General features: G+C 70.0%; 38 protein-coding genes and 2 pseudogenes (1 of these 40 only partly in view). 22 read left to right on the forward strand and 18 right to left on the reverse strand.

Going from position 1 to position 57,671, the window contains the following annotated elements; translation table 11 throughout:
• The first annotated feature begins 22 nt into the window (after positions 1-22).
• The 3 genes and pseudogenes from AC07F3_RS01820 (at position 23) to AC07F3_RS01830 (ending at position 3,611) form a co-directional block, all read left to right on the forward strand.
• Positions 23-796: an Lsr2 family DNA-binding protein gene (locus tag AC07F3_RS01820; protein ID WP_479109440.1), complete on the forward strand. Its 774-nt coding sequence runs from the start codon at positions 23-25 to the stop codon at positions 794-796.
• Between the two features lie 394 nt (positions 797-1,190).
• Positions 1,191-2,408 (forward strand): DUF3987 domain-containing protein, encoded by a 1,218-nt coding sequence (locus AC07F3_RS01825; RefSeq protein ID WP_479109442.1) that lies wholly within the window; start codon positions 1,191-1,193, stop codon positions 2,406-2,408.
• A gap of 39 nt (positions 2,409-2,447) precedes the next feature.
• A pseudogene (locus tag AC07F3_RS01830) lies at positions 2,448-3,611 on the forward strand (IS3 family transposase).
• An 81-nt stretch (positions 3,612-3,692) separates the two neighbouring features.
• Here AC07F3_RS01830 and AC07F3_RS01835 read toward each other — a convergent pair.
• Together AC07F3_RS01835 and AC07F3_RS01840 are read right to left on the reverse strand one after the other, a co-directional pair.
• Positions 3,693-5,573 (reverse strand): DNA/RNA helicase domain-containing protein, encoded by a 1,881-nt coding sequence (locus AC07F3_RS01835; protein WP_479109444.1) that lies wholly within the window; start codon positions 5,571-5,573, stop codon positions 3,693-3,695.
• 210 nt (positions 5,574-5,783) lie between these two features.
• Entirely contained in the window at positions 5,784-5,984 is a 201-nt protein-coding gene (locus AC07F3_RS01840; protein WP_479109446.1) for a hypothetical protein, read from the reverse strand.
• 567 nt (positions 5,985-6,551) lie between these two features.
• On the opposite strand from AC07F3_RS01840, the gene AC07F3_RS01845 reads away from it, so the two are divergent.
• The 7 genes from AC07F3_RS01845 (at position 6,552) to AC07F3_RS01875 (ending at position 14,373) form a co-directional block, all read left to right on the forward strand.
• Positions 6,552-6,794: a hypothetical protein gene (locus tag AC07F3_RS01845; RefSeq protein ID WP_479109448.1), complete on the forward strand. Its 243-nt coding sequence runs from the start codon at positions 6,552-6,554 to the stop codon at positions 6,792-6,794.
• A 665-nt stretch (positions 6,795-7,459) separates the two neighbouring features.
• A complete protein-coding gene (gene haaT / locus AC07F3_RS01850; protein ID WP_479109450.1) occupies positions 7,460-10,246 on the forward strand; it encodes a cyclophane-containing RiPP biosynthesis TPR protein HaaT in 2,787 nt (928 codons plus the stop codon).
• A 193-nt stretch (positions 10,247-10,439) separates the two neighbouring features.
• Positions 10,440-10,625, forward strand: coding sequence for a HaaA family cyclophane-containing RiPP peptide (gene haaA, locus AC07F3_RS01855; protein ID WP_479109452.1), 186 nt, complete (start codon positions 10,440-10,442; stop codon positions 10,623-10,625).
• 13 nt (positions 10,626-10,638) lie between these two features.
• On the forward strand, positions 10,639-11,784 hold the full coding sequence (locus AC07F3_RS01860; RefSeq protein ID WP_479109454.1) for an FxsB family cyclophane-forming radical SAM/SPASM peptide maturase: 1,146 nt from the start codon (positions 10,639-10,641) through the stop codon (positions 11,782-11,784).
• A gap of 5 nt (positions 11,785-11,789) precedes the next feature.
• Positions 11,790-12,347 carry a cyclophane-containing RiPP N-acetyltransferase HaaN gene (gene haaN, locus AC07F3_RS01865; protein ID WP_479109456.1) on the forward strand — a complete coding sequence of 186 codons (558 nt, stop codon included), beginning with the start codon at positions 11,790-11,792 and terminating at the stop codon, positions 12,345-12,347.
• Between the two features lie 257 nt (positions 12,348-12,604).
• The gene (locus AC07F3_RS01870; RefSeq protein ID WP_479109458.1) at positions 12,605-13,531 is read left to right on the forward strand and encodes a phosphorothioated DNA-binding restriction endonuclease; all 927 of its coding nucleotides are present in this window, start codon (positions 12,605-12,607) and stop codon (positions 13,529-13,531) included.
• Between the two features lie 323 nt (positions 13,532-13,854).
• Positions 13,855-14,373, forward strand: a complete 519-nt coding sequence (locus tag AC07F3_RS01875; protein ID WP_479109460.1) for a hypothetical protein — start codon at positions 13,855-13,857, stop codon at positions 14,371-14,373.
• A 46-nt stretch (positions 14,374-14,419) separates the two neighbouring features.
• On the opposite strand, the gene AC07F3_RS01880 is transcribed toward AC07F3_RS01875, so the two are convergent.
• Positions 14,420-14,890: a hypothetical protein gene (locus AC07F3_RS01880; protein WP_479109462.1), complete on the reverse strand. Its 471-nt coding sequence runs from the start codon at positions 14,888-14,890 to the stop codon at positions 14,420-14,422.
• Positions 14,891-16,021: 1,131 nt separating this feature from the next.
• On the opposite strand from AC07F3_RS01880, the gene mycP reads away from it, so the two are divergent.
• Positions 16,022-17,182 carry a type VII secretion-associated serine protease mycosin gene (mycP, locus tag AC07F3_RS01885; protein WP_479109464.1) on the forward strand — a complete coding sequence of 387 codons (1,161 nt, stop codon included), beginning with the start codon at positions 16,022-16,024 and terminating at the stop codon, positions 17,180-17,182.
• A 594-nt stretch (positions 17,183-17,776) separates the two neighbouring features.
• Here the strand turns inward: mycP and AC07F3_RS01890 are convergent.
• From AC07F3_RS01890 to AC07F3_RS01900, 3 genes are all read right to left on the reverse strand, one after another.
• Positions 17,777-18,979 carry an NAD(P)/FAD-dependent oxidoreductase gene (locus AC07F3_RS01890; RefSeq protein ID WP_479109466.1) on the reverse strand — a complete coding sequence of 401 codons (1,203 nt, stop codon included), beginning with the start codon at positions 18,977-18,979 and terminating at the stop codon, positions 17,777-17,779.
• 113 nt (positions 18,980-19,092) lie between these two features.
• Positions 19,093-20,040, reverse strand: coding sequence for an RNA polymerase sigma factor SigJ (gene sigJ / locus AC07F3_RS01895; RefSeq protein WP_479109468.1), 948 nt, complete (start codon positions 20,038-20,040; stop codon positions 19,093-19,095).
• A 159-nt stretch (positions 20,041-20,199) separates the two neighbouring features.
• Positions 20,200-20,574, reverse strand: a complete 375-nt coding sequence (locus AC07F3_RS01900) for a VOC family protein (RefSeq protein WP_479109470.1) — start codon at positions 20,572-20,574, stop codon at positions 20,200-20,202.
• 513 nt (positions 20,575-21,087) lie between these two features.
• On the opposite strand from AC07F3_RS01900, the gene AC07F3_RS01905 reads away from it, so the two are divergent.
• The 4 genes from AC07F3_RS01905 to AC07F3_RS01920 all read left to right on the forward strand — a co-directional run bounded on the left by AC07F3_RS01905 (position 21,088) and on the right by AC07F3_RS01920 (position 27,890).
• Positions 21,088-21,468, forward strand: a complete 381-nt coding sequence (locus tag AC07F3_RS01905) for a hypothetical protein (RefSeq protein ID WP_479109472.1) — start codon at positions 21,088-21,090, stop codon at positions 21,466-21,468.
• Positions 21,469-21,660: 192 nt separating this feature from the next.
• Complete coding sequence (locus tag AC07F3_RS01910; protein WP_479109474.1) at positions 21,661-22,638, forward strand: hypothetical protein; 978 nt, start codon at positions 21,661-21,663, stop codon at positions 22,636-22,638.
• A gap of 371 nt (positions 22,639-23,009) precedes the next feature.
• The gene (locus AC07F3_RS01915) at positions 23,010-24,872 is read left to right on the forward strand and encodes an HSP90 family protein (protein WP_479109476.1); all 1,863 of its coding nucleotides are present in this window, start codon (positions 23,010-23,012) and stop codon (positions 24,870-24,872) included.
• A complete protein-coding gene (locus AC07F3_RS01920; RefSeq protein ID WP_479109478.1) occupies positions 24,873-27,890 on the forward strand; it encodes a hypothetical protein in 3,018 nt (1,005 codons plus the stop codon). It begins immediately after the preceding gene.
• Between the two features lie 132 nt (positions 27,891-28,022).
• Here the strand turns inward: AC07F3_RS01920 and AC07F3_RS01925 are convergent, their stop codons facing one another.
• Together AC07F3_RS01925 and AC07F3_RS01930 are read right to left on the reverse strand one after the other, a co-directional pair.
• Complete coding sequence (locus tag AC07F3_RS01925; RefSeq protein ID WP_479109480.1) at positions 28,023-28,694, reverse strand: DUF6585 family protein; 672 nt, start codon at positions 28,692-28,694, stop codon at positions 28,023-28,025.
• Positions 28,695-28,995: 301 nt separating this feature from the next.
• On the reverse strand, positions 28,996-29,484 hold the full coding sequence (locus AC07F3_RS01930; protein ID WP_479109481.1) for a hypothetical protein: 489 nt from the start codon (positions 29,482-29,484) through the stop codon (positions 28,996-28,998).
• A 425-nt stretch (positions 29,485-29,909) separates the two neighbouring features.
• On the opposite strand from AC07F3_RS01930, the gene AC07F3_RS01935 reads away from it, so the two are divergent.
• Entirely contained in the window at positions 29,910-31,583 is a 1,674-nt protein-coding gene (locus AC07F3_RS01935) for an SWIM zinc finger family protein (RefSeq protein ID WP_479109483.1), read from the forward strand.
• Positions 31,584-31,601: 18 nt separating this feature from the next.
• On the opposite strand, the gene AC07F3_RS01940 is transcribed toward AC07F3_RS01935, so the two are convergent.
• The 5 genes from AC07F3_RS01940 to AC07F3_RS01960 form a co-directional block, all read right to left on the reverse strand.
• Positions 31,602-33,029, reverse strand: a complete 1,428-nt coding sequence (locus AC07F3_RS01940; RefSeq protein WP_479109484.1) for a TIGR02679 family protein — start codon at positions 33,027-33,029, stop codon at positions 31,602-31,604.
• A complete protein-coding gene (locus AC07F3_RS01945) occupies positions 33,026-37,129 on the reverse strand; it encodes a TIGR02680 family protein (protein ID WP_479109486.1) in 4,104 nt (1,367 codons plus the stop codon). Before AC07F3_RS01945 ends, AC07F3_RS01940 begins: the two co-directional genes overlap by 4 nt.
• Entirely contained in the window at positions 37,126-38,427 is a 1,302-nt protein-coding gene (locus tag AC07F3_RS01950; RefSeq protein WP_479109488.1) for a TIGR02678 family protein, read from the reverse strand. The genes AC07F3_RS01945 and AC07F3_RS01950 overlap by 4 nt, the downstream gene beginning before the upstream one ends.
• 94 nt (positions 38,428-38,521) lie before the next feature.
• Entirely contained in the window at positions 38,522-40,069 is a 1,548-nt protein-coding gene (locus AC07F3_RS01955) for a TIGR02677 family protein (protein ID WP_479109490.1), read from the reverse strand.
• A gap of 145 nt (positions 40,070-40,214) precedes the next feature.
• Positions 40,215-40,697 (reverse strand): flavodoxin family protein, encoded by a 483-nt coding sequence (locus AC07F3_RS01960; RefSeq protein WP_479109492.1) that lies wholly within the window; start codon positions 40,695-40,697, stop codon positions 40,215-40,217.
• A gap of 329 nt (positions 40,698-41,026) precedes the next feature.
• On the opposite strand from AC07F3_RS01960, the gene phsA reads away from it, so the two are divergent.
• Positions 41,027-42,916: an O-aminophenol oxidase PhsA gene (phsA, locus tag AC07F3_RS01965; protein ID WP_479109493.1), complete on the forward strand. Its 1,890-nt coding sequence runs from the start codon at positions 41,027-41,029 to the stop codon at positions 42,914-42,916.
• 286 nt (positions 42,917-43,202) lie between these two features.
• Positions 43,203-45,776, forward strand: a complete 2,574-nt coding sequence (locus AC07F3_RS01970) for a GmrSD restriction endonuclease domain-containing protein (RefSeq protein ID WP_479109495.1) — start codon at positions 43,203-43,205, stop codon at positions 45,774-45,776.
• Positions 45,777-45,972: 196 nt separating this feature from the next.
• On the opposite strand, the gene AC07F3_RS01975 is transcribed toward AC07F3_RS01970, so the two are convergent.
• The 3 genes and pseudogenes from AC07F3_RS01975 to AC07F3_RS01985 form a co-directional block, all read right to left on the reverse strand.
• Positions 45,973-48,528, reverse strand: a complete 2,556-nt coding sequence (locus tag AC07F3_RS01975) for a collagenase (RefSeq protein ID WP_479109497.1) — start codon at positions 48,526-48,528, stop codon at positions 45,973-45,975.
• A gap of 662 nt (positions 48,529-49,190) precedes the next feature.
• Complete coding sequence (locus tag AC07F3_RS01980; protein ID WP_479109499.1) at positions 49,191-49,718, reverse strand: GNAT family N-acetyltransferase; 528 nt, start codon at positions 49,716-49,718, stop codon at positions 49,191-49,193.
• A 70-nt stretch (positions 49,719-49,788) separates the two neighbouring features.
• Positions 49,789-50,304 (reverse strand): annotated as a pseudogene (locus AC07F3_RS01985) (CmcI family methyltransferase); the annotation flags it as partial.
• A 470-nt stretch (positions 50,305-50,774) separates the two neighbouring features.
• On the opposite strand from AC07F3_RS01985, the gene AC07F3_RS01990 reads away from it, so the two are divergent.
• Positions 50,775-51,605 carry a TIGR03621 family F420-dependent LLM class oxidoreductase gene (locus tag AC07F3_RS01990; protein WP_479109501.1) on the forward strand — a complete coding sequence of 277 codons (831 nt, stop codon included), beginning with the start codon at positions 50,775-50,777 and terminating at the stop codon, positions 51,603-51,605.
• A gap of 79 nt (positions 51,606-51,684) precedes the next feature.
• On the opposite strand, the gene AC07F3_RS01995 is transcribed toward AC07F3_RS01990, so the two are convergent.
• Positions 51,685-52,572 (reverse strand): JmjC domain-containing protein, encoded by an 888-nt coding sequence (locus AC07F3_RS01995; protein WP_479109503.1) that lies wholly within the window; start codon positions 52,570-52,572, stop codon positions 51,685-51,687.
• 202 nt (positions 52,573-52,774) lie between these two features.
• Here AC07F3_RS01995 and AC07F3_RS02000 point away from each other — a divergent pair, with 202 nt between their 5' ends.
• The 3 genes from AC07F3_RS02000 (at position 52,775) to AC07F3_RS02010 (ending at position 56,574) form a co-directional block, all read left to right on the forward strand.
• The gene (locus AC07F3_RS02000; protein WP_479109505.1) at positions 52,775-54,742 is read left to right on the forward strand and encodes a M13 family metallopeptidase; all 1,968 of its coding nucleotides are present in this window, start codon (positions 52,775-52,777) and stop codon (positions 54,740-54,742) included.
• Positions 54,743-54,894: 152 nt separating this feature from the next.
• Positions 54,895-55,566: a thiamine pyrophosphate-dependent enzyme gene (locus AC07F3_RS02005; protein ID WP_479109507.1), complete on the forward strand. Its 672-nt coding sequence runs from the start codon at positions 54,895-54,897 to the stop codon at positions 55,564-55,566.
• 90 nt (positions 55,567-55,656) lie between these two features.
• Positions 55,657-56,574: a transketolase family protein gene (locus AC07F3_RS02010; protein WP_479109509.1), complete on the forward strand. Its 918-nt coding sequence runs from the start codon at positions 55,657-55,659 to the stop codon at positions 56,572-56,574.
• Positions 56,575-56,592: 18 nt separating this feature from the next.
• Here the strand turns inward: AC07F3_RS02010 and AC07F3_RS02015 are convergent, their stop codons facing one another.
• Positions 56,593-57,671: the 3' portion of an MFS transporter gene (locus tag AC07F3_RS02015; protein ID WP_479109511.1), read on the reverse strand. Its footprint extends 178 nt past the window's final position; 1,079 of the gene's 1,257 nt are visible here — the last part of the coding sequence; the start codon falls outside the window, past its right edge; the stop codon is at positions 56,593-56,595.

The raw sequence follows: 57,671 nt of genomic DNA on the forward strand, positions 1-57,671 counted from the left end.
CGAATCAAAGGATTGCCGCGCTATGCGTAAGACAGTGCTCATGCCCGTGGAAAAGGTTCTTTGTGATGCCCACATAGCGCGTGAGGGTTCCGAGGAAGACCCGACGGACACACTGACGCTGGGGCGCCATTCGTGGGACCTGTGCCTGGAACACAACGTCGTCTTTGGCCGCTATCTCGTGGATGCGTTGGGGGTGCCATCGGAGGGAGTGGTGGCGGAACCCGATCCTGCACCGGCTGATGAGCCTGCCCCTGTCGTGGTTGAGCCTGAGCCTGTGGCCGTCGTGGCGACGGATGCCGAGGCAGAGCACGATGAGGACGACGCGAGCGACGAAGCGAACGAGTCTGAGCCTGTGCGGTCCGTGATGCTGGCCGCTGAAGTGCCGGGCTATGACTGGGAGTCGGCCCGTGCGGCGTTGCGCAACATGGGCTACGAGGTGGTGGGCCGCGCTGATGAGTCCACACTGCTACTGGTCTTGGGTGAGGGTGGCGAGCGCAACGGTACGAAGCTGAGGGACGCCGCCGAGCGTGGCATTCCGTGCATGGACGTACGGGAGCGTGGCCGTTTCAAGTCGGCTGTACTAGCTGGTGAGTTGATCGGTGGTGACCCGCTTCCGGAGCCTGCCAAGGTTGGTCCCAGGATCATGTCCGAGCGTGAGCGCAACAAGGGTGTACGCCAGTGGGCCATAGCTCAGGGCTACACCGTGCCCGCGCGTGGGCGGCTCCCGATGCATGTGAAGCACGCATACGACCTGGCGCACAGGGATGTGTCGGAGGGAAAAGCGGTAGCGGCCTGAACGCCGCGCCCCTGGTGGCGGCTGCCGTGTGCGGCCGCCACCCCGGGCCCCGTGACCTCGGCGTGTGGAAGAACGCGAAGGGATACGGGGCCGAGTCGAAGCCGTCCAAGGGGGACTGCACCCCCGGTTCGTGGGTCACCTGGACCACGCCCCGTGGTGTGGACAGGTCGGGGGTCGTCAGTAGTGATCCATTGTCCGTGGCCGCCGCAAGGCGCCACGTGCCCATGGGCAAGGGGACCCGATGCACCGCCGTGATCATCCCGGCGGACGGGGGCGGCGTGCTGCCCCTGTTGCGGAAGACAGCCAAGGAACCCAACTTCCGGACAAAGGACGGTGGCCGTTGGCGGTCCGTCGTCGCCCGTCATCGAAGCAACTCCCAGGAAGCGAAAGCAGCATGAGCACCCCCGATTTCCGCACCATGACCACGGGCCGACTCCGGTCGGTCGTGGCTTCGCTGGCTCCCCATGTGGAGTGGTCCCCGGTCGGGTTGCTCGGTGGTCTTTTGTGCGTGTTCTCCGCGATGCTGCCGCAGACCCGCGTCCAGCGCGGTTCCGGCTCGATGCCGCTCATGCTTCACGTGCTGCTGTGCGGCGGCACCGGTGAGGGCAAAGGCCAGTCCTGGGGCGTCGCTTCGGCAGTGGCCAGGGACGCGAACAGCACGTTCATGGCCGGGCGCGTCATCAACGGCGTGGTCTGCGGAGCAGGGCTCATCCAGGCTGTGGCCGCCCGCGACGGACAAGCGCTCATCGTCGATACCGAGTACGCCCGTGTGCTGCGGGCGGGGCGTCGCCAAGCGAACCTGTCTCAGGTGCTGCGTTATCTGTGGGACGGGGCCACGGTCGCCACGTCCAGGGCTAAGGAACCGGTACAGGTCGATGACCCCCGTGTGTCGATCATGGGTCACATCACTCCCGAAGAGTTCCGGGCCACCATGAGCGCCACCGAATGCGACGGCGGAAGCTACAACCGTCTGCTGTTCCTGCCTGTAACGCAGGTCCGTTGGCTGAGCGAGCGTGACCAGATGCGCGCTCACCTGATCCCGGAGGCTGGGGAGGCTATGGCCCGCGCCGTCCGCCACGGCCAGCGCGCCGAACTGGTCACCCTCGCCGAGGATGCTTACGACACCGCCGACATCATCCGGCGTGACCTGCTGAACAAGGCCCGGGAGTCCGAGGGACTGGAGGCGTTTGCCGCACGCTGCAACGAACAGGTACGCCGCCTCGCGGCCCTGTACGCCCTGTTCGACCTACGCTCCCAGGTCACCCCGGAGGATCTGGAAGCCGCTGCAGCGCTGGTCACCTACGCCATGGAATCGGTCGAAGAGATCACCGGCGGCACGGACACCGGCAAGGGGAACCGCCAACCACGCTGCCTCACGGAGAAAGTGCGGGCCCGAATCGAACTGCACGGGGGTGCGGCCACCTCCTCGCAGATCCTCCCCTACGTGGGAGCGACCGCCGAAGAGGTCAAGGCACTGCCCGATGTGGTGGTGACCGTGGAACGGTCGGGGAAGACGGGCCGAGCGGCGACCGTTTTCACACTGCGCGGTGACAGCCCCCTTCAGCCCCAGGAACCGTCATCCGGGTCTGCCGCGCGATCGGGTGTCATCTGAACTGGCTTGCCCTGTGGGGCGGGTGGGAAGGATGTCGCTGTGCCCAGGCCTTATCCGGAAGAGTTCCGCCAGGACGTCGTGCGGGTCGCGAGGAACCGCGGCCCGGGCGTGACGGTGGAACAGGTGGCCACCGACTTCGGGGTCCACGCGATGACACTGTGGAAGTGGATGCGCCGGGCGGACACCGACGATGGGACCAGGCCCGGAACAAGTAGCCAGGAGAGCGCGGAACTGCGGGAAGCACGTCGGCGGATCAAGCTGCTGGAGCAGGAGAACGAAGTCCTGCGGCGGGCCGCGGCCTACCTGTCGCAGGCACCCCGGCCGGGAAAAGGATCTACCCGCTCTTGAAAGAGCTGGTCGGCGACGGGGTGCCCGTCACGGTGACGTGCCGCGTGCTGAAGCTCGCCCGCCAGCCCTACTACCGCTGGCTGGAACGACCGGTGACCGAGGCCGAGCTCGAGCGGGCCGGCCGGCCGCGCGAACGCACTGTTCGACGCACACCGCGACGATCCGGAGTTCGGCTACCGCTTCCTGGCCGACGGGGCCCGCAGCGCGGGATCGCGCATGGCGGACCGGACCGCGTGGCGGATCTGCCGCGACAACAACTGGTGGAGCGTCTTCGGCAAGAAGCGCAGCCGAAAAGAAGGCCGGCCCGCGGGTGCACGACGACCTCGTCCGCCGCGACTTCAGCGCGACCGGACCGAACCAGCTGTGGCTCACCGATATCACCGAACACGCCGCGACTGAGGGCAAGTTGTATCTCTGCGCGATCAAGGACGTCTTCAGCAAGAGGATCGTCGGCTACCCGATCGACACGCGGATGAAGTCCCACCTGGCCGTCACAGCCCTGCACAATGCGGTTGCCCGGCGTGGAGCGTCGCCGGGTGCATCCTGCACTGCGATCGCGGATCGCAGTTCCGGTCACGGAAATTCGTCCGGGTGCTCGGCCATCACCAAATGGTCGGCTCGATAGGGCGGGTCGGTGCGGCGAGCGACAACGCGGCCATGGAGTCCTTCTTCAGCCTCCTGCAAAAGAACGTCCTCGACCGCCGGACATGGGCCACCTGCCAGGAAATACGGATCGCGATCGTGACCTGGATCGAGCGGACCTACCAACGACGCCGCAGACAAGCCTCGCTTGGCCGGCTGACCCCCGTCGAATACGAAACCGTCATGACCGCACCGGCCGCCCAAGCCGCGTGACCACACCTGTCACCCAAAGCTGCAAGAGACCCATCCCTTCCGCTACCGTCACGGCGATATCGGGGACAGGAGACCGACCAGTTACACGGTTTCAATGGCTGACGTCCGTGACCCGATGAGCTCATGCAGCTTTACGCGGGTCTCGGCGTCGGTGGAATAGATCACCGTGCCGACCATGCCGCGAGTCAGGAGCACCTTGTACGTGTTGAGGATCAGCCGCCGTACGTCCTCGTCCGAGTTGATCCTCCTGAAGACAGGGTCCTTGGATGCCGCACGGTCGACGATCCATCTCTCATCCCGCCACAGCAGATCCGGCCCGACGATCACGCCGCTCCAGTCGTACTCGAAGCCCTGCGCCGTGTAGATGCCTCCGATCTGGTCGAAGCCAGCCGGGTCGGTGGCCCACAGGGCGGAAGGTGGGGCTCCCATCACGGACCGATCACCCTTGAGGTTCCAGGGGCGTGCCCAGTCACCGATCACTACATCCTTTGGCAGTGGCTCCCCGGGCTTGGCGTACGACCAGGGCCAGCAGAAGCCAGCTGTCATGCGCGCGCTGTAGCCGTCGGATCGCTGCTGGTCGAGAAACGCTTCCAACTCCTGGGGAGAGTCGGCGGTTCGGAGTTCCATCAGTCCGTCAGGCTCCCAGCCTGTTGGTCCGCATTCCGGCGGGTCGAGCAGTTGCGTCACCCAACGCAGATATGCATCACTTCCGCTGCTCCGGAAGTTGCCGTCCAAGGACACGATCCGACAACCGAGCCCCTTGGCCTCGGCAGCTGTCCGGATCATGTCGACCGTTCCCAGCTCACCAGGACGTACGATCTGGTACTCGTCGAGTAGGAAGACGGGAACCCGTGCCGCATCGATCAGCTCCTCCACTTGCCGCCTTCCGGTGCGATGAGAAGCCGGGGTGTAGCGGGTGGCGGAGGTCTCGCGGATGCGGTGCGCTTCGTCGCAGATCAGAACGTCGACACTGTTTCGCTCGGCGGAGATGAAGCTGTTGAAGTATGTGAAGAGCCTCTGCACTTCGCGGCTACGTGCGCCAGCGAGCTTACGCATAGTTGTTGTGAACGAAGCCGAGCCTGTGGCATGCAGCGCTGTGAAGCCACGCCGATGGAACTCGCCGAGGAGAGCCAGCCCGATCGCGCTCTTGCCGGACCCGGGCCCGCCAGTGACAATCACTACCTCTTTGTCTTCCGAACCCTGTGCCCTGCGGACCGCGCGAAGTACCTGTTCGTATGCGACGCGCTGCTCATCGAGGAGCACAAACTGCTGTCGCTCGCGGACCTCATCAGCGGCCACTGCCATGAGCAGCTTCGACGGGCCGATCTTCCCAGTGAGTAGTTCGGCGGCGGCAGCGGCCCCGGACTTGGGTGCCAGTCGCTCCTTCAGGTACTCAACGAACTCGCCACGACGCTCTCCGCTGAACAGCCGCCCGTGTGCACTCTGTCCCTCCTCGTGAAGCCCGGAAATGCCGAACTCAGTCGCGTTGAACAGGTAGGCGACACCAGTGATCCGCTCCGGGTGTTCGGCGAGCGCTCCGTTGAAGGAAACCAGGTAATCGCTGTATTGGCGGACCTGCTCGATCGGATTGAGCACAGGCCGTGGACGCGCATCGACCCGGCACAGCAGCGGGTCCCCGGGCTCCGGCTCCGCGCTGCTCCACTGCTTCAGTTCGATGACGACGTACGAGGGCTGTCCGGTGTCTGGGTGCACGCCGGCGAGTACCACGTCCGCGCGCTTAGATGTGAGCGGGAGCCCGTACTCGATCATCATGTCGATCTCAACGAGCCCGGCTTCCAAAAGCACACTGATCAGCACCGGGATGCTCCGCTCCCAGAAGCGCACAAGGGATACGGCGGGCGGGTGGCCGTGCAGCTGGACGTGCTGCTCGCGTAGATGAAGGTACAGCGAACCGTCGCGGGCTTGCGCGGCGACTTCGCGTGCCGGTGCATGGAACAGCAAGGAATGCCCCCAGGCGGCGTTCAATGGCTTGGGTAAGTTCGGAAGACCTTCTGATCTTCCATCCTGGCAGAGCGTGAGCCCGGACGAGACTTTCGGCAATGCTGCTCAACTTTATCTCCCCTGGTACTTCGTGCTGAAAGCGCCTGTCGGAGTACGCGTCGGTAGAGCGCACTCCGGCAGGCGACAGGGGGGAGAGGCTGTGAAGGGCCACTACTTCCGCTGCCACCACGATGCCAGGAGGTGTCGGAATACCTTGGCGAGTTCGCGGATGATTTGGGGACGGTCGGCGGAGCGGCTGTCGCGCAGCGCCGCATTGACGATCCGGCATGCGGTGACACAGATTGCCACGCAGCAAGTAATCAGCGTGAAGGCGGAGACGGCAGCTGCGATGAAGACGGGGTCGGAGAACAAGGCAGTCCTTTCGGCGCTGCGCCGAACCGTGGTGGGCTACATGGCCCAGGCTCGTCACAGCCCGTCGGTGGGCGGTCTGAGCGTTAGACCGTGTGGTCGGAACTGGCCGACGACGCCGTGGAGACTGCCGCGTCCCAGCGTGCTGTGTGGTGCGGCACGGGGAAATCCATCGCTACTGAACGACAGTTGAACGCATGGAAAGGCATGGAGAAGCTCCGGTGGCTGTTGAGGACGTGTCTGCAGGAGCAGAAGTCCGGTGTTTGCCAGATGAGGCTGGATCATACAGCACAACAGCCCCTAAGCGACGGCAAGTTGGGCTAGGCAGGGCTGGCTGGCCCGTGCCAGGGTCGTCTGTAACAGCCTCGCTGTGCGTCACGAGGGTGCCCGCGATCCGCCCAGCGTGACGCTGTCCGGATCGGCGCGGCTACAGCCCGGCCCACCCTGCCCTCGATAGATCACCCCGCAACCGCTTTCGCGTGAATCGATCCGCCAACGTCGTCGCTTGCTCCACGGGCAGCCCCCTAACTTGATCTTTAAGCGACGCGTATTCCAGTTTGGAGAGCCTTCGTGGTCACTTTCGGGTGGCGAGGCCAGTGTTCGTGGTCCGTCCTCGGGCGGATAGGTTCATCGTGGGAGTTCCTGCCCGAGCTCAAGGCTCAGCACAAGCGCACGCTGACGCTCATCGACAACGCCACAGGCTGTGGCCATCAACGGGTGGCCGAGATGAACGAGCAGGTCGCGGCCAACCTCGACCGGGTGATCACTGAACTCGAAGCCGACGGCACGCAGGGGGCCGCCGATGCGGGCTGACAACTCCCCGCACAGCGTGGTTGCGGCCTGCCGCCGAGCTGCGGCGACCAGGGAACGAGCCATCGCTGCCCTGGACACATGGATGCCGCCGGGCTACCAGTCTCCTTCGACGTCGCCCGCGAGGTAGGCGTTTCGCGGTCCTGGCTCTACATCCAGTCTGGCCTTCGCACCGGGATCCAATGCCTGCGCGAGAGGCATGGATCATTAACCACCTCCGTAGCCCTCACCCGCGCCGTCGAACGTAAGGCTTTGATCGCCGTCGCCGCGGAGTCGTCCAAGTGTCATGGGTGCGCGATGCCTGCCGGGATCGATCACCCATGACCGCCGGACTCTGCAGAGGTTTGGCCCGTGCAGCCCTTGACCCATCATCAGCGCACCTGATGCGCTATGACGATTGGGCAGTCGATCTCGGGGGCTTTCTACGTGTCCAAACTAGGTGGGTGCGCACCGTTCCGGTTCGACGACGGGGGAGGGAGGGCGGTGCATGGCCCCGCCGGCCTGACGTTCGACCTGAAGGGCAAAACGCCAGCGGGAATTTCGGGGTTCAGCGTCAGGGTCGGGTACCCAAAGCGCCTGCCACATCCACCCCGTGCCACTTGTGACTATCTGAACACTGATCCGGGAGCGGTCGCGGAGCGGTTCACGCGCCTTGGGGTGGTGAGCTCATGAGACCACGACGGGCAATCCTGGTCGTCGCCCTCGCAAGTGGTGGGGCTCTGGTGACCATGTTGGTTGGGCTGGTCACGAACGCGGTGTCGGCGCAGGCGCATTGGCCTGGCGTGCTCGGCGTGGTGCAGCAGCATGGATGGCTGTCACTGGGAGTGCTGGGGGCGGTGCTGATTGGGCTGACGGCACTGCTCGCGGTCCTTTCTGACGGCGGTGCGCCTGACGGTGCGCCGAACCCGCTCGTCCGCCCGGATGACGGGGTGGAGCCGCCGGGGGCCGCTTTGGTACTGCGGGCTCTGCCGAGAGACACGGCCGCGTTCACTGACCGGTCTGCGGAGCTTGAGCGGTTGACTGACCTGGTAGAGACTTCTCAGCGCAGCGGGGAGTCGCTGCCGGTTCACGTGGTCGACGGCATGCCGGGCGTTGGGAAGACTGCCTTCGTTGTGCACGCCGGGCACGCGTTGGCGGAGCGGTTTCCGGACGGCCAGCTCTTCGTGAACCTGAACGGGCACACTCCGGGCCGAACTCCGGTGCAGGCCACCGAGGCGCTGGCCTCCCTGCTGACGGCTACCGGGGTGCCCACGCAGCGGATACCCGTCGGCGACGACGTGGGCGCGGTCATCGAGGCGCGTGCCGGGATGTGGCGCAGTCGCCTTGTCGGCAAGAAGGCATTGCTCATCCTCGACAACGCAGCCAGTTATGGACAGTTGGAACCGCTCCTCCCCGCCGGTGGCGGCTGCCTCGTACTCGTGACCAGTCGCAAGCGGCTGGCCGTGCACGACGAGGTGGTGTTGGCGGTCGAGGCTCTGCCGTCTGACCATGCCATGGCCCTGTTCACACAGCTCAGCGGGCGGCCCCCGGAGAGCCTTGACCGGGCCGTACTGGAAGACCTGGTCCGGTTGTGCGGCTCGTTGCCGCTGGGCGTTTCTCTGCTGGCGGCCCGGCTGCGGCACCACCCGGCCTGGAGCGCCGAAGACCTGCGTGACCGGTTGTCGGCCGCACAGGGGCGACTGGGAGAGATGCGTGCCGGTGAGCGTGCAGTGGCGGCGGCGTTCGATCTCTCCTACGCGGACCTTCCAGCGGAGCGACAGCGGTTCTTCCGCCGGCTGGGCTTCTATCCGGGCACGGATATCGACGCCTACGTCGGCGCTGCGCTTGACTCGATATCAGTGGCGGAGGCGCGCCGGCACTTCGACGCGCTCTACGAGGATCATCTGATCGACGAGAACCCGGGGAGCCGGTACCGCCTCCATGACCTGCTCCGTGACTATGCCCGCAGCCTCGCTGACGAGGGGGACAGTATGGACCGAGTTCAGGCAGTTCAGCGGGTGTGCACGTACTACCTGGCCGCTCTGGGCAGCGCGAACCGGCATCTCGTTCGGGCCGGAGTCGTTCCCCGGTCTGGGTCTGACCCTGAGGTGCCACCGAGTGTGCAGGTCCCGGACGTGGGAACGCGGGAGGCTGCTCTGGGCTGGTTGGAGAACGAGCGCCCGAATGTATTGGCTTGTATCGAGCAGGCGAGCAGTTTGGCGCTGCATGGTGTGGTCGTCCGGCTGGCCGGGGCCATGGCCCCCTTCTTGCGGCAGGCGGGACCGTGGGATCAAGCCGTCAGCCTCCACCGCGCTGCTGCCGACGCGGCCCAACGCACTGGGGACGAGCGGGCCTTGGCTGATGCGTTGGCTGAACTCGGTGTCATCCGAAGGTTCATGGCGGACTATGCAAAGGCGGCTGAGGCGCTGAACGAGGCAGTGTCGCACTACAACGCAGTCGGCGATCTACGCGGGAAGGCCAACGCGCTCAACCAGGTGGGGATCGTCTGCTACCTGACAGCAGACAACGAAGCATCCGCCCAAGCGCAGACAGAAGCCCTGGCGATCTATCGAGACCTGGGAGACCGGCTCGGGCAGGCCAACGCTCTGGCGGATCTCGGCATGGTGCGCCGCCAGACCAGCAAGTTCGACGAGGCCGTCGCGACACAGTCGGAGGCATTGTCCATCTACCGAGAGCTGACTGATCGGTATGGGGAGGCGAACTCGCTGCGTGACCTTGGTGTTGTCCACTGCTTGATGGGCGAGTACGACCTGGCTGCTCAGCGGCATAGCGAGGCGTACGAAATCTATCGGGAGCTCAACGACCGGGTCCACCAGGCCTATGCACTCAATGAGCTCGGTGTGGTGCGTCGGCTGACTGGCGATCTGGCCGGTTCGCGGGAAGCGCACACGCATGCGCTCGAGAACTTCACGGACCTCGGCGACCAGTTCGGCCGGGCGAACAGCATCCGGCACCTGGGAGTCCTGGAGCGGCTGGCCGGGCAGCCGGCGGAGGCGATGCGCGCGCAGGAAGAAGCGCTTGGCCTCTATCGCAGCCTGGGAGGCCGGGGCGGCGAGGCCGCCGCATTGAGCGAACTGGGCGCGGCTCGAGGAGCCGCAGGAGACAGGGTGGGTGCCATGGACGCGTTCGGACAGTGCCTGGCGATTCTGCGTGAACTGGGTGATCGGTGCGGGGAAGCAGAGGTGCTGAACCATCAGGCACTGTTGCTGTGCACCTCCGGCGAAACGGCTGAAGCCCACGAGCGCTTCAGTCGAGCACTGGGCCTAGCTCGGGACATCAAGTGCCCGCTTGAGGAAGCTCGGGCACTGGAGGGAATCGGCCGCTGTGAGCTGGCGGCAGGCGCAGACGGCCTCGCGGGGGAATCGCTGCGCGAAGCACTGGGCATATATGGACGCTTGGGCTCAACCGGGGCAGTTGATGAGGTCGAGCGTCTGCTGGCCACACAGGCGCGGTAGTCAGCCCCTCTCGTGAGCGCTCGGAGGTCTTGGCCGCGGCCATGCCAACAGCAAGGTCGCGTGGCTGAATTTGGTATGCCGGTGTGCTCTGCCCACTGCTACGTTGCCAGCTGATCAGTCAGCCCCAACTGCCTTTGTACCGCGCTGTTTTATGATCCTTCCCGTCGCTGGCGCACACCACGAGGAGCGTTGCATGCCGTCACCCACGACTGTTCCCACGCTGTCCACCGCCGAGGCCATGGAAGTGCCGTCCGGCAACGTGGTCCTGGACCGGGTCGCCGCCCGAGTCCACCAGCGCCTGGCGGCTGAACAGGCCGCCTCGAACAAGGTCGGCGAAGGCGCACACATGGCCTCGATCATCTGGCCCTTTCCTGTCTGACTGTTCTCGCTAAATGACGCCGCCCCATACGCCCTTCCGGTCATTCATCCTCAAGGTCGCGAACCGCTGCAACATCAACTGCGACTACTGCTACGTCTTCAACTCGCAAGATCAGGCGTGGCGAACGCTCCCGGCGCGTATGAGCGTGGACGTGGCCCGCGCGGCGGCCCGTAGAATCGCCGAGCACACAACCAAGTACGGCCTGCGGACCGTGCATGTGGTGCTCCACGGCGGCGAGCCGCTGCTCGCTGGCCCTCGGCACCTGGAACACCTCCTCCGCGCGCTCCGAGAGGGAATTCCACCGGATATCGAGGTCCGCTTCGAGCTGCAGACCAACGGCACGCTCCTATCGGTAGCCTGGCTCGATCTCTTTGAGCGGTACGAAGTCTCCGTCGGTGTCAGCCTCGATGGACCGCCCGCCGCGAACGACCGCCACCGCCTGACACATGTCTCCCGCTCCAGCGCGGCTTCGGCTGTCCGAGGCATCGAGCTGCTGCGCAGCCGGCCACATCTGTTCGCCGGGTTGCTCGCCGTCGTGGACCTGGCCAACGACCCGGTAGAGGTCCACGACTACCTGGCATCCTTCGAGCCTCCGACCATCGACTTCGGCCTGCCGCATGGGACACACGACGAACCACCCCATCGCAACGATCCCGCACTCCCCGAATACGGACTCTGGATGAGCCGCGTCTATGACGCCTGGCTCGCTCGCCCCCACTACCGGCACAGCGTCCGGATGCTGGAAGACATCGTGGCCCTCAGCTCCGGCGTGCACAGCGCGGTGGAATCCCTCGGCCTAGCACCGCCGACCAGCGTCGTGATCGAGTCCGACGGCTCGATCGAGGGCGTGGACACCCTGCGCTCCGTGGAGGAGGGCGCCTCCTGGCTCGGACTCGATGTCTACAACGAGTCCCTTGACGAAGCCATTCACCACCCCAAACTCCTGCACCGGCAGCATGGCAAGAGCGCACTGGCCGAACAGTGCCAGAGCTGTCCGCTGGTGGAAGTGTGCGGAGGCGGCTACCTCCCGCACCGCTTCAGCGCGGCTCGTGGATACCGCAACCCTTCCGTCTACTGCGCAGACCTGGAGTACCTCATACAGCACATTCAGGACTCGCTCCGGCACCACGATTGGAAGCTGGGCGCACCGACCCCCTGATTCCCTTGGCCGACAGCGAGTCCCTCGGCGCTGCGAGGATGGGGGAGACCTCAGTGGTGCGTGCGAACGACGAACAACAGGAGACGCCGATGAGCGTGACGATCCGACCCGCCGAGAAAAGCGATGTCCGGGCCGTGGCCCAACTGATCGAAGAGATCGAGCGATTCTACGGTTCGACGGAGATCCAGCCCTTCGACGAGCGACAGGCGCAGGTGGAGGAGGCCCTGTTCGGGGCTCCGCCGCTGGCCTCCGCACTACTGGTAGAGGACGAGGCGGGCGACATCGTCGGGATTGCGGCCTATTCCTACCTCTGGCCGTCGGCAGGGTCGACCCACTCGCTCTACCTCAAAGAGCTCTACGTCCGCGACACCCTCCGTCGGCAGGGCATCGGCGCCCGCCTCATGAACGAGATCCGCTCCATCGCGGACGCCCGCCCGGGATGCAGCCGCGTCGAGTGGACCACAGACCGCGACAACCCCGCCGCTCGCTCCTTCTACCAAGACCTTGGGTTCGCAGAGTTCGACGGCAAGATCGTCTACCGAGTCAACAGCAGTACCGCCTAAAGCCCTGCGCCCGCCAGAAGGTCTCCCGGGGTGTGCCATTGATGCTGGGTGGCGGGGTACCAGACAGCTGGGAACGGCGGTGGGTTGCGGTTCTCCGGCACGCAGGTGCTGATTGAGGCAGTGCTTTCCCGCTGAGGCTCTTCCTGGGACGGCATTGGTGCGAAGCGGGATCCGTCTGATGCCGTGCCGTTGCAGACGCTGAGCGTGCCGGATGCCCGGGGGATCTGAGGTGTGGCGTTCATGCCAGAGTTGGCGGCATGACGGTTGAGGAGCTGATGGGCCTGCTGGCTTCGGTGCGCCGAGCGCAGATCGGCAGTCGCCGTGCGCCACACAAGCCGCTGCTTCTGCTGTGGCTGCTCGGCCGGTTCTCGGCGACGGGCAGCTCCGTGGTCTCGTACGAGGAAACCGAGGCCCCAGTCAGCCGTCTGATCAACGACTTCGGGCCGACGATGATCGACCCCAGGCGGGCGCGGGAGCGGGCCGCCATGCCGTTCGTCCATCTTGAGCGGGACCTCTGGGACGTGCGGGACGGGGACGGCGAGCCCCTTGCCCCCGACACCCAGGAGCGCGGCAGTCTGCTGCGCAGACTCGGTGCTCACGGCCGCCTGCATCCCCGTATTGAGCAGCTCTTGACCGACCCGGCGACGCTGGCGGCCGCGGCCCGGCTCCTTCTGGACCAGCACTTCACCCCTGCGCTGGAAGGCCCCATTTGCGCGGAGGTCGGCCTCGACCTGATCGCGACCGAAGAAGCCGCCCACGCACCGACGGCCCAGAAGAAGCGAGCAGCGCGTCGCGCGGGGTTCGCCGAGGAGGTGCTGCACGCGTACGCCTTCGCGTGTGCGATGTGCGGCTTCGACGGCGCGCTCGGACGTAACCCCGTCGGAATCGAAGCGGCCCACGTCCGCTGGCACAGTCAGGACGGCCCGGACGAGGTGCACAACGGGCTGGCCCTGTGCGCCCTGCACCACACCCTCTTCGACCTTGGCGTGCTCGGCCTCACCACCAGCCTGAGTATCCAGGTGTCGCAGCAGTACGTAGCCCGCAGCCCCGCCGGGCAAGCCATAGACGCCCTCCACAACCGTCCCCTGGCCTCCCCGCGCCCCGGACGCCCGTCCCTGGACCCGGACTTCGTCATCTGGCACGGCCGACAGGTCTTCAAGCGGCCCGCCCAGCTGACCTCGTAACCCCGAGGGGCAGCGGGGTGCCCACGGTCGTATGCGCCTTCACCTACAGGGTCCGGATCAGGGGCGGCTGGGGGAGAGAGCAGCCTGATGGGCGAGTGGTGAATTGAAATATTGATCGAAGCCAGCTGCTCGCGGACGGTTACGCGGGCGGGCGAAGGCATGCCGCGCGCCGAGGTCCGGCTGGTGGTCCCGGTCAAGGCTGGCCCGTTCTGATCGCTCATTGCGATGACGCGACTGCGAACTGTCACTACCGATGGCTAGAGTTGCAGGTGAGGCTTTGGCTGTACGGGGAGGGTGATTTGCCACCAGACGGGGGTGGGGCGGTGTCGGAGGCGCCGTCTTGGCCGTTCAGCGCGCTCGCTGCGGCGCAGGCGGCCGCGGGTGACGTGGTCACCGAGCTGACGTCGTTCACCAAGTTCCAGCAGCGTGTCGATGAGCTGATCCGGAACCTCAAGGGTTCTCCGGCCGGCCCGGGTGAGGTCGGCCAAGAGCGGCTTGCGCGGGACCAGTTCGGGGGTGGAGGAGGCGCGTTCGCCGAGGCATCGGGCCTGTTCACCTCGTACGAGACGGTGATCGCCGAGTTGGAGAGCCTGTCCTCGCTGCTGTCGGATTCCATCGAGGGCATGGGCATCGCTGTCCTGGCTTCCCACAAGGGTTACCAGAACATCGACGCCGAGGTCCGCGCGCGGATGGCGGCGATCAGTGTGGAGACCAAGAAGCATTACGGGGGCGAGTACGAGCCGGGGCGGGCCGAGCCGGAGACCGGTCCGGGCAGCGGTACGAGCCGGCAGGCCGAGCCGGGCCGGTCCTCGTCGGGCGGCGATGCCGGAGGGACGATCTGATGGGGGGCAGGGGGAACGGCGGCGGCACGCCGTTCGAGGGCATGAGTCACGAGGCCATGCTCGCCTGGCTGGACCACGCGAACAGCGGCACCGTGCAGGGAGCCGCCGACCGGCTCGCGGAAGCGGCCAAGGAGATCCGGAAGATCGCGGACGAGCTGAAGGTCCGTCCCCAGTGGGTGGAGTGGAAGGGCGCGGGCGCGGACGCCTTCCGTACCTGGAGCGCGGACCTGGCCAACGCCACGCTGCGGCTCGGTGACTTCAGCGAGGGGTCGGCCACGTGGCTGGGCCACGCCTCCGACGCGATCGCCTCGGCGCAGGCCGCCATCCCACGCGACAAGGCGGGTGCACAGGCGAACCTGGACGCGGCGCGGGCGGCCCGCAACGACCCGGACGCGGCGGGGGTGAGCCGTAAGTCCGCCGGTGAGCTGGCCGCGTTGGCGGCGGACAGGGAGAAGGTGCGGCAGGAGGCCGTCGCGCAGATGCGGAAGCTGGGGCAGGCGTACGAGCAGTCGGCCACGCAGATGAATGGCTTGGAGCGGCCTCGGTTTCCGCCGCCGCCGGCGGCGATGGCTCCAGGGGCAGGTGATTGGTCCGGCAGTGGCACAACCGAGCCGTCCGGCGGCGGTATGGCTGGGGGTATCTCCTCGCCTGGCCAAACTGCCCCGGGGCGCCCGGCGCAACAAGCTCAGGCCTTCGCTTCCGATGGCCGCGGCACGATGCCGCATTCGGATCTTGCCTCACCTCTGCACCCTGCGTCGGGGGACACTCAACCGCCCGTGAAGTTGGATGTCGCCTCGGTGTCCTCTTTGCCACAGGCGGCACCGTCACCGAGCTCTGTCGGGAATGTGCCGAGCCAGGACGCCTCCAGGGGAGGCGAGTTGTCGACAGTACGGATGCCGCCGCCGGTTTTCGGTGGAGGACTGAGTGTGCCTTCTGGCCCAGCGTCCCCGGGGCGGCCTGCGGCCGGAGAGACTGCTCTGGTGCGGTCTGGACAGCCTGCGTCTGGGCGCGGTCCCGTTCGCATGCCGGACAGCGGCCCCGGTATCACCGGCGGCCGCCCCGTGTCGGGACCCCTTGGACGGCCGAGTGGCAGCATCGCCCGGGGAACCGTCGTGGGTGCAGGGGATGCAGGAGGACACGGAGCCGCAGCGCCTGACACGGCAGCAAGTCCCACCGGGCAGATGGCGGGCCGTCCGCCAGCGGGTTCGGGCCCGATGGGAGCGACGTCGGGCAAGCCAGGTGCAGTTTCCGGCCGCCGTTTGCCGTCCGCGAGCAACGGGGTGAGCGGTGGGAGGGCGCAGCAGGCGGGGCGTGCGGGCGCACCCTCTTCCTCGTCCGCAGGTGCCGGTGCCGGTGCCGAGCGAGGAGGCGTCGTGGGTGGGAAGCCGGTTGGTGCGGCTCCGAGAGGTGCCCGTGGCGGCAGGGCGCCCCGGGACTCACAAAAGCCACGCTCAGAGCAGGGGCTGAATGGAAGACCCGGCTACCTCACTGAGGACGAGGAGATGTGGCGACAGGGCACCCGGCGCGCTGTGCCGCCGGTCATCGACTGATGCGTTCAGGAAAGGCGCGAGGGAGTCCCATGCCAAGGAGCACTGTTCGATGCAGGCGCGGGCCCGCTGCGGTGTCGGCGTTGTGCAGCCTGTTGCTGGTGGGTGCCGTGGCCGTACCGGCCCGAGCGGAGTCAACCCGTGAGAAGCAGTGGTTTCTCGATGCAATGAAGGCCGACGAGATGTGGCGGACCAGCACAGGCAAAGGCATCACCGTCGCCGTGATCGACACAGGCGTCGACTCGCACCATCCTGATCTCTCAGGAAAGGTCCTACCGGGCAAGGACTTCGCAGAGATGCAGCCGGGCGGCGCACACGACGACTACGAGGGGCACGGCACCGGCATGGCCGGGCTCATCGTTGGAGCGGGTGATGCCGGTGGAAGCGGCGCTTTCGGCCTTGCCCCAGGAGCAAGGATTCTCCCGGTCCGCATGCCCAACGCGACTGCAGCCGCCAACCAGGCTGAAGGGGATAAGAAGTTCAACACAATTGCTCCCCAGGCGATTCGCTACGCAGCCGACCAGAACGCGAAAATCATCAACATTTCCATGGGAGCAGGAAGGACCGAAGGATCACCGGAGCTGACGGCGGCAGTGAAATACGCCCTGGAAAAAGGCTCGTTGGTCTTCGCGGCGGTGGGAAACCACGGCATGGTGAACAACGAGGTCGAGTATCCGGCCGCCACACCGGGTGTGGTCGGCGTGGCGGCGGTGGGCCGGGATCTGCACAGGACGGCCGAGTCTGAATACGGCCCCCAGGTTGATCTGGCCGCGCCCGGCGACGACATGGTGCACGCCTGCAAGAGCGAGACAAACCTGTGTAGAACGCATGGCACCAGCGACGCCACCGCCCTGGCCTCCGCCTCCGCCGCTCTGATCTGGTCGAAGCACCCCGACTGGACCAACAATCAGGTACTGCGCGTCATGCTCAACACGATTGGCGGCCCCACAGACGGATCCAAGCGGAACGATTCGATCGGGTACGGGATCGTGCGACCCCGCGTCGCCCTGGAAAACCCCGGTGACCCCGGCCCCGCCGACGTATATCCCCTGCCCGACCTCACCGCGTCCGCCACACGCCCCGCGCCGGACTCCAGCGGCAAGCCCGCTGGGCACACCGCGCCTCCCGCGGTAGAGGCCAGCGAAAGCAAAGCTGCTTCAACTTACGCAGTGCCCCTCGGGGTTGCAGCCCTGGCGGTCACAGGCGCGCTCTTCGGTCTCTGGGCGCTTCGCGCGCGTCGCCGTCGGGCGGCGGCCGCCTGAGCTCACGCGTGAGTGACTGACGACTGCCCGGCATTGGCCCGAGGCTGGCGCGGGGCGGCCGCGGACCGGGCCGTACTCTTCGCTCGATGACCGGCGCGCTGCTCTGGCCTGGGCCGCATCCCAGCCCACGTAGTGGGAGGCGGCCTCGATCGCGGGCCAGGGCTCGTGGAGGTGGAGTCAACCATGTGGACCGAAGCTGTGGCCGCCCTGCCAGGCACCACCGTTTTCCAGCCCCCGCGCGCGAATCGTCATTGATTCGGTGTGCGACGGCCCTCGCTCATGCGTTGCCCGCAGACCTCGCCGCCCTGCTCTGTGAGAGCAATGGCAGCGAGGACGAAGCCGAGTACTCCGGAGACGGCTGACCGGGCAGATCGAGTCGTAGCTCTGCATCGAGCCCCCGGGCCATGGCGGAATGCTCTTGGCGCGGCCGCCGTCATCATGGTGCCCTGTCCCGTCCCGTCCGCCGAACCGCGCCAACGCATCCGCTGCCCCACCGGCTCCCAGCCGGAGCGAAGCGGTAGGGCAATGCCACCCGTGGAATCCGGGACGGGGCGCACGGGGCCGCGCCGAACCGGCAGTTCGGGCCGGTGAACGTCAGGCCGATGCCTCCGCTCGTACGCGACTCTCGGTCTCCCGGCGTGCGACCCGGCGGCGCCTTGTCGGCATGCCCGTCGTCGGGTTGGCGACGCCCCAGGCCGCGCCCTTGCAGATCAGCTCCTTGTAGATGGCTGCCACGCGGCCCGTCAAGGCGCGGTCGAGTGCTCGGTCGTCGGCGGTGACGAACTGGATCAGGCCCTCCTTGCGGCCGAGCGAGACACACTGCTGGAAGTAGCGGATGGAGACGTCGGGGACCTTGGTGCCGGTCAGGCGCGCCGCGATGGCGTCGGCGGCCTGCCACGCCGTGGGGACGCCCGAGGCGCACGACATCCGCAGCGGCTTGTCCTCGGGGCCCATCGCCATCGCCGCGTCGCCCACGGCGTACACATCCGGGTGGGAGACCGAGCGCATCGTCGCGTCGACCACGATCTGGCCGCCGTCGGTGAGCTCCAGCGTGGTGGCCCCGGCGATCGGGTGGACCGCGAACCCGGTCGTCCAGACGGTCACCTCGGCGGGGATCGTCCGACCGTCGGCGGTCATGACGCGGTCCGCCTTCACGGCGTCGACCGCCGCGTGTTCGTGGACCGTGATGCCGAGCCTGGCCACCACCGTGCGAACGTGGGCGCGGCCCTTCGCCGAGAGCCAGTCGCCCAGTACGCCGCGGGCGGCCAGAGAGACGTCGAGATCCGGGCGGGCCTCGGCGATCTCCGTCGCCGCCTCCAGGCCGGTCAGGCCACCGCCGACCACCAGCACCGGCCGGCCGGACTCCAGGGCGGCGAGGCGCTCGCGCAGGCGCAGGGCGCCCGGGCGGCCGGAGATTTCGTGGGCGTGCTCGGCGGCGCCGGGGACGCCTCCGTCGTTCCAGCCGCTGCCGAGGGCGTAGACCAGGGTGTCGTAGGCCAGCTCTTCGCGGCCGAGGGTGTCCGCCGCTTCGATCGCTACCCTCTTGCGGTCCACGTCCACGCCGGTGACCTTCGCGAGCTTCAGCTTCACACCCGTGCCCGCGAACATCTCGCTGAACGGCCGGGGCTTGAGATCCTGACCGGTCGCGAGCTGGTGCAGCCGGACGCGCTCCACGAAGTCGGGTTCGGGGTTGACGAGGGTGATGGCGACGTCCTCGCGGTGCAGCCGCTTGGCGAGACGGCCGGCGGCGATGGCACCGGTGTAGCCGGCTCCGAGGACGACGATGCGGTGCTGCATGTCCGTACTCCTGTCTGGACGGGTTCCGCCGCTGTCCGGCGTGGTTTCGCCCCTTGAACCGGACAGCCCCTCGTTTCCTGACAGGATCAGACTGTGACCCGCGTCACTCGTGCTCAGAGGGTGTGGAGCGGGGCCTCCTCCCCGTGGTCCCCGGCGGCCCATCGCTCGTTCGCCCGGGTGAGCTTGTCGGGGTTGACCTGGCTGCGCACCGCCGCGATGCCCTCCCCGGTGACCTCCAGGCAGATGACCCCGACCACCCTGCCGTCGACGGTCGCGACGATGGCGGGCTCGCCGTTGGCCGTCGTGGCGTAGATGTCGGGCGCGCCGCCGATGTGGGCCCGCTTGGCGTCGCCGGGCTTGAACATGCCCCGCAGGAACGTCGCGACCGCGAGCGCCCCCTCGAACGCCTTCGCGCGGGCCGGGACCTTGCCGCCACCGTCGCCGACCGCGACGGCCTCCTGGATGAGCAGGCGCACGAGGGGCTCGGTGCGCCCGCTGGTCGCCGCCGTCAGGAATTCCTCGACGATGCGCCGGGCGGCACCCTCGTCGATGTCGGTGCGGGCCTTGCCGTCCGCCACGTGCTTCTTGGCCCGGTGGTAGATCTGCTGGCTGGCCGCCTCGGTGATGTCCAGGATCGCGGCGATCTCGCGGTGCGGGTAGTCGAACGCCTCCCGCAGCACGTAGACCCCCCGCTCGTTGGGCGACAGTCGCTCCAGCAGGACGAGGACGGCGTACGACACTGACTCGCGCTGCTCGACGGTGTCGGCCGGGCCCAGCATCGGGTCCCCTGCGAGCAGCGGCTCGGGGAGCCAGCGTCCCACGTACGTCTCGCGTCGGACGCGCGCCGAACTCAGCTGGTTGAGGCAGTAGTTGGTGAGGACCTTGGTGAGCCAGGCCTCGGGTACCTCGATCCGCTCGACGTCGGCCGCCTGCCAGCGCAGGAACGTCTCCTGCACGGCGTCCTCCGCCTCGCTCGCCGAGCCGAGCAGCCGGTAGGCGATGGCCTCCAGCCGGGGCCTGGCGGCCTCGAACCGGTCCACGTCACTCATGATCAGCGCCATGCCCGCGATCCTAGGCGCCGCCCGGGTGGTGCGGTAGGAGAGGTGTCGCGTGCCGGAGAGCGGTGCGGTGCCCGGACCGGTGCCGCAGATGGGCGAGTTCGTCGATCGGCCGCCTGGTCGGGCGCCACGCGTGGGCTGCCCGACCAGGCGCTGCCTCGGCTACAGATACGGGCGGGTGATCAGCTCGATCGCGTGACCGGCGGGGTCCTTGAAGTACACCCCTCGACCGCCGTGCTCGGTGTTGATCTCGCCCGAGCGCCGCATCTGCGGATCGGCCCAGTGCTCGATGCCGCGCTCGCACAGCCGCTGGTACGCCCGGTCGAACAGCTCGTCGTCAAGAAGGAACGCGTAGTGCTGCATCTGGATCTCCACCGGCGGCTCGGCGAACTGAAGGAGCACGCCGTCGGCGAACTGGATGTTGGTGAAGGGGCCCCAGGAGGGAGCCTGCGAAAGCTCCATGAGCTCTCGGTAGAACTGAGCCGATTCGCCGCGGTTCTTGGCGGCGATGATGGTGTGGTTGAAGGTGGCTGGCATGGGGTCGACCTCGCTGTCGTTCGGCACGAAATATGGGACTCGTAGGGCAGAAGCCCTGGGAGGTCCGCGTGCCGAACCGATGGGGTGCCACGTATGCACCCGCTGTGCGATCAGCCTTCCACCGGGTGGCCAATCCGTGTGTGGCGCAAGGCCGGTCCGGTGTTCACGTCGTGGACTCTACTGGATCCCCTTGACCACGACCACAGGGTGATGGCAGGCGCTTGTCGGCCCGTCACGCGGCTCGTGGTTGTTGCCTGTGGTCCATGGACGGACGGAGGCGTCGGGGGCGCAGTATGTATCGGGCCCGCTGGCATACCCCGTGGCCCGGCCCTCCGACACGGCTGAGCAAGCAGATCGGGCTGCGGTAGGCGCCTCATGACTCCGCCGCACCATGAAACGACCTCGGTGTGGTGGGCGAGACTCGCGCTGACCGTGTCGCCGCTCATTCCAGTTGCCGAAGTTCACCGCCGCAACTGATGATGGGCGCCGAGCGGACAAAGGAGTACGGACCGGATGGGACTCATGCTCTGCCCCGCGGATGACGAGGTGACCGGCCCGGACGTCTCGTGGTCGTACTTCGGGTTCAACCTGTTCAGGGAGTGGCTGGCCCAAGCCGAGGGATTCACTCTCCGCGAGATGGTCCGTTTCGGAGGAACGCGTCCATGGAGCGACGTCACGACCACGCTGGCACCACTACTTGACCATCCCGACGACGACGGCGAGCTCACACCGGCTCAGTGCGCGGCCGTGCTGCCCAGGCTGAAGGCGATCATCGAGGAGCGGTCGCCCGCCGCCCCCGATTCCGTTCTCCAGCGACGCATCGATGACACCCGACAGTTGATTGACGTAATGAAGTACTGCCTGGTCAAGGACGTCCCGCTCTGCTTCTGCTGACCGCGATCCCAGAGCTGCCCCTGCCGGCATGGCCGACAAGCACGGACACCCTCAGCGTCGCCCGCGGCAGGCCGGAGGCCACGGGGCGCGGAGGGGAATCGGTGTGCGGATGTCAGTCACGCGTGATAGTCACTACCTTCACGGGGGAGTGAGCATGAACCTCCCCGTTTGAACACAACAAGGGGTGGGGACATGGCGGTGCTCCGTGGATGGGGGCTCACGCTGGGGAGACGGGCCGGTCGGTTCGTACCGCGGGTACAGAAGGATTCGGGGGATCCGGACGTCGCGCTGGTGCGCAAGGCCGCGGCGTCCGGGGACTGGGACACGCTGCGGGGCCTGCTCGAAGCGCGGCCCGAGAGCGAGGACCGGACCGAGCTGGTCCAGGCCGCCGGAGACGCCGACGGGGTGGAGAACTGGATCGACGGGGTCATCGAAGCCGAACCGGAGGCCGCGCTGCCCCGGCTCGTGGCGGGGTTCCGCCACATCAGCTGGGGGTGGGAGGCCAGGACGGCGTTGCAGGCCTCGCACGTCTCCCGTGAGCAGTTCAAGGTGTTCCACGCCCGGCTGCGCACAGCCGAGCAGCATTTGTACGAGGTGGCCGAGCGCGAGCCGTCGTGGACCTCGCCCTGGCTCGGACTGCAGAAGACCGGACGGGGTCTTGAGGTGGGCCAGGCCACCGCGCGGCGCCGGTTCGAGGCCGCCGTACGGCGTGACCGGTTCCATCTGGGCGCCCATCAGCAGCACTTGCAGCAGGTCTGCGAGAAGTGGAGCGGCTCGCACGATGCGATGCACGCCTTCGCGCGTGAGTCCGCTCTCGGCGCGCCCGGGGGCACCCTGCTGGGCCAACTCGTCGCGACGGCGCACATCGAGCAGTGGCTCTCCCTCGACCGGGGGGCGGGCGCCGCGTACATGCGTCAGCCCGCGGTGGTGTCCTCGTTGCGGGAGGCCGCCGACCACTCGTTCAGGCACCCGGACTTCGTCCGGTCCGGAGAATGGCTCCAGGTCCTCAACACCTTCGCCATGGCGCTCTCGCTGGCCGGCGATCACGGCGGTGCGAGAGAGTGCTTCGACGCCACCGAGGGACGGGTCACCAAGTCCCCCTGGCAGTACCTCAACGGTCTCGCTCCCGCTGCGGCATACCGGAAGTGGCGCTCGGCGGTCCAGCGCTGAACCAAGGGCGCCGAGGCGACACTGTGTGGTGCGGACCGGGGCGTGACTCGTCCTTGCCGCGCCCCGGTCCGAGTCCGCGTTCCGTGGTCGTTCCGCCGCTCCGTGCTGTCAACTGCGTTGCTGCGACAGGCGGTTGAGAGCGGACGACCGGCTTTGCTCTGGGCTTCGGGCGATGGGTCCGGACGGCGGGGGCCGACGCGCGTCTCGTCCGGCCCGGCTCCGGACCGTGGTCGCCCGCTGCCTCGTCCCGCCCGCCCTGGACCCGGTCCGGCGCACTCCGTGCGCTCCCACCTTCTCCTCTCCTTCCCCCGCGTCCGCGCCACGCCATCACGACGGTGTGCAGGACGCGCTCACCGAAAGACTTCGCCAAGGTGCCTCACTCCGAGACCGCTCACACCTTCCAGGTCGACCTGCGCGGCCTGGTCGACCTGCTCTCCCACCACCTCTACTCAAGCCCCCGCGTCTACCTGCGCGAGCTGCTGCAGAACGCCGTGGACGCCATCACCGCCCGCCAGGCTGTCGAGCCGGGCGCACCCGGCGCCATCACGGTGCACACCGGGGACACCCTCACCGTCACCGACACCGGCATCGGGCTGACCGAGGCCGACGTCCACCGGTTCCTCGCCACCATCGGGCGCAGCTCCAAGCGGATCGGCGAAGGAGCCCTGGACGGTGCCGGACTCGACGCCGCCCGGGGCGAGTTCATCGGCCAGTTCGGCATCGGACTGCTCGCCTGCTTCGTCGTCGCGGACGAGATCACGGTGCTCAGCCGGACCGCCGCCGACCCCTCGGCGCCCGCCGTCGAATGGCGCGGCCACTCCGACGGCCGCTACACGATCCGTACGCTGCCCGCCTCGGCCGTGCCCGAGCCCGGAACCACCGTCCGGCTCGTGCCGCGCGCCGACACCGCACAGTGGACGAGCCCCGAGCAGGTCGTCGCTCTCGCCCGGCACTACGGCGGCCTGCTCCGGCACGAGGTCACCGTCGTCGGACGGCGCGGCGAGACGAACAAGGTCAACGAGACACCCCCGTGGGAGCAGCCGCACCGGTCGCCGCTGGCCCGCCGCGAGGCGATGACCGCGTACTGCCGCACCCTGTTCGACTTCACCCCGCTCGACACCATCGAACTCGACCTTCCGGCGGCCGGACTGCGCGGCGTCGCGTATGTGCTGCCCACGGCCGTGAGCCCGGCGCAGCGTGCGGGGCACCGGGTGCACCTCAAGGGCATGCTGCTCACGGACCAGGCGCCCGAACTGCTCCCGGACTGGGCCTTCTTCGTACGCTGCGTGGTCGACACCACCAGCCTGCGGCCGACCGCCTCCCGCGAGGCGCTGTACGAGGACGGCACCCTGTCCGCCGTGCGGGACGCCCTGGGAGAGCGCATCCGTGACTGGGTCACCGGGCTCGCCGCCAGCGACCCCTCCCTGCTGCACCGCTTCATCGACACCCACCACCTCGCGGTCAAGGCCCTCGCGCGCTACGACGACGAGCTGCTGCGCATCGTGCTGCCGTGGCTGCCGTTCGAGACCACCGACGGCAACGTGACGCTGGAGGAGTTCGCGCGGACGCATCCGACCCTGCTGGTCGCCGGGAGCGTCGAGGAGTTCCGCCAGGTCGCGCCCATCGCGGCGGCCGCGGGCCTGGGCGTCGTCAACGGCGGCTACACCTACGACCGCGACCTCGTGCACCGGCTGCCCGAGATCCGTCCGGGTACGGCCGTCACCGACCTCGACCCGGCCACCGTCACCGCGCACCTCGATGCCGTGGACCCGGCCGCCGAACTGCGCGCGGCCGCCTTCCTCTCCGTCGCCCGGGACACGATCGGCGCGCACGACTGCGACGTCGTCCTGCGGGACTTCCAGCCCGTCACCGCCCCCGCTCTGCTGCTCGACAACCGGGAGGCGCGCCACGAGCGGACCCGGTCGGGCCTGGCGGCCGAGAGCGACGGTCTGTGGGCCGACATCCTCGGTTCGCTGCGCCAGGAGTCCCCGCGCGCCCAGCTCGTCCTGAACCACCTCAACCCGCTGGTCCGCCAGGCCCTCACGATCACCGAGCGCGGCCTCGCCGTCACCGCCTCGGAAGCGCTCTACGGCCAGGCCCTGCTGCTCAGCCGGCGCCCGCTGCGAGCCAGTGAGAGCGCTCTCCTCAACCGGGCCTTCATCGGCCTGCTCACCCATGCCATGCACCAGACCGGCACGGCGGCACCCGGCTCCGAGCCCAGGAAGGAACTGTAAATGCTGGACACCCCCGAGGCCGTGGTCGAGGCGCTGCGCGCGAACAACGAGCGTGCGCACGGCAGGCAGCGCACCGTCACCGCGGAGGAACTCGTCGAGGCGGCCCAGCCGTTCGAGGAGCCCGACGTCCTCGTCACGGCTCTGCTCGAGCTGATGGCGGCGTACGAGTTCACCGGCGAACACCGCAAGTCGCCCGTCGTCTTCGCCCGGCTGCTCAAGCTGTGGGACACGACTCCCGCGTCGTTCAGCCAGTGGGAGGCCCACCAGATCTTCTGGCGCTTCAAATGGGTGACGACGTCCCTGCTCCAGGTGCCCGAGGTGCCGCTGGCCACCATCCACGGCTGGATCGACCAGATGCGCACCCGCTACGAGGCGGCCGACCACGGGCTGCAACCGGTGGCGGCGATGCGCTACCACGTCGCGTCCCACACCGGCACCGGCGTGGCCGACGCCTACGACCTGTGGGCCACCCGTCCCCGTACCGAGCTGAGTGACTGCGAGGCGTGCGAGACCCGGCACTTCGCCTGGCACCAGGTGCGGGCGGGCGACGACACGGGGGCGCTCGACACCTGGCGTCCGGTCCTGGTCGACGGCATGGGCTGCACCGAGGAGCCGCAGATGAGCCAGGCGCGCGCCCTGCTCCCGCTGCTGCGCACGGGCCGCCTCGACGAGGCCCGCTCCCACCACCTCACCGGCTACCGGCGGGTCCGGGGCAATACGGGTATGCAGGACGAGGTGGGCCTGCACGTGGAGTTCTGCGCGCTCTCCCGCAATGAGGGACGCGGCCTGGAGATACTCGCGGAGAACCGCCCGCTGTTCGAGGCAACCGGCGCCCCACTGGCCCACCTGGACTTCCTCACCGGTACCGAGGTGCTGCTCGCCCGTCTCGTGGCCGACGGCCACGACGGCACCCCCGTCGCAGGACCGCCGGGAAGGAACTGGACGACGGGCGAACTCCTCACCCACGTACGCGCCGAGGCGGACCGGCTCACCAAGGCGTTCGACGAGCGCAACGGCACCACCGCCATCGGGGAGCGCCGCCAACTGCGGCTCGCACAGAGCCCGTTGCTCGAAGAGCCGCTTCCGCTCGGACTGCGCGCGTCGCTGCCCCGCCCCTCCATCGCCGCGGGCGTCGCGAACGTCGCCGCGCCCGCCGCCGTCCCGGAGGCGCCCGAGGACTTCGTCTCGCTCGTACGCGAGGCGCGGCGCGTGGCTGCCACGGGACACCCGGGAGCCACCCGGCTGTGGACCCGCGTCGCAGAACGCCTCGCCGAGGACGGCGCCCCGCACGACGACCGGCTCGGCCCGCAGGACCTGCTGCACGCGGAGCTCGCCGAGCACCGCGCCTACGCACTCTCGCGCGAGGACCGGGAGGCGGAGAGCGTCACCGAACTGAAGCGGGCGGCCGAGCTGTTCGAGGGGATCGGGATGCCCTGGCACGCGCTCTGCGCGCGCGCCCAGGGCCTCGCCTGGACCTCCGTCTGCGACAGCCCGGCCGAAGGCGAGGCCGCGGGGGAGGGCACGGGCGCGGACGGGACGACCGCGCGGCTGGACGAGGACGCCCTCTGGGCGGGCCTCGCCGAAGTCCTGCGCGAGGCGGAACGCCTCAAGGCCGAGGCCCCGCTCGACGGCGGTGCGCTCGGCGCGGGAGAGGCCGCGTCGGAACAGGACGCGGCGGCGGCGCGCGTGCTGGAGTACCTCACGGTCTTGTTCTCCTGCGCCTTCGCGGCCTACGGCGTGGTCGCCCGGCAGCTGCCGGAGCCCTCCGAGGCGGCCTTGGCCCGGTTCGAGGAGTTCACCGCCCTGTTGCGCACCGAGGCCGAGCGCCTGTCGGTTCCTCACCACATCGCGAACGCACGGCAGTTCACGGCCGACATCGCCGGTCGCCGCGGCGATGTCGAGCGTGCCGTGGCCGGGCTGCGCGCGGCCCTGAAGGACGTCGAAGCCTCCGACCGGCCCTGGCGCGGTTCGCGTCCGCGGGCCCTGCTCGCCCAGCTGCTGATGGCCTCCAACGAGCAGGCCGAGGCGGTGGACCTGCTGCACCAGGCGATCGCCGACGCCGTCCGCTACGACGATCGCGACTTCGCCCTCGCTCCCACCTACGCGCTGCTCGGCCACGCCGCCTCGCACCTCGGTGACACGAGCGGTGCCGTACGCCATCTCTCGGAGGCAGCGGCCCGGTTCGACCAGGACGGATCTCACGACGAGGCCGCCAACGCCCGCCTCCAGCTCGCCGACGTCCTGGCGGGCGCGGGGCAGCAGGCCGACGCCGTCGCCGTACTGGAGTCCGTCCTCAACGGCGACGAGGCCTCCACGCTCGACGAACGGCTGGCCGCCCAGACCCGGTTGACGCTGGCGCGCGGGCTGCGGGAGCTGGAGGAGTTCCTGCCCGCGGCCGAGGAGTTCGTGCGGCTCGCGGACGCCATCGCGGCGTGGGAGGACGAGCCCGGGCTTCAGACCATGGTGGCCGCGGAGACGGCCGTCACGCTGGCGATGGCCGACCGCTGGGACGCCGCGGGCACGGCGTACGAGCGTGCCGTCGCCTCGAACGCCGAGGCCCCCAGACCGTCCCTCGTCACGCGGATGATGTGCGAGTTCGCGCGCCTGGTGATGCTGGCCCGCGGGGCCGACGGCCTGGAGACGGCACTGGACCACCTCACCCGGGCCGACGCGGTCCGCGCCGCCGTGCCGGACGGCACCGAAGGCTTCGTCCCCTGGTACGAGACGGGCGCCGTGCACTACCGCCGTGCCCGTGTCCTGGCACAGGCCGAGGCCTTCCCGAAGGCCCTGGCCGAGGCGGAGGCCGCCATCGCCGCCTATGACCAGGGCGGGGAGCACGGCGAGGTGGAACGCGCCGAAGCCACCCGGATCGCCGCCCTGGTCGAAGGCAATGGACTCGGCCGGTTCAAGGAGGCCATCGCCCGTCTCGCGGCGGCAGCGGAGCGAGCCCGCACGGCGGGCCTCGCGGAGGCCGCCCAGATTCTCGACGCGCTGCGACAGGACTACGAGAAGCGGTAGCGGGCCGCGCACTCCGACCCGGCCTCTGCACGCGGGAGCGTGCGGGGGCCGGGCCGCTCCGTGGAGTGCTGGGAGCGTACGAAGGGCCCGGCGCGTACCGGGGGACGGTAAAGCCTTGCCGCGCCCGGGAGTTCAGGCCTGCAACCGGTCCACGAGGGCGAGAAACAGATGGAGATTGAGGATCTTCGAGGTGCTGAGCAGGAGCACGCCGCGGCCGTGGGCGTCGTCGAAGTGCACCCTGCCGTCCGAGGTGCGGACCTTGTCGATCGCCGACCAGCTCACGGTCTCACGCCCGTCCGTCACGCCGTCACGGTCGAGGGCGACCCGTCCGAACGTCAGCGTTTCGTTCCTGCGGAGCCGTGCGGTCATCAACGGCCACTGAGCGTTCGCCACGCCCTTCTGGATCTCCGGACCCCAGGCGCGCTCGTACACGACCGCCGGGCCACGGGTGTGGGACGTGCCGCCGTACTCGACCAGTTGCTGGGGCAGCATCCCCGGCAGGCCGCGCCCGACCGTCAGCGCGGCACCGTCCGGGCCGATCAGCGTGTACGAGGCGTCCCTCAACTTGCCGTCGACCGTGGCCAGATACTGAAGGACCGACGTCGACTCCCAGTGGTACACCCACTCCGAACCCCCAGGAGCGGTGACGACCACCCCGTTCTCGTACAGATGCAGCCGTGACTCGCCCCACTGCTTGCGGAAGCGGCCCTCGATGTTCGCCGCCCCGGTCCGCCAGCGGCCGAGCTGCTTGTACTCGGCCAGCGCACTCACCCGGTCGTCGGGTGAGGGTATCCATTCGTCCATGACTTCCCCCGCGTGGGACATCTGGTTCCGTGGGGCGGATGGGTCATCGGCCCCGTACCGATCATGCCAACGCTCGGCACGTCGGGGAACCTCGGCCGCGAGCGGAAGACGCGTCTGTGCACAGCGGCCACAGCTGACTTGACGCATCATCAGGCCTGCTCATGCGGGGATTCCGAACCTCACAGACGTGCCCCCAGCCGACCGCCGCGGACAGGACGCGGGTGCGCTCACGACGGCCGGGCCCATCAGGGAGTGACGGCGGGCCCCGCGGTGTGCTCGGGGCCCGCCTGACTGCTCTGGGCTAGGGCAGGGACCACCAGTTGACCCAGAGTCCGGAGTCGTCGGTGATCACGAACGCGTAGGGCCGCTGCGTCGCGCTCGGGTTGTCCTGGACGGTGATGGCCTCACCAGGGCGTTCGACGACGCGGCCACCAGGAGTGCCCTGGGCCGCCCAGTTCCACTTGGCGCCGTCCCACCAGTTCACGTGCAGCTTCGAGTCATCGCCGATCACGAAGGCGTACGGCCGCTGCGCCGCGTTCGGACTGTCCTGAACCGTGACCGCGCCGACCTTCTCGATGACGCCGCGCCCGCTCGGCGCCCCCTGCGCGCTCCAGTGCCACGCCTTGCCGTCCCACCAGTTGACGTGCAGCTTCGAGTCGAGGCCGCGTACGAAGACGTACGGGCGCTGCGCGGCCTGCGGGTCGTCCTTCATGGTGACCGCGCCGATGGTGGCCCTGACGCCGACCGTGCTGGTGGGCCTCTGCTGATCGTTCCACTGCCATGAACCCATCGAGCTTCCCTCCCCGCCCCAGGCCGGCACCGCGCCGACGGGGCATGCCGAGTCGTGCTCCGGGAGCCCGGCGCCGGGGAGAAACAAGCGCCGGGCAACAACAGGGACGGGCCCGGCCGGGGTCCCGCGAAGGTTGTGTGAGCGCACACTCTGGCAGCGTGGCGCCGGTCTGTCACCGGCACAACGCGGAAGGCGATGCTCCGTGGGGTCGATCCGGACACCGTCGTTCTGCCTCCCCAAGTCCCGTCAGGACGGAACCCCTGCCCTCGCGGGTGACTCGGGCCCTCAACTCGGCTGTGCCGACGGTCCGTTCCACGCCGACACCTGAGTCGGTGTCGGCCCTCTCTCGGGCACGCCAAGTCCCTACCGTCCCCATGTGGGCAACCGGAGCCCACCCGTGTCGCTCTTCCGCTTGAATGGGACATATGGCAAGCGAGTTGGGTTTCGCCGAGGACGATCTGCTGGCGCGGGCCGGGCAGCGGTCCTTCGAGCGGGGGCGTGGATATCTTGACGCGGTGTCCGGCCTGGAGGTCGGCGATGGCTGGATCACGGCGACCGTGCACGGCACCGAGGCCTACGAGGTGGAGCTCACCGAGGACCGGGGAGGCGGAATCCTCGGCGAGTGCGACTGCCCCTACGGGCAGGAGGGCCACTTCTGCAAGCACTGCGTGGCCGTGGGGCTGACGGTCCTGCGGCAGGCGAGCGCGATCCCGCGCCAACGGGCCGCCGCCGCGCAACGGACCGCCGGTCTCGACGCCTGGCTCAAGGCGCTGTCCCACGACGAGCTCCTGGCCCTGCTGCGTGAGCAGATCGCCCACGACCGGGGGCTACGCCGCCGCCTTGAGCTGCGCGCCGCGAGCGCCCGCTCGGACATGGCCGTGGTGCGCGAGCGCGTCATGGCCCTGCTCGATGCGCGCCCCTTCGCCCGCTACGGATACGTCGAGTACGAGGACGCGGGCGCGTACGCGGAACAGGCCGCCGCGGCGGTGGACGCGCTGCGTGCGCTCGCCACGGGCGACCGGGCACACGAGGCGATGCTCCTGGCACGGGAGGCGATCCGCACGCTCAGCCAGACCTACGGGGAGATCGACGACTCCGACGGAGTGGTCGGCGACGTCGGGCGGGACCTCGCCGACGTCCACCTCCAGGCCTGCGGTACGGCGAGGCCGGACCCGGTCGAGACGGCCGAATGGCTGGTCCAGCACCTGCTCAGCGAGCTCAACGACGTCACGGACATCGACCCGGTCGACTACCGCAAAATCCTCGGCCCGACCGGCCTGGCCCGGGCACGGGAGCTGGCGACCGCGGCCCGGCGCCGCGCCCCCAACGGGTGGATGGAGAAGTACCTGATGGAGCGGCTGGTCAAGGCGGAGGGAAACGTGGACGCACTGATCGCCGTGTACGCCGCCGACCTTTCCCCCACCGGCACCACCCACCTCAGGATCGCGATGGAGCTGGACGCGGCGGGTCGCGAGGCCGAGGCCCTCGACTGGGCCGAGCGCGGACTGCGGGAGGCCAGGGAGTCCGAGGGCGCCGACGATCGGCTCGTCGACTACGTCTGCGCCCGCTACGCGCAGACGGGCCGTACGGGCGACGTGGTCGCGGTCCGCCGAGAGCGCTTTCAGGCACGCCGCTCGCTCGCCGCGTACCAGGTGCTGCGCACCGCGGCCGAGGCAGCGGGCTGCTGGAAGACGGAACGCGAGGCCGCGCTGGAGGTTCTGCGCGCCGATGCGGCCGAGCGTGGGTCCTACCGCGGCCCCGTGCTGGTCGACGCCCTGCTCGACGACGGTATCCTGGACGCAGCCTGGCAGGCGGCCGAGGGCCGCGGCGACGACCGGCAGTGGCTCACCCTCGCGGACCGCTCGAAGGACACACGGCCCGCCGATGCGCTCGCGGTCTACCTGCGGCTGATCGAACCGCTGAAGCAGCGGACGGGGGACCGCACCTATCAGCAGCTGGCCCGGCTGTTGCTCGCGGCCCGGGAATGCCACCAACACCTGGGAACCCACGAGGAGTTCACCACCTACCTCACCACGCTGCGCGCCGACCAGAAACGCAAGCGCAACCTGATGAAGACGCTGGACGAGCACGGTCTGTGAGCGCTGCGGCGAGCCCCGTCACGCCAGGTCTGCCAGGAGCGTGTCCAGCACCGCCTCCTCCTCGACGCGGTGGCCGATGTCGGTGAGGGCGCGGGCGAGGGCGGGCTCCCAGGGGGATTCGGCGGGGGTGCCGGACAGGGGAACGGGTGTTGCGGCGGTGGCGGCCGCCGTTCGGTAGTCGGCGGCCGTGTAGCGCCATGGCTGCCAGGGCACGTGGCGCAGCAGGGTGGCGGCGATGCGCAGCCCGCCCCAGTCGAAGTCGCCGTGGTACAGCAGGGTCGCGCCGCGGGTATGGAGGTGGCGCAGCAGGGTGAGGGCGGCGGCCGAGGGCTGTCCCTGGAGGCAGATGAGGGGCGCACAGTCGGGGCCGTACGTGTCGGCTGCCGCTGCCAGGACGGTCGGGTTCTCGCAGGCATGGATCGTTGAAACCTTCATCGCGGGCGACTGGCGTGTGAGTTGACGAAGGGTCAGCACGGCCGGCTCGCCCGATTCGGCCAGTGCGTCGAGGGCCGGGGTGCCGCGCAGGTTGAGGGTGAGGACGGTGGAGGAGAGGGCGTCGCGCAGCAGTCCTGCCGATGCCCACGCCTCGCGTCGCCATTCGGCGCCGCTGCCGTCGGGGAAGGCGGTGAGGGCCCGGATGCCGGAGAGGGTGACGGTGGCCAGGGGCGTGGCGTCGTCGAGGGCATGAGCGCTGCCGAGGACGCGGGCGGCGAAGGCGGGCAGTGAGACGGGCGGGCCGACGGGGAGCTCGTGCAGCACTGTCGCCAGGTCGGTGAGCAGGGCGCGAGCGGCGTCGGGGCTGCGCGCGAGACGCCGTACGAGGCCGTCGTCGCGTATCCGGCCCGCCCAGTCGGCGAGTTCGGGCCGGCTGAGGGCGAGGGTGTCGAGGGGCTCGTGCGCCTGGCGCCAGGCCCGGGCCTCGTCGTCGCGGGCTCGGCTGAGCGGGATGACGGGGCCCGCGAGCGCGGTGTGGGCGGCCGCGAGGCCGTCGGGGCTGATGCCGGAGCGGCGCAGGACGAAGTCCACGGCCTCCAGGCGCACCGTCAGCGACCGGCCCCCGCGAGGGGCCCGGCCCAGGAGGCGTTCGGCTGCCGCCCGCTGGGCACCGGTCGGCGCGGCCAGCGAGACCGGGCCGGACAGCGGCTGTCCGCGCTCCAGGCGGCGGCGCACGCGCTCCACGAGCCATGCGAGGTCGGGGGTGCCGAGCAGTCGGCGCAGACGTACGGTGTCGACCTGCGCGGCGGGGGCGGGCCGGTCGTCGGGTACGGCGAGGTCCACGACGGCGGGTTCGGGCACGCTGGGGCGGTCGACCCGCGTGCTGTCGTCGCTGGCGTACCGCTCACGCAGGGCGGGCGTGCCGGTGTGGTCGGCCCCTTCGCGTCCGTCGTCGAGATACCGCTCGCCCTGGGCGGGGCCCCGGGTGTCGTCGGCCCGCTCCGAGGTCATGTCCACAGCGACTCCTGGGGGCCCGCGTCGGCGGTGTCCGCCGGTGCCCGATGCCCGGGATCCTCGCCCTGTACGCGTGCGGCGCCGTCCCACTCCCAGCGGGTGACCAGGACCGCGGCCACCTCGTCGATGCGGGAGAGCTGGGCGATGGCGATGCCCGGGACCTGCGGGTAGCAGGCCCATTCGCGTTCGCTGGTCATCACCACGTCGAGGTCGAAGGCGTGGAGCAGGCCCAGGCACTTCGCGCGGGAGTCGTCGTCGACGCCCGCGAACGCTTCGTCGAGGGTGACCAGACGCGGTGCGTGCGGGTTTCCCGCGCTGGCGTAGTGGGAGGACGCGGCGGCGAACAGCGGGACGGACACGGCCAGGGCCCGTTCACCGCCGGAGGCGGGTCCGGTGGCGGGGACCCAGCGGCCGCCCTGCTGGCGTTCGATCCCGAACTCGTGCCAGGAGCGGTAGTCGAGGGCGGCGGTGAGGTGTTCCAGCCAGCTGCCCGAGCTGTCGTCGCTCTGTTGCTGGGCGATCTGCGCCTGCAGGAACTCGCCGACCGCGACGCGGTCTTCCAAGGTCCAGGCGTCGGCCGACTGGCGCAGCCGTTCGCGGGCCTGGGCCAGTCCGGCGGGGGCCTTGCGGGAGGGGCGCCACACCAGGCGAAGACGCATTCCGGTGGAGGTGGGCCGAGTCTCCAACTCCCGGTTCATCACCTGCACTTGGCGTTCCGCGGCCCCGATGAGTTCTTGGAGGGTTCCGGCCACTTCGGTGATCAAATGGGTTTGCAGGACCTCGCGTTCGTGCGCGGACAGGATGCGGGTGAGCTCGCCGACCTCGACGGTGAGGGCGGCCGCGAGGTCGGGCACGGAACGCCGGCGGCCCTGGTAGACGATGTCGATGACCATGCCGTCCTCGACCATGCGGGCGGAGGCGGTGTGGCCGTGCCGGGACAGGGCGTTCTGCAGGATCGTGAGTTCTTCGCTGAGGCGGCGCTGAATGCGCTCCCAGGCACTGTCGGAGTCCTCGGTCTGGACCAGGGCGGCCTCGATGGCGCGGGCCAGGGCGACGGCGGGCGTGGCCGCCCAGGGCCCTTCGTCCAGGGCCGGGATGTCGAGGTCGGGCAGGGCCACGTGGATCAGGCCGGTGGTGGCGAAACGCTGGAGTGCGGTGATGGCGTCCGCGCGGTGGGCGGCCGCATCGGCGACGTCCTTCTCCAGCTGCTCGATGCGGCCTTCCGCGCGGCTGGCGCGCCGGTCGGACTCGCCGTGCTGATCGCGGGCCCGGCGCTGATCGACGGCGCAGATACGGAGCGCCTCGGCGGCCTCGGTGAGTCGGCGTTCGAGTTCGGCGACGGCCGCGCCGACCGTGGAGCGCAGGGTGCGGTGGCGTTCGTCGGCCACGGCCGCCTCGCGGGCGGCGTCCTCGGCCCGCAGGGCGAGTTCCGCGGTGCGCTGACCGGCCTGTTCGGCCTCGGCGCGTTCCTCGGTGACGGTGCGGTCGGCTTCCCCGCGTTGGCGCAGAGCGGGCCACAGGGCGGCGAGCACGGTGGCGAGGTCGGCGAGGGAGTGCCGTACGGCGACCAGCCCGTCCCGATCGGACGGAATGCCCAAGTCCGCTGCTGTAGAGCTCAGTTCGGCTGCTGCGCGTTCGGCTCGTTCGGCCGCTTCGGTGAGGTCGGCGGCTCGCTCTTCTCGGCGGGCACGGGCCCGGCGGGCCGTGTCGGCGGCGGCGCTCACATGGGAGTGCGCCTGTCGGAGCGGGGCGTCGTCAGGTAGGGATGCCAGCTCGGAATCGAGGGAGCGGCGGCGTTCGGCGACGGTCCGGTTCTCGGCCGTGACACGCTCCGACTCGGCCTGAAGCGTGGCCAGTTGGCCGCGCAGCGCGTCGATCAGGGCGCGCCTGGCCTCCTCGCGGGCACCCTCGCCGACGTACTCGGGGGCAGGCTTGGTCCAGCGCCCGGTGAGCGCTCCGGCGCGGAAACGGCCGTCGGTGGCGACCCAGGTGTCGCAGGAGGATTCAGAGGGAGCGGCTTCGAGAGGCGCGGGGAGGGGAGCGAGGCCGATCGAGGCCAGGAGCCGTCCGACGGTCTCCTCGGCGACGGCCGCCGCTCGCGCGTCGCCGCGGTCCACGGCCGGACGCAGCACGTCGGCCAGAGAGGCCCCGGTGAGGGGCCCGGTGCGCGGGGCGAGCAGGACGTCGTGACCGTCGTCGGCAAGGACGCTGCCGTCGGGCCGCACCCAGGAGTCGAGGAGGCCGGATGCCTCAAGGGCCGCTTCGATGTGCGCGCGGTCCTCGAGGGCGACGGTGTCGTGGAAGTCGACGAGTCGCCACAGAGGCGCGCCCGGGAGTCGTTCGCGCAGCCCGGGAGTGCGGGTGTGCGGAGCGTCGGGGCCGCGCTGACCACCGGCCTCCAAAGCGGCGAGTTCGGCACGGGCCTGTGCGGTGCGCTCGGCCAGCTCCTTGCCACGAGCGCTCAACCGGGCCGCCCGGTCCGCGAGTTCGGCCGTTCGGGCGCGATGGGCGCGCCCGGCGTGCACCCGCGCCGGGTAGGGCCCGTCCAGGTGGCCGGTCCAGTCCTGGAGCTCGTCCAGGAGGCCCACCCCATCCTCGTACGTCAACTCGCGGCACTGGGCGCTGTGTTCGCGTACGGAATCCAGCAGTGCCCGGCCCGCCCGCGCGGCCTCGGCCTCGGCCCGGCCGTGTGCCTCGGTGCCGTGTGCGAGGTCGGCCTCCGCCTCGTCCAGGCGCCGTGAGGCGGCGAGGCGCTCGCGGGCGGCCTCGTCCGCCGTGTCCAGAAGGTTCTCGACATGGGTGAGGGTGCGGCGCCTGCGGTCCAGGGCTTCCTCGGCGGCCTGCCGGGTCGGCTCCTCGTCGAGGCCGACGCGTGCCTGTGCGGCGGTCTCCCGGGCGCGCAGGAGGAGGCTCTCTGCCTGCTGTCGTGCGGAGGTGAGCCTGTTTTCGGCGGCGGCGAGGCGGTCGAGGGCGCGGGTGTGGAGCACGGCGGCCTGCGCGCGGTCGGCCTCCGCGCGGGACTGTGCCTGCGCGGTGCGTTCGGCGTGGGCGGCGGCCTGCTCCAGCTCGCGCGCGCTGCGCATCTCGGGTCCTTCGCGCAGCGCTGCGTCCTGCGCCTTGAGCCGCGCCTCGCCCTCCTCCAAGGTGGCGAGGCGCGCCGCGGCCTCCGCCCGGTCCCGCTCGGCCGTCTCCTTGAGCGACTGCGCCTCGGTCAGATCCCGCTGGAGGTGCTCGTAGCGGGAGTGTTCGGTGCGCGGCAGCCGGGCCCGGCGGCGAGTGGCGATGCGCGCGTAGCGCCGGTAGTGGTCGAGGAACGCGGAGGCGGCGCGCTCGGCCTCGGTCGCCGCCCGCAGCTCGTCCTTCTCCTCGTCCAGCGAGCGGAACGCCTCGGCGACGTCGGCGACGACGGCCTGGTCCATCGGCGGCAGAGCCTCGGTCAGGGCACGGGAGAGAGCGCTCTCGTTGGGGCGTTTGGACAGCTGGGGCTGGCGGAGCTGGATGAGCAGGTCGACCAGGGCGCCGTAGCGCTGCTCGCCGAGCCCGAACAGTGCCTCGTCGACGGCCCGCCGGTAGGCCTTGGCCTGGTCGTACACCATGCCGCGTCCTGCCATCGCCTCGGCGAGGCGGTCGCGGGACAGGGCGGTGCCGGTCGCGTCGAGGAAACCGAGGTCCACGCCGACGCGCTGATCGGTCACGGCGTACCAGTGGCGGGCGATGCCCCGCCCAGCGACGGCCTTGAGCCCGCAGGCGAGCGTACGGAAGTGCTCCTCGCCAGTGCTCTCGTCCCGGCGGCCGAACTCGATCCAGGTGTAGCCCAGACGCTCCGGGTGCGGATGCTCGCCGCCGAGCAGCAGGTTCCACTCCATGCGCTTGCCCGGGTCGCCGTCGGGTTCCACGCGGCGCGGGGTGAGGTCGCCGTCCAGGAGGAAGGGCAGGGTGAGAGCGAGGACCTTGGACTTGCCGGTGCCGTTGTTGCCGCGCAGCAGCAGACGCCCGTCGCGGAAGTGGAACTCCTCCACGTCGTAGTGGAAGAGGTCGACGAGCCCGATGCGCAGGGGCTGCCAGCGGGTGCGGCACGGAGCGGGCAGGACGGTCATCGGTCGGTGGTCCTTCGCTGGGCGGGCAGTTCCGGTGCGGGCAGGCCCGAGGCAGGCTTTCGCGCCGCGGACTTGCGGGACCCGGGCCTTGCTGGTGCGGGCTGTCCGGGTTCGAGGACGACGGCCTCCCCGACGGCGTACCGGGCCAGGGCCGGCCGGGGCACGACGGCGTCCCGGGGGCGGGTCACGAGTGAGAGAGCGGCGAGTCGTGAGACGGCCTGCTCGACCAGTTCGGCCTCGGCGCCGGGTTCACGCGCGGACTTGGCCCAGAAGCCGCCGTGCTCGGCGGCGAGTTCCCGCACCCGCCGCTCCAGCTCTCGCGTGGCGACGGGGCCGGGGCAGGCGGCCAGATGCTCGGCGAGGAGCAGCGTGATGTGCCCGTGGGTGCCTTGCTCGGGCATGCGCACGTCGGTGAGGCCGTCGTCGGGGTCGACCATGGCGATGCCCTCGGCGCGGACCTCGGCGACCAGACCGGTCAACTCACCGATGCGGGCGGTGAGGAATCCGCGCTGCCGGGTGAGATAGGCCAGCTCCGCATCGGTGAGGTCGTCGTAGTAGAGCACCGGGTCGTCGAGGAGGCGGCGGGTCAGGGAACGGCGCATCGCCCGAAACCGCAGGTCGTCGCTGTCCAGGGCGGTCTCGGCGACGAGCTCGGACAGCCGCTCCTCGAACGTCGTCGCCCGGATGAGGGAGGGGCCGCGGCGCGCGGCGAGCAGTCCGGCGAGCACCCTCCGCTCGACGTCGTACAGCACGTCGCCCGCCCCGCTGACGTACGCCTCCTCGTCCCCGGCCACGCGCCGCAGCACCCCGAGGCTCAGCAGGAGCCGTACGACGGCGGCCAGGTCGAGGCGTTCGTCGCGGCGGTCCAGGGTGAACTCGACTCCGGAGGCGACCAGTTGGGGATCCGCCGCGTCGAGTACGACCTGTTCGGCGAGGCGGCCGAGCGCGATCTGTGCCTCGCCGCGCTCCAGGGCGGCCAGCGCGAGACAGAGCAGGACGTAGCGGCGCCGGGTGAAGGGGGCGGCGCTCCGCTTGGCCTCCCGCGCGGGGTGGGTGGGGTCGGTGAGGGTGCCCGGAGTCTTGCGCAGCCGTGCGGTCTCGGCGTCCACCTGGAGCGACCAGCCGGTGTTGCGGTCGAACCACTCGCGCAGCTCCGTCGCGTGCCGGCGCACCAGCCGGAACGCGTCCGCGTGCGGGCCGCGCGCGAGCAGCAGCGGCTCGGCGAGCAGCGCCCGGGCGGCCTTGCGCACGTCGGCGGCGTGCTGGCCCTCCAGGACCTGGGCGAGGGGCGTGCTCATCGAGTCCCTCCCGGCCGCGGCACGGCGTCGCCCCGCGCCGAGCCGATGACGCGGCGCACCGCCCCGGTTCCCGACGGCGGATCGATGCTGCGGTTCATCGCTCTTCCCTCACGCTCAGATCGGCGATGTCGATGGCGTGGTCGGGGCCGCGGAAGGTGCCGCCGGGAGTGCGGACCTCGGCGGTCCGTCCGTCCGCGAGGGCGGTGAGCCGGATCTCCAGGGAGCCGTCGTTGCTGCTCGCGCTGGTGGTGGTCATGCCCGGGCGCCAGGTGGCGAGCGCGTCACCGAGCAGCTGGAGGAAGAGCCCGAAGGCGAGCGGGTCGAGCTCGCCCAGCTCGGACAGGCGGGTCGTGCCGTGGGTGGCGAGGCGGGCGCGCGCGGCCACCGTCTCGGCGGCCTGCTTGGCGGCGAGCTCGGCGAGGTGGCGCCGGGCGGCCGAGCGGTCCTCGACCTTGCGGGTCCTGCCGCGCCGCTCGTAGCTGCCGGTGCGGCGCAGCTGAGGGCTGATGCGCAGGGGTTCGGCCGCGCCCCACGGGGTGGCGGCGGGCACGGGGTGGGCGGCGCGCTCGGCCAGCGTTTCGGCGTCGACGCTGAGGTGGCGGGCCGGGTAGAGCCCGAACGCCGTACGCCACAGCCGGTGCCGCGCGTCGTCGTCGGGGGCCTCGGCGAACCAGCGGGCCAGGGTGCGGAAATCGGCGGAGCGGTCCGAACGCCCCGTACGCCGCTCGTTCAACGCCCTTACCACGGTGAGGAGTTGGGGTACGGCCCCTAGAGCGCGGCCGCGCAGCAGTCGTGCCTGCGACTCCCGCCCGTCCCGGCTCACGAACCAACCGGCCAGGCCCGCCCAGCGCCCCGCCCAGCGCTCGTACGCCTCCTGCTCGGCGTGCACGGCCTGCTCGGGCGAGGCGTCGGTGGCTTCGCGTGCCGCGGCGGTACGCAGCAGGGGGCCGATGCGGTCGTCGAGTTCGAGGATCAGCTGGGCGATGCGTCCGCCGAGGGTGATCAGATCCTGGATGAACCGTTCCAGATACTGGATCAGATGGTCCTTGTACGCGAGGAAGGCCTCCTCCTCGACGCCGTGCAGATCGATGGTGCGTTGCAGGGAGCCCATGAAGGCTCGTGCGTTGTCGGCGAGCGCCGCGAACCGGCTGGCCAGGGCGTCGAGCGCGAGATGCGTTTTGGCCGGATCGGGCGCCTGCTCGGCGGCCAGGACCAGCAGCGCGCGCAGCTGGGTCACGATGTCGTGCAGGGCGACGGCCTGCAGCGCGCCGCGCCGCCCCAGCGCCTCGTCGTACGCGGACAGCGCCTCCTCGGCGGCCTCCCCGGCCTGGGTGAGCTGATAGATGAACCGCTTGCGGTAGAAGTCCTCGACGGCGGTGACCCGCGCGGTGTCCGGATCGGCCCGCAGATTGCCCCACTCCACCAGGCTGTCGAGCGCTTTGACCACGGCGTCCAGCTCGACCGGCCGGTCCCGTGCGGGCAGCGCGGCCAGCACGTCATCGGGACGCAGATGGACCGCGAACCGCTCCTTGGCAGCGAGAAAGACCCGCATCACCTGCCGGTAGAGAGGGGCGTAGGGGGCGGTGAGGTGGGCGAAGGGACTGTAACCGGCGATAGCCGGCCCGGACGGTGTGGCGGTCATCGCCGACCATTCTGTCCGACGAGCAGCCGCCCTCAATAACCCAGGCCAAACATGTACGGAGGGCGACTGGCTGGAAGTCGTCGAACGTGCCGCGGGCAGGCAAGGCCATGGACGTACGCCATGGCCGAGACCGGTGTGGCGCCCCTCAGGCCGGCCGGGCCGAGGCCTCGACCCGGGCTCGCAGGTCTTCCGCGAACGTCCGTGCCGCCATCAGGTCATCGGCGTTGGGACGGTTCTTGCGGATGCCGCCCACGGGCTTGAACGGAAACCACGTGTCCAGGGCGCGGCACGAGAAGGCGTCGACCGCCTCGAAACCCTTCTGCTCCAAGAGCTGGAGTAGGGGACGGGTGAAGGGGCGGAACGGCGTCTCGGGGAGCCCGCTCGTGGAGAAGACGAACGCCTTGCCGCGCCGCTCCCGCGGGAGCGACCGGATGAACTCGACCAGGCGCGGGTGGAACGCCATCAAGAAGATCCCCGAGCCGAACCCCACGAGGTCGCAGGAGGCGAGTTCCGCCGGATCGACCTCCTCAGGGGTGACGACGGTGGCCTCCAGGACCTGGCCCATCACGTCGGCGACCCTCTTCGTGTTGCCGTGCGACACGGAGACACTCACGATCATGGCCTTCATGGCGATGCTCCTCTCATTTCCGCGCTGTCAGTGCGGTGGAACCTTGCGGACGCGCATAGGACACCGCTCGCCCCCGGGAGCGTGACACCCCTGGACTGTGACCTGCGTCACTCCCCGGGCGCGGTGTCGTGCGGGGCGTCCCGGACCACCCGTGCCGAGCCGTCGTCGGGCCAGGGGGCCCGGTCGAAATGAGGGACGCGGTGAACTTTCCTGGGGCCCCCGGCGTCCACTGGTGTGGGTGGCCGTTGACCGGGCCGCCCGATGGGGGCCACCGCACGCGCCGACCCGCGCGGCGGTGCGCACGGACGAGAACACGGGGGTGTTCCATCGTGACCGACATCATCGAACGCGGCGCGGACCGCCTGGCGGGCGAGGCCTCACCGGCCCCGAAGGACGGTGAACTGGCGCCGTACGTAGCGCCGTTGACCGTACCGCCGGTGCTGCGCCCCGACTCCGGCGACGTACGCGAGGAGACCGAGATCGCCGTACGGCCGACATGGGTGCGCCTGCACCCCCAGCTGCCGCCCACCCTGATGTGGGGCTACGCCGGGAGCGTGCCAGGACCCACCATCGAGGTACGGCGCGGCCGACGGGTGCGCATCGCCTGGACCAACCGGGTCCCGAAGGGCAGCGAGTATCCCGTCACCTCCGTCGAGGTTCCGCTCGCCACGCCCTCACCGTCCACCGAACCGGGACGCGGCGGTGTGGAGCCCGGCAAGGACGTCGCGGCGCTGCCCGCCTGGACGGTGACGCACCTGCACGGCGCCCGTACCGGTGGCGGCAACGACGGCTGGGCCGACAACGCCGTGGGGTACGGCGATGCCCAGCTCTCGGAGTACCCGAACGACCACCGGGCGGTGCAGTGGTGGTACTACGACCACGCGATGAACATCACCCGGTGGAACGTCCACACGGGTCTGTACGGCACCTACCTGGTGCGGGACGACGAGGAGGAGGCGCTCCAACTCCCGCGTGGAGAGCGGGAGATACCGCTGCTGCTGGCCGACCGCAACCTGGACACGGACGCCGACGGACGGCTCAACGGGCGCCTGCTGCACAAGACCGTCATCGTCGACCCGAAGAACGCCGAGACGGGCAAGCCGGTGTCGCTCCCCTTCACCGGCCCGTACACGACGGTCAACGGCCGCATCTGGCCGTACGCCGACGTGGACCCCGCCTGGTACCGCTTCCGTCTGGTCAACGCGTCCAACGCCCGCATCTACGACCTGGTGCTCGTCGACGAGCACGACCGGCCGGTGCCGGGAGTCCTGCACCAGATCGGCAGCGACGGAGGGTTCCTGCCGAGCCCCGTGCCCGTGGACTTCGCCGACGACCTGCCCGCGCTCACGGTCGCCCCGGCCGAGCGGATGGACCTCCTCATCGACTTCCGGGCGCTCGCGGGCCGGGCCGTCCGCTTCGTCAACAAGGGGCCGAACGCGGCGCCGGGCGTGCCCGACGTGGCGGGGGACGTGCGCTATCCGCAGGTCATGGAGTTCCGCGTCCGCGCGTGCGGGAACCCGGACGAGCCGGGAGACGGCTTCGAGCTGCCGCACGTCCTGTCCGGTTCGTTCCGCAGGATCACGCACGACGTCGAGCACGGCCACCGCCTCGTCGTGCTGACCCCGCCCGGCACGAAGGGCGGCGGCGGACACCCGGAGATCTGGGAGATGGCCGAGGTCGCGGACACCGGGGACCCGCGGCTCCCGGCGGACGGCGTCATCCAGGTGCGCGGCGCGGACGGTACGACCAAGACGTACCGGCGCATCGCACGCACCTTCAACGACGGCCTGGGCTTCACGATCGCCGAAGGCACCTACGAGCAGTGGAGCTTCCTCAACCTCGCGGTGAACCCGCCCGTCACCCACCCGATGCACATCCACCTGGCCGACTTCCAGATCCTCGGCCGCGACCCGTACGACGTGTCCGGGTTCGACCCGGCGGTGGGCGGCACGCGAACGCCCGTGGCGTTCGACCCGCGACGCCGGATCCCCCTCGCGCCGAACGAGCACGGGTACAAGGACGTGTTCCGGGTCCCCGGCGGTCAGGTGCTCCGCGTGATGGGCCGGTTCGAGGGGGCCTACGGACGGTTCATGTACCACTGCCATCTGCTGGAACACGAGGACATGGGGATGATGCGCCCGTTCGTCGTCATGCCGAAGGAGGCGCTGGCCTTCGACCACGGGGCCGGGCATGGCGGGCACGGGGGGCATACCGGCTGAACAGTGGTGACGCGCTTCCCCCTGTGCTCCGGTGCACTTCCCGAAGGGGACCAGAACACAAATACGTGGTTCTGGAGAAGGGGTGAAAGGGGGATTCGGGGGCGTCTGTCGAAGGGCGTCCCCAGCGTGCGCTGGAATCAGGCGCTGAGCGGCGGGTGCGCCTTTTGCGTCTGACGTGGGGCGAGAAAACACGCAACGCGGTACAGGCCTTGGGGGAGGAGCAGTTCTCAACCGAGTGACCTCGATAGTGTGTACGCCCTTGGGCTTCCTGCCGTATGGGAGTCCCATGCACGTGACAGTCGGGGCGGGTGGGGGTTCGGTGGAAGCGCGGGAAACGACCTTTGAGCGGTTGATCCAGGGGGACAACCAGTTCCAGATACCCCTGTATCAGCGCACCTACAGCTGGGAGACGGACAACCACCAGAGACTGTGGGACGACCTCGCGGAGCAGGCTCTGGTGGCGGCAGGCGGGTCACAGGTTCCCAGCGGGCACTTCCTCGGGTCGCTGGTACTCGATCCACATCCGCCGCTGCCGGACACCGTCCAGCGCTGGACCGTCATCGACGGGCAACAGCGCCTGACCACGCTCATGCTGCTCGCCTGTGCCCTCCGGGATCACGTCCGGGTCTTGGACCCGCGTAAAGCCGAGCTGATACACCGCCGCTACCTGGTCAATGAGGAGGATTACAAAGGGCTTGACGCCTATCGCTTGCTCCCCACCCAAGCCGATAGGCCGTCCTACCTCGCGTGTGTGGACGGTGATCCGGCGGCGGGAGGCAACGACACCGTCGGGGCGGCGTACCGCTTCTTCCAGGCTGCCCTCATCGAGTACGACCCGGTCGGCGAATGGGAAGCCGTCCGCCACATCGAGCAGGCGTTGCGTAGGCAGTTCACGCTGGTCACCATCACGGCCGGACCGCAGGACAACGTCTTTCGGATCTTCGAGTCGCTCAACAACACGGGCAAGCCTCTCAGCCAGGCGGACCTGCTGCGTAACTACGTATTCATGAAGCTCCCGCGCCTCGGTGAGCAGGTTTACGACAAGGTCTGGCTTCCCATGCAGACCGAACTGGGACCTGAAAGGCTGACCACGCTCGCCTGGCTCGACCTGATCCTCCAGGGACAGCACCGGGTGACCAGCAGTGAGGTCTACCAGGAGCAACAGCGCCGTATGGAGAAGATCTCGAGCGTCGAGGGCGAGGAAGGCCTCTGTGCGGACCTGGTCCGACTACGGAGTCTTGGGCGCCTGCTCCTGCGGGTGTTCGAGCCGGAGCGAGAGCCTCGGGCAGAGGTGCAGGAGGCACTGCAGCGCTTGGCGGAATGGGGAGGCGAAGCCCACTATTCGCCCGCACTGCACATCCTGGACGAAGCAGAGCGCGGCAAGAGCACGCCTGAAGAGGCTGCGTTGGCGTTGAACTACGTGGAGAGCTTCCTGGTGCGGCGGATGATCTGCCAGGTCAGATCCCACAGCGTCAGGCAGATCCTCGCCGCCTTGCCCACCAGCCTTGAACAGGACCGCCCGCTGCCGGAAGCCGTCCTGCGGTATCTGTCGGCGCCGCGACGGGGCTGGCCCACGGATGATGAGTTGCGCGAGGCAGTCCGCACGAATCCCTTCTACTGGCAGGGGAGCAGCCGTCATCGAGCGTTCGTGCTCCGGCAGTTCGAGAAGAGCTACGGGGGCCCGGAGCCGGTCGACTTCTCACGTAGTTGGGCCACCGTCGAACACGTCCTGCCGCAGCGCGTCGGCGAGGCATGGCTCGCCGTCCTTGCCGAGGACGCCGCCGACGGCGAGCGGCCCGAAGAGCTGCACGAATCCCTCGTTCACACCCTGGGCAATCTCACGCTCACGGGCGAGAACCTACGGCTGTCCAACCACCCCTACGCCCGCAAGCAAGAGATCCTCGACCAGAGCGCCCTGCGCATGAACAGGGAAATCGCCACCGCAACTCGTTGGGGGCGGCCCGAGATCCTGGCGCGCGCCGACCGGCTCGCCGATCGTGCCGTACTCCTGTGGCCCGCCCCGCTCCCGGGAGCAGTGGTACAGACCGATGAACGCTCGGAGTGGCTGCGTCTGCGCACCGTGCTGGCGTCCTTGCCTTCCGGCACCTGGACGACATACAAGGATCTCTCCATCGTCACCGGCGCAGGTTCTGCCCAGACCATCGGCAACTATCTGGCCAAGCACGTGGGGGTTCAGAACGCGCACCGTGTTCTGCGCGCCGGCGGCACATCCTCGCCGGACTTCGCCTGGCTGGACAGCCGTACCGAAACCCAGCAAGAGGTACTGGAACGCGAGGGCGTGCGCTTCGACGGGTCGACGGCGGACGCCAGTCAAAGACTCTCTGCAGCTGCCTTGGCCGCTCTTTCCGGGCTCGGGGACGCGGAGGAAGCCACCGGTGAGGCGGACGCCGAAACAGTCACAGTTGATCGCGCGGCCAATTTCCGCTCACTGCTCTCCACGCACAATCCCGACCTCGCCGATGAACTGCTGAAGCTGCTGGAGAGCTGGGAAGCGAAGGGCGGCTGGCTGTGGTACGGCACGGCCGACGAGACCAGCTGTGCGCCGATGCTGCGAGAAGGGCGCGGTCCCCAGGGCTACATATGGCCTGCGTACATCTACCCGAGCACGGGAGTGGTGGAGGTCGCCTTCGCTCACCTGGCGAAGCGAGAACCCTTCACCAGGCCTGTTCTCTTGCAAGAATTCCGAGACCGAATCCAGGCGATTCCCGGTGTGGATATGGATGTTGCTGACGACGACCTGCCCAGGAGGCGGCCAAGCTTCCCGGTGAACGCGCTGGTCGGCGACGGCATTGCCCAATTTGCCGAGGTGTTGGAGTGGTTTCGGCAGCAGAGCCAATGACGCCGCCGTTGGACGCGGGCAGCGGTGCGCCCTGGGCTTTGCCCGCTCCAGCGGCCTTCTTCACCGCCACCTCGTTCCGGAGCAGCAGGGCGCTGCCGGCCACGCCAAGAGCGGGACCCAGGCCCCCCGCTGTCAGGTTCGTGCGGTGCCGACCCGGTTCCTCGGGCCGGCACCGCACGGGAGGATGAGCGCGGGATCAGTAGGCCGTCGTGATCGTCACGCCGCTGAACGCGGTCTTCGCGTACAGGCTGATGTACCGGTATCCGGCGGTCTTGTTGGTGACGGTGATGCTCTCGGTGTTGCCGGCCTTCGTGGAGCGGGCCGTGTAGGACTTGTCCGTCGCCCAGCCCTTCGGGTTGTAGTAGAGGTCGGCGTTGCCGGTGCCGCCGGCGGTGGTGATGTGCAGGGTCACCGTCCCGGCGGGGAGGTACAGGAACATGTAGTCCAAGTTGCCCGCGGTGGCCGCGCGGCCGGAGCGGGAGCAGTTCTGGCCCATGACCCGGGGGTCGGCGTTCGTGCAGGCGGGAAGGGCGCCGGTCACGTTGACCGTCTTGCTGGTGGTGGCGGTCTTCCCGTTGGCGTCGGTGACGGTCAGCGTGACCGTGTACGTGCCGGTCGAGGTGTAGGTCTTCGACGGGCTGGCGGCCGTGGAGCTGGTGCCGTCGCCGAAGTTCCACGCGTGTGCGGTGATGGTGCTACCGGCATCGGTGGACTTGTCGGTGAGCTGCACGGTCATGCCGTTCACCGTGGCGTCGAAGGCTGCGGCCGGGCCGCCGCTCGTGGCACCGCAGGCACCGGCGGCGCACGCGTCGAGCCAGGTGGTGAAGTCGGCGTCGTAGCGGGTGCCGATACCGGTGTTGTACACCGCGTACCCGCCGGCGTAGTCACCGGTGCGGAACTTGGCCAGCATGTTCTGCACGTCGTCGGGGTGCTTCTCGACCATGTAACGGGTGGCCAGGTAGCCCCACGGGTAGGTGCGGGTCAGGTCGGAGTTGGCGTACGTGCTCTGCCAGAGCGTGCTCAGCGCGTAGGTGTGCTGCCCGGCGTCGGCGATCGCCTCGGTGTCGGGCAGGCCGCGGTAGCTGTACGAGACGTACTCCGCGAAGCCCTCGATCCACCAGATGTCCGGGACGGCCTGCCCGGCCTCGAAGTCACCGGCCATGTCGTAACGGCCGTCGAGGTAGTGCGTGTACTCGTGGTTGAGGTTCCAGATGTCGCCCGGGAAGCCGTCGTTGACGCTCTTCACGTACGAGAGGAAGCGGGCCTGGTTGTTCGGGTCGGAGGGGTTGCCCTCCAGGTACTCGCCGCCGTTGTTGGTGCTGTTGCCGAAGATCCAGCCGGAGTACGTCTGGTAGTCCTTGGGGCTGGCGAACGTCACGATCTGGATGTTGCTGTTGTGGTCGTCGGCGACGGGGCCGTTGTCCTTGACGATGCTGTGGAAGTAGGCGTCCTGGCCCTTGACGCTGGTGCAGGCCGCGGTGAGCGCCGCGTCCGTCAGGGACTGGGCGCGGAAGGTGTGGGTGGCGTCGCAGTTGTACGTGATGGGCAGCGCGGCGGCGGTGAGCTGGCCGACGAAGTCGCAGGTGCCGTAGTACGAGCACTGCGCCTTGTCGTTGGCGTCGGTCATCGCGGCGACCCCGACCCACAGCGGCGCCGACGGGCCGGTGATGGCGGAGGCGTCGAGCAGGCCCTTGGCCAGGGGGCGGACCGTGGCCTGGAGGGCGGGTGTGTCGAGGAAGCGCGCCGTCTCCGTGCCCGCGTTGGACGCCAGGTAGAACCACGGGTCGTTGAGCTTCGAGAGGTGGTTGAGCGTGAAGTCGCTGAGCGTGTCGATGATGCTCGGGTCGGCGGTCACGGCCGAGATGTACGCGGGGTTCCAGTGGCCGCGGAAGAGCGGGGTGAACACGTCGTTGACGGCGGTGTCCATGCTCCAGTACGCGTCGTAGGAGCTGTTGTAGGCGTCGAGCACCTTGATGTACGTATCGAGGTAACGGGCCTGCTCGTTGGCGCTGTCGGTGAGGATCAGGACCTCGCCCATGATGTCGCCGTTGGCGGCGCTGACGTCCATGAAGTGCGAGGACGTGGTGAACGTGTCCAGCGCGGCCTCACTGGCGGCGGCCAGGGTCGCCCCGTAAGGGCCCACGGCGGTGGCGTTGTTGGACTGCACGTAGTACCCGGCGCGCAGGAACAGGACGAGCTGCCACACGTGGGTGGAGTTGTCACCGGGGTAGGTGCGCGCGGTGTTCTCCAGGGCGTTGGCGACGGTCACCATCTGGGCTTCGCGGAACGCGTTGTGGGCATCGGTGCCGGTGAGGCCGAACAGCGTGTTGACGCAGTTCGTGGTCGACGCCTGGACGAACGCGACCAGGTCGGCTCCGGTACGGCTGCCGAAGTCGCCCGGGGTGCACGACGCGGCGCCCTTCGCCGCCCTGGGCTTCGCCTTCTCCTTCGGCTGGGCCGGTGAGGTCATCGGCCTCGGGGGAGGCAGGTGGGCGGCGTCGAGCGGGTTGCGCCGGGCGTCGGACCGGTCGGTCAGATCGGCCGTCGAGCCAATCGGCGGCGGTACGGCGCGGCCCTTGGACTGGCCCGCGCCCGTGGCCTTGGCGGAGGGCGTGGTCGCCCCCGCGGAGCGGTCCGCGGCGGCGGCGCGGCCCGGTTGGGCGAGCAGGGCGATGCCCAGACAGAGGGTGAGGGCGAGTATCAGGAAGCCGGTGAGACTTCGTCTCGCTTGTCTTTCCGGTCGGGTGTTCACGTGCCGCCTCCCAGCGGTGTGGCGGCCGCGCCCGAGGCGCGGCGGTGGGGGTACCGCGAGCCCCGCGTCCCGTCCGACCGCCCGCGACCGGGGCACTGCGGACGGACCCGGGAAGCCCACGGGTCGAGCTGAACCTTTGGCATGAACGCGGCTTGCGTCCTTGGTGCGGTCTGTAAAATTGCATATGTCACATGGCTTGGGAAGGCCGCGCGGGTAAACCGGAGGCAATTCCTGGGGGGGTGACGGTGCGTCCGCGGCATTGCTCCGGCTCCGCCGGTGAGGCCCGAGCCGGGCCGTATGGCTGATGGCGGTGAGTGGGCGACCGAGGGTGGTGGAGGGTCAACCACCGGCAGCCTGACGGGAGTTGTGGTACCGACTCGTACCGCGCGAGCCGGGGAACGGCTTGACCCGCGAGCTTGGGACGCGGGCCTCGATCAGCCACCCGTCTACGGTCCGCCCGCGCCCGCCGCACCGGGTCTGATGCCGCCCTCGTCGTCGCTGGGCGAACCTCAGGGTGAACCCGCCGTCAGCGAGCGGGCCGTCAGGTCATCCGGTCGGACGGAACCCGCCGGATACTCGTCGAACCGGGCGGAGACGGCCCCAGGATGCACTCCGTACCAGGAGTGCGGGTAGCAGGGCCGGTCGCCGCTCCACGGGTGACCTCAGTCGCCGAGGATCCGCTCCCACAGCAGCCCGTCCCGCCAGCTTCCGTCGAGCAGGATCGAGGAGTGGGCGACGCCGTACGGACTGAACCCGTTGCGGCGCAGCACGCGTTGGGACGGCAGGTTCTCCAGGTTGGTGGAGGCCTCCGCGCGGTGCAGACCGAGGTCTTCCGCCATCACCCGCAGGGCGAGCCCGACGGCGCGTCCGGCGTGGCCCTGGTTCTGGGCGACGGTGGCGATCCAGTATCCGACGGACCCGCGGCGCAGGTGCGGTTGCGGCAGGATGCCGCCGATGGTGACCTGCCCGATCACCTGGTCGTCGGCGACCACCACCCCCGGCCAGACGGTGCCCGCTCGGTGTCCGGCCAGCAGCCTCTCGATCCGATCCGCCTGGCCCTGGGGGGTGAGGTACTCGGCCGGCTGGGCCGGTTCCCACCGCCGGAAGGCCTCGGCGTCGCGCGCACGGTGCGCGGCGATCGGGGCGGCGTCGTCGGGTTCGATCAGGCGGATCCTGGTGCTGGGGTGCATGCGCTGGTCCTCGTGGCGGTACGTCGGCTGGGACGGCCAGCCTATGCAACGGTCCGCGTGCGGCCGCTCGCTATACCCGGCGGAGGATGGAGTCGATGGCGGAGCTGGTGTTCTCACCGAACAAGTCCAGGTACCGGGTGTCGAGTTGATAGTGGTGGGGGCTGCCGCGCAGGAACTCCCGCAGGGCCGACCGTTTGGCGAGGCTGTCCTCGACCAGCAGGTAGTCACCGGTGGTGAGTCGGGCGTCGAAGTAGTCGAGCACGGTCGGGACGTGGGCGTGCGCGTCCTCGATCACCAGCCAGGGCCTGGGCAGGTCGGCGCAGTCGGTGAGGACCTCGTCGAGGTGGGCGACGTCTCCGGTCCGGAAGCTCACCCGGTCGTCCGTGAGGTCCACCGCGGTGCGGTCGACCGAGATGATCACCGGTCGCAGGCCGTGCGCCTGGGCGACGTCGGCGAGCCAGAGCGCGCTTCCGCCGCTGCCGGAGCCGAGTTCGATGATCGTGCCCGGAGTCAGTTCGGCGATCAGCATCGGATAGCAGGCCAGGTCGAACACCGTCTTGTACAGCGGTCGACCGACCCAGGTGAGGTGATCGGTGACCCCCTGGGTGGCGACGAAGTTGCGGACCGGGAACGCCAGGGCCGCGAGGACTTCCCGGTCGGACCGGTCGAGGCGCGGCAGCGGGTCCTGGAACCGGTCGGCCGTGAGCAGCTCGACGTAGGTGTTCAGTTCCTCTGCCCGGCCGGTGCGGCGGGCCTGGTTCGCCGCTCTCCGGATGTGGTGGTCGTGGTAGGTCGCGATGCCGCCCTGCCGCGCGACCTTCGCGGTCACGAGACGTTCGGCGGCCTCGGTGAGTTCGTTGACCTCGTAGTCCTGACCGGCCATTGCGCCCCCAACTCCGTTTGGGACGCGAAGATACACGATCACTTGTGGTCTAGTCTGAGCGGCCGTGATCCGGCAGGGGGTGGTGGCCGGGAGCCCTTCGTGCTCTCCTGCTTCGTGCCCTGGCGGCGCCGGTACTCAAGGACGGGGTCTGTGCGATGAATATGCGGTTCGGCGTGAATCTGACGAAGCTAGAGGACCGGGCCTCCTGGATGGACAAATGCCGACGTGCCGAGGACCTCGGCTACGACGTGATCACCGTGCCCGACCACCTCGGCATGCCGTCGCCCTTCCTGGCGTGTGCGACGGCCGCCGAGGCGACCAGTCGCGTCCGCGTCGGCACGTTCGTGAGCAACACCTCGTTCTACAGTCCGGCGCTGTTCGCCAGAGATGTCGTCACCGCCGCCCAACTCACGGGAGGGCGGCTGGAGGTCGGGCTGGGCGCGGGGTGGAAGAAGCCGGAGTTCGACCAGGCCGGCATACCGTTCGAGGCGCCGGGCAAACGCCTGGACCGACTCGTCGCGACCCTGGACGAGGTGACACGCGTCGCCTCGCCCCAGCTGCCGCCCGTGATGATCGGCGGGAACGGCGACCGGGTGCTGCGACTGGCCGCCCGGCGGGCCGACATCGTGTCCTTCGCGGGCACCCGGTTCGACCCGCAGGGCCGGGGCATGCGGTACTTGACGGAGCGTCAGATGGATGAGCGGGTGGCCCTGGTCGAGGCGGAGCTGAGCGCCGCGGGCCGGGACGCGGTGCGCCGGAACATCATCGTCCTGCGCACCGAGGTGACCGACGACCGTCAGGCCGCGTTGGAGGACTACTCCAGGTTCCTGCGGGGCACGTTGAGTCCGGAGCAGATCGGCGCGCTGCCCGCCGTGCTGATCGGAAGCCCGGAACAGATCGCCGAGCAACTCCTCGCTCGCCGGAAGCGTTTCGGCATCGACTACGTCATCGTGCAGGAGGCGGCGCTCGACGCCTTCGCCAAGGTGATGGCGGTTCTCGGCTGACCCGGGGGCGCGGTGAACAGCACCGCGGGAGCCCGGCGCACCGCCGGACCCTGCTGTCGCCGACGGCCCTGGCGCCCGCTCAGGCCTCGGACGGCACGAAGCCCAGCGCCGTACTCACCCGGTCGGCCGGCGCCGCGGCACCCTCGACGGCGCGGGCCAGCAGGGTGCGGGCCACTTCCTTGGTGTCGACGCCCTCCAGAGCGGCGCGCAGGCGTGCGGCCAGCCGATCGACCTCGCCCTCCAGCACCTGCTGGGCACCGTCCGCGGGCAGCGGGGGCAGCGTCTCGCCGTCCACCTCTCGCATCAAGGTCTCGGTGACGGCGGTGACGACATCGGTGAGCGGAAGCGGATTGACGGCCAGCGTCAGATGAACACTGGGACTGCCGGGCAGCGCGACACCCGCGTGCAGCCAGCCCGCCGGGAGCCACAGCACATCCAGGGGCCGCAGGACCACCTCTTCCACGGGCGCGTCCGCGGAAGGCCGCACCAGCCAGCGCTTGGCGCCCGCGAGCTGGACGAGGAACGCGCTGTAAGGATCGCTGTGTTCGGCGAAACCCTGGGCGGAGTCCGGCGTCAGGTAGGCGTTGGCGAAGACCCGGGCGCCCAGGTCCGCGGCGAGCGCGCGGGCGAGCCGGCCCGCCGGGGGGTGGAACCGCTGGAGCCCCTGGAGGACCAGCGTCGATCCCCGCCCCAACTGCCGGGCGATCCCTTCCGCGTCGGCGAGTTGCCCGACGGTCGAGGCCGCGTCCGCGCCGGACGCCAGCGTGTAGTGGCGCGGGTTGATCAGTTTGCCGTCCCGCGCCATCCGGAACGCAGGCATGCGCAGCCCGCGATCGGTGACGAGCTCGTCCAGGTCGGCCGGGGAGAGCACCGCGCGCACGGCCTCGTGCGCCGTCGCCGTCCGGGCGCGGCCCGGCCAGCCGCCGGAGAACTCGTCGCCAGAGAACCCCAGGTCACGCAGACTCACTCCGTCTCCCACCCGTTCGTCACCCACCGGCTCGTGATCCGTCAGGCATCGTAGGCGACCGCGAGGCCCGGCGACACACCCGTTCCCGACCGATCGGCCCGCCCGCGCGGGCCAGGCCGCCGCATCGAACCACCGGACCTGTACCGGCACTTCGCAGGTCGGATACGGTCTGGCGGACAGCCACGACACAGGAGGAGCCGGCATGCGCGAAGCGGTCTCGAAGAGCGTCGACCTTGGCGGGGGGCGTCCGGAGGTGCGCCCGCAGGACGACCTCTTCCGCCACGCCAACGGCCGCTGGCTCGACGAGTCCGTGCTTCCCGAGGACCGCGCCGTCAGCGGATCGCTCGTCGATCTGCGCGACGCCGCCGAACTGCACCTGCGGGAGATCGTGGAGCGGGCCGCCGCCGGGGACGCGCCCGAGGGCAGTGACGAGCGGCGCATCGGGGACCTGTACGCCGGCTTCCTCGACGAGCAGCGCGTCGAGGAAGCCGGCGCGAGCCCCCTGCGCCCGGGCCTCGATCTGATAGCCGCCGCCGACTCGGGCCCGGCCCTCGCCCGCGTCCTGGGGCAGGTCCAGCGGTGGGGGGCCACCGGCCTCTTCAGCGCGTACGTGGACCTCGACGCGCGGCGGCCCGACCGCTATCTCCTCCATGTCCACCAGGCCGGGCTCGGCCTGCCCGACGAGTCGTACTACCGCGAGGAGTCCTCCGCCGCCGTCCGCGTCGCCTACCGCGCGCACGTCGAGACGATGCTGAAGCTCGCCGGTGCGACCGACCCGGTCGGCGCCGCCGAACACGTCGTCGCGCTGGAGACCCGCATCGCCTCGGCGCACTGGGACCGGGTGAGCGCCCGCGACGTGGTGCGTGCCTACACCCTCCTCGACCGCTCCGGCCTGGACGCCCTGGCCCCGGCCTTCGACTGGGACGCCTGGCGGGAGGGGACCGGGGCGCCCGCGTCAGCGCTCGCCGAAGTCGTGGTGCGGCAGCCCGACTTCCTTGAGACGGTCTCCGCGCTCTGGGCGGACACCTCCGTCGAATGCCGGCAGGCGTGGCTGTCGTGGCAGCTGGTCCGCGCCACCGCACCGCTGTTGAGCAGGGCCTTCGCCGAGGAGCACTTCGCCTTCTACGGGACCGTCCTGACCGGCGTGCCCGCACAACGCGAGCGCTGGAAGCGGGGGCTGGACCTGGTCGAGTCCGCACTCGGATACGCGCTGGGCCGCCTCTACGTCGCCGAGCACTTCCCGCCCCGGTCCAAGGAGTTGATGCTGAAGCTCATCGACAACCTCGTCGCCGCGCACCGGCACAACATCGAGGCCCTGCCCTGGATGTGCGCGCAGACCAAGGACCGCGCCCTGGAGAAGCTGGACGCCTTCACGTCGATGATCGGGTACCCCGACCGCTGGCGCGACTACAGCGCCCTGACGGTGCGCCGCGACGACCTGGTCGGCAACGCGCGGCGCGCCGCCGCCTTCGAGTTCGACCGGGAGCTGGCCAAACTGGGCGGCCCGGTGGACCGCGAGGAGTGGTTCAAGACCCCGCAGACGGTCAACGCGTACTACAGCCCCCGGATGAACCAGATCGTCTTCCCGGCCGCCATCCTCCAGCCGCCGTTCTTCGACCCCGAGAGCGACGCGGCCGTGAACTACGGTGCCATCGGAGCCGTCATCGGGCACGAGATAGGCCACGGCTTCGACGACCAGGGTTCCAAGTACGACGGCACCGGCGCCCTCCAGGAGTGGTGGACGGAGGCCGACCGTGCCGCCTTCGACGAGCGGGCCGGTGCACTGATCGCCCAGTTCGACGCGCTGGAACCGGCGCAGACGCCCGGACAGAAGGTCAACGGGGCGCTGACGGTCGGCGAGAACATCGGCGACATCGGGGGCCTGACCATGGCCTACCGTGCCTATCTCCGGTCGCTCGACGGCGCCGAACCACCGGTCATCGACGGCCTCACCGGCCCCCAGCGGTTCTTCCTCAGCTGGGCGCGCGTCTGGCGGTTCAAGGCCCGCGACGCCGAGGCCCGGCGGCGACTGGTGGTCGACCCGCACGCCCCGGCCGAGTTCCGCTGCAACGCCGCCGTGCGCAACCTCGCGGAGTTCCACGAGGCCTTCGACGTACGCGAAGGCGACGGCATGTGGTGGGACCCGGCCGACCGGGTGCGGATCTGGTAGCCCGGTCCCCGAACCCTTGCCTCCACCGGGACACCACACGGTGCTCCGGATCGCTCGACCACGCGGCCTCGGCCCCGGCTTCCGCCCGGGGCCCGGCTCTCACCCATGCCGCCTCCCCGCCCGCCCCACACACGTCTGGAGACCCCGCTGCGATGACCACGGCAACCTTCGAAGACCTGCGCGACTTGATGTCGATGATGGCGGGCGACGAGAAACACCGCGAAGCGGCGACCTCGACGGTCGACGCCCTGTGGGTGCTGTACGACCGCGTGCTGCGCGTGACCCCGGAGATGGCCGAGGACCGCGACCGGTTCTTCCTGTCCAAGGGCCATGGCCCCATGGCCTACTACGCGGTACTGGCCGCCCGGGGGTTCATCGACCCGGCCGAGCTGCCCCGCTTCGGTTCCTTCCGCTCGCCGCTCGGCATGCACCCGGACCGGGCGCTGGTGCCCGGTGTCGAGATATCCAGCGGCTCGCTCGGCCACGGGCTGCCGCTGGCCGTGGGCACGGCACTGGGGCTGCGGGCCCGCGGCATTCCCTCCGATGTGTGGGTCCTCATCGGGGACGGCGAGTTGGACGAGGGTTCCAACCACGAGGCGATCGCCTACGCGGGTCGCGTCGGCCTGGAACGGCTGCACGTGATCGTGGTCGACAACCACTCGGCGAGCCACGGCTGGCCGGGCGGCATGGAGCAGCGCTTCGAGGTGGAGGGCTGGTCGGCGGTACGGGCGAACGGCCGGGACCACGACGAGCTGGAGGCCGCCTTCCGTGCCCCGCACCCCGGCACGCCGCGGGTCGTGGTGGCCGACACCGGTGCGCGCTGACAGCCGCCCCGCACCGGGCCGCGCCCCTCGCCGCCCCCAGCCGGCCGACCCGCGGCCGGCCGCCCCGTCGTGAACCCAAGGAGGACCCCCATGGCCGGAATCATGCGCGAGCGCTTCGTCGAGGTGTCGACGCAACTGCTGGACACCCACGAGCGGTTGGCGCTGCTGACCGCCGACCTCACGTCCGCCCTCTTCGACGGTGCCCGCGAGCACCACCCGGACCGGGTGCTCAACTTCGGCATCCGCGAGCAACTCCTCATCAGTGCCGCGGGCGGCCTCGCGCTCGCCGGGATGCGGCCGATCGTGCACAGCTTCGCTCCGTTCCTCGTCGAGCGGCCCTTCGAGCAGATCAAGCTGGACCTCAACCACCAGGCCGTGGGGGCGGTGCTGGTCAGCGCCGGTGCCTCGTACGACATCTCCAGCAGCGGACGCACCCACCAGTCGCCCGGAGACGTCGCCCTGCTCTCCACGCTGCCCGACTGGACGATCGACGTCCCCGGCCACGCCGACGAGGCCGAGGCGCAGTTGCGGGAGGCGGCCGACGGCGACGACTTGGTCTACCTGCGCCTGTCGAACCAGACCAACGCCCACGCCCACGGCATCGTCGACGGCCGTCTGCACCGCGGCTTCCGCACGCTGCGCCAGGGCAGGGCGGCGGTCGTCATCGCGGTCGGCCCGCTCGCCGACGCGGTCCTGACCGCGACCGAGGGACTGGACGTCACCGTGCTGTACGCGGCCACGGTCCGGCCCTTCGACTCCGTCGCGTTGCGGGCGGCCGTCGCCGACCAGCGTGAGCCGGCCGTCGTCCTCGTCGAGCCGTACCTCGCCGGAACCTCCGTCGCGATGGTCGCCGAATCGCTGGGCGACGTGGCGCACCGGGTGCTCGGACTCGGCGTCGCACGCGATGAGTTGCGCAACTACGGCACGCCTCGCCAGCACGCCATCGCCCACGGCCTGGACAGCGCGGGACTGCGCCGCGCCCTCGTCGGGTTCGTGGGCGAGAAGTAGCGGCTGCCGCGGCCCGGGTCAGTCCCGGGCCGCGCGCAGTGCGGGTGTGAGCACGGGCAGCAGGGCCAGGACGATCAGGGCGAAGACGGCCCACATCGCGGCGCGGGTGCCGGCCCACTGGGCGAGCGCGCCGCCCAGCAGGCCGCCCAGCGGCATGGCGCCCCAGGTCAGCACGCGCATCGAGGCGTTCATCCGGCCGAGCAGCTCCGGCGGGCAGACACTCTGCCGGTAGGTCAGCTGGGCCACGTTGCGCATGGAGATGCCGACGGAGAAGGCGAACGAGCCCACCGGGTACAACAGGATGAGCCAGCCGTGGCCGGTGAACGGCATCAGCAGGACGAAGGGCACGATGGCCAGGCTCGGCACCCAGATCGTGCGGGCGGTCCCGATCCGCCGGATCACCGACCGCGCGGTGAGACTGCCCAGAAAGCCGCCGACGCCCTCGCCGGCCAGCAGCAGACCGTAGAGCCCCGGGCTGAGGCCCAAGTCCCGCACGAGCAGGATCGGTTGGACGGCGAGCAGCGCGGTGGTCGCCAGGCACAGCAGCACGCCGCTGGTGACGAGCATGCGCAGGACGGGATGGTGGAGGACGTAGCGCAGTCCCACGGCGATCTGCTGGCGCAGCGAGCCGCGTGCCTCGTTCTTCGGCTGCGGCTCGGACCGCCGGATCGCGCCGATGGACCCGGCGGAGACGAGGAAGCTGACCGCGTCCACCACGAGGGCTCCGACCGGTCCGGCCGCCTGCACCAGCCAGCCGCAGACCGCGGGACCGCTGAAGTAGGCGCCCCGGTTGGCGGTCTGGAGTACCGCGTTGCCTTCCGCCAGCCGGTCGCGTCCTACGAGGAACGGCAGGTACGACAGGTGCGCCACGTCGAAGAACACCGTGGCGGTGCCGGCCAGCACCGCCACCACGTACAGCTGGGCCAGCGTGAGCACGCCGAACGCGTAGGCCAGCGGTATCGAGGCGAGGAGGGCGAAGCGCAGCAGGTCGGTCGTGATGAGCACCGGTCGGCGCCGCATGCGGTCCACCCACGCTCCGGCGGGCAGGCCGGCCACCGCGACCGGAACCGTGGAGGCCGCCGTGAGCAGGCCCATCT

Source organism: Streptomyces sp. NPDC045846 (assembly GCF_056431605.1).

What these genes read in the sequence shown, in the direction of transcription:
- sigJ (WP_479109468.1), bottom strand. Translation starts at nt 20,040, where the DNA reads ATGGCGCTGATCATGAGTGACGTGGACCGGTTCGAGGCCGCCAGGCCC.
- AC07F3_RS02010 (WP_479109509.1), top strand. Translation starts at nt 55,657, where the DNA reads ATGGCCGGAATCATGCGCGAGCGCTTCGTCGAGGTGTCGACGCAACTG.
- AC07F3_RS01825 (WP_479109442.1), top strand. Translation starts at nt 1,191, where the DNA reads ATGAGCACCCCCGATTTCCGCACCATGACCACGGGCCGACTCCGGTCG.
- AC07F3_RS01935 (WP_479109483.1), top strand. Translation starts at nt 29,910, where the DNA reads ATGGCAAGCGAGTTGGGTTTCGCCGAGGACGATCTGCTGGCGCGGGCC.
- AC07F3_RS01970 (WP_479109495.1), top strand. Translation starts at nt 43,203, where the DNA reads ATGCACGTGACAGTCGGGGCGGGTGGGGGTTCGGTGGAAGCGCGGGAA.
- AC07F3_RS01890 (WP_479109466.1), bottom strand. Translation starts at nt 18,979, where the DNA reads ATGCAGCACCGCATCGTCGTCCTCGGAGCCGGCTACACCGGTGCCATC.
- AC07F3_RS01920 (WP_479109478.1), top strand. Translation starts at nt 24,873, where the DNA reads ATGCTGGACACCCCCGAGGCCGTGGTCGAGGCGCTGCGCGCGAACAAC.
- AC07F3_RS01930 (WP_479109481.1), bottom strand. Translation starts at nt 29,484, where the DNA reads ATGGGTTCATGGCAGTGGAACGATCAGCAGAGGCCCACCAGCACGGTC.
- AC07F3_RS02005 (WP_479109507.1), top strand. Translation starts at nt 54,895, where the DNA reads ATGACCACGGCAACCTTCGAAGACCTGCGCGACTTGATGTCGATGATG.
- AC07F3_RS01940 (WP_479109484.1), bottom strand. Translation starts at nt 33,029, where the DNA reads ATGACCTCGGAGCGGGCCGACGACACCCGGGGCCCCGCCCAGGGCGAG.
- AC07F3_RS02000 (WP_479109505.1), top strand. Translation starts at nt 52,775, where the DNA reads ATGCGCGAAGCGGTCTCGAAGAGCGTCGACCTTGGCGGGGGGCGTCCG.
- haaT (WP_479109450.1), top strand. Translation starts at nt 7,460, where the DNA reads ATGAGACCACGACGGGCAATCCTGGTCGTCGCCCTCGCAAGTGGTGGG.
- haaA (WP_479109452.1), top strand. Translation starts at nt 10,440, where the DNA reads ATGCCGTCACCCACGACTGTTCCCACGCTGTCCACCGCCGAGGCCATG.
- AC07F3_RS01960 (WP_479109492.1), bottom strand. Translation starts at nt 40,697, where the DNA reads ATGAAGGCCATGATCGTGAGTGTCTCCGTGTCGCACGGCAACACGAAG.
- AC07F3_RS01950 (WP_479109488.1), bottom strand. Translation starts at nt 38,427, where the DNA reads ATGAGCACGCCCCTCGCCCAGGTCCTGGAGGGCCAGCACGCCGCCGAC.
- AC07F3_RS01820 (WP_479109440.1), top strand. Translation starts at nt 23, where the DNA reads ATGCGTAAGACAGTGCTCATGCCCGTGGAAAAGGTTCTTTGTGATGCC.
- AC07F3_RS01870 (WP_479109458.1), top strand. Translation starts at nt 12,605, where the DNA reads ATGACGGTTGAGGAGCTGATGGGCCTGCTGGCTTCGGTGCGCCGAGCG.
- AC07F3_RS01955 (WP_479109490.1), bottom strand. Translation starts at nt 40,069, where the DNA reads ATGACCGCCACACCGTCCGGGCCGGCTATCGCCGGTTACAGTCCCTTC.
- AC07F3_RS01910 (WP_479109474.1), top strand. Translation starts at nt 21,661, where the DNA reads ATGGCGGTGCTCCGTGGATGGGGGCTCACGCTGGGGAGACGGGCCGGT.
- AC07F3_RS01925 (WP_479109480.1), bottom strand. Translation starts at nt 28,694, where the DNA reads ATGGACGAATGGATACCCTCACCCGACGACCGGGTGAGTGCGCTGGCC.
- AC07F3_RS01860 (WP_479109454.1), top strand. Translation starts at nt 10,639, where the DNA reads ATGACGCCGCCCCATACGCCCTTCCGGTCATTCATCCTCAAGGTCGCG.
- AC07F3_RS01980 (WP_479109499.1), bottom strand. Translation starts at nt 49,718, where the DNA reads ATGCACCCCAGCACCAGGATCCGCCTGATCGAACCCGACGACGCCGCC.
- AC07F3_RS01905 (WP_479109472.1), top strand. Translation starts at nt 21,088, where the DNA reads ATGGGACTCATGCTCTGCCCCGCGGATGACGAGGTGACCGGCCCGGAC.
- AC07F3_RS01945 (WP_479109486.1), bottom strand. Translation starts at nt 37,129, where the DNA reads ATGACCGTCCTGCCCGCTCCGTGCCGCACCCGCTGGCAGCCCCTGCGC.
- AC07F3_RS01900 (WP_479109470.1), bottom strand. Translation starts at nt 20,574, where the DNA reads ATGCCAGCCACCTTCAACCACACCATCATCGCCGCCAAGAACCGCGGC.